We start from the raw sequence: 56,146 nt of genomic DNA on the forward strand, positions 1-56,146 counted from the left end.
GGTCGGGCGCCGACGGTCGGGGAGTTGGCCGAGCACCTGGAGTTGTCCGAGGAGCAGGTCGTGGAGGGGATGGTCGCGGCCAACGGGTACACGAGTGGGTCGATCGACGAGTCGACGTCCTCGGGGAGCCGGCCCTCCGCGCAGCCGCGTTCGCTGGCGGACACGGTCGGTGACGTGGATCCGGCGATGGAGTTGTTCGAGGACTTCCACACCCTGGCTCCGCTGCTGAAGGACCTGGCGCCCCGTGATCGGCAGATCCTGGCGATGCGGTTCGGGCAGGAGAAGACGCAGGCCGAGATCGGCGCCGAACTCGGCATCTCCCAGATGCAGGTCTCCCGCCTCCTGACCCGCACCCTCACCCGCCTGCGCACCGGAATGCTCGCCGGCTGACGTCACGCACACCCGGCGGCCCGCTGCGTGCGGCCCCCGGTCTTCCCCGCCCCTTGCCGCAGCCCCGGTGTGCCCCCGCACCGGGGCCGCCCGCGCGCCCGGCCCGCGCCCCACACCACGATCTTCGTCGCATCCTCCGAAGACCGCCGGGAACACGGATAGGGAGCCCGCCCCTGGGCAGTCGCACCCTGTCTCGACGATCGACACCACCGTCGCGGCCCATTCGAACCCGGAGGTACGCGGTGACCAGTACGGACGGCGACCACCCCCAGGCCGACGCGGGTGCGCCCGCCCGCCGGATACGGCTGGACCCGCAGGGGCCCATGCTGATCGAGGGCCCGGTGGAGATCGTCCTGGACGACGGGACGATCGCCCGTTCCGACCGCTTCATGGTCGCGGTGTGCACCTGCCGCCGCAGCCGCACCCAGCCCTGGTGCGACACGAGCCACCGCCGACGCGAGCGACCCGCCGCGCCACCCGAGGACAGGAACCAGTGATGACCCCTCCCGCCCCGAGTGCGACGGCGACCGCCGCGAGCCCCCGCCTCGTCGAAGGACGGGGCGAACTGTCCGGGTCCGTGACGACGGCCCTGCGGACGGGGCGCGCGCCGGTCTACGCCCCCGGATCCGTACTGAAGGCCGACCCGTGGGGCGAGGACCTCCAGCTGGCCCTGTACCTCCTGTACGAACTCCACTACCGCGGCTTCGAAGGCGTCGACGACGCACGCGAATGGGATCCGGACCTGCTGAGGCTGCGCGCGGCCATGGAGGCCCGGTTCCTGCACGCCCTGCGCAGCGAGCTGTCCGAAGCCCCCCGATCCGTCGAGGAGGCCTTCGCACCGCTCCTGCTGGAGCCCGTCGACCTCTCCGACAGCCTCAGCCACCACCTCGAAACCGAGGGCGAACTCTGGCAACTGCGCGAGTACGCGGCCCTGCGTTCCCTCTACCACCTGAAGGAGGCGGACCCGCACGTCTGGGTGATCCCCAGGCTGCGCGGACGGGCCAAGGCCGCCATGGTCGCCATCGAGTACGACGAGTTCGGCGCCGGCCGGGCCGACCGGATCCACGCCCGGCTGTTCGCCGACCTGATGAGCGACCTCGCGCTGGATCCCGCGTACGGCCGCTACCTGGAACACGCCCCCGCGCCCCTGCTCGCGACCGTGAACCTGATGTCCCTCTTCGGACTGCACCGGGCGTCGCGCGGCGCGCTCGTCGGCCACTTCGCGTGCGTCGAGGTCACCTCGTCGCCCGGTTCCAGGCGACTGGCCAAGGCCATGCGTCGCTGTGGGGCCGGCCCCGCGGCCGAGCACTTCTACGCCGAGCACGTCGAGGCCGACGCCGTCCACGAGCAGGTCGTACGCCGTGACGTGATCGGCGGTCTGCTCGCCGACGAGCCCGACCTGGAGGCGGACGTCGCGTTCGGGTGCGCGGCGACGGTCCTGCTGGAGGACCGCCTCGCCCACCATCTGCGCGAGGCGTGGGACGGCGGACGCAGCGCCCTGCGCACCCCCCTGGGCCCGCGATGAGGGGCGTGCGGCGCGGACCGGGGTACCGGGCCCACCCGGGAGCCGGACGGATCCCAGGGAGCACGACCGATCTCCCCGCCCGCGCGGGGGCGGGGAGTCGCCGCCCCGCGGGCCGCGTGTCCGAGGGCTGTGCGAGGATCACCAGGTTCGGTGCGGCCGCGACAGGCGAGGGAGACATGACACAGGTACCAGGGGACGGCGGCCCGCCGGCCCGTGAGCAGGTACCGACGGACGTCTTCGCGGGCGCCGGGCCCGCCTTGCCGACGACGGTGGCCGAGGCCCGTGACATCGTGGCCGTCCTCCTGGAGAAGTCCGGTCTCCCGTCGGACGCCCGGATCGTGACGGACGCGTTGATGGTCACCTCCGAACTCGTCACCAACGCGATGCGCCACGGCGGGGGACTGACCGGCTTCCACGTCGATGTCCGCGACGGCGACCTCCACGTCTCGGTGGCGGACCGCAGTCCCGTACCCCCGCTCACGCACCCCGGCCCCCCGGCGGGCATACGGATCGGCGGCTACGGCTGGCCCCTCGTCCGTACCCTCGCGGACCGTGTCACCGTGACGCCCCACGCGGCGGGCAAACACATCACCGCGACGCTCAGGCTCGCCTGAGCCCTCCGTCGTGCCAGTCCAGGCGCAGCACGGCGAGGTCGTCGGTGTGACGTCCCGCGTTCAGGGCGCGGGTCTCCTTGACGAGGAGGTCCACGTGGGTGCCCGGGTCGGCCGGGGGCAGCTTCCCGATCAGGGCCAGCAGTCCCTCCACGCCGAGGCGCTCGCCGTCCGCCGTGCCGTTGTGCCCCTCGGTGAGGCCGTCGGTGTAGAGGGTCAGGGCCCCGGCCGGCGGGAGCGGGATCACGGTGGCCGGCCAAGAGCCCGTGTGCGGGGCGATCCCGAGGGCGATGCCGTGCTCCGCGGTCGCCTCCCGGGTCCGATCCGCGACGGTGAGCAGGGGAGCGTCGTGACCGGCCAGGTACACGGTGGCGGTGCCGGCCCCCTGGTCGAGCGTGAGCAGGGCGCAGGTGGCGAACATGGTGGGCCGGCCGCGTTCGGCGATCAGGATGCGCTCCAGCAGGTGCAGCAGGTCCGGGCCGCGGTGCCCGCCGAGGACCAGGGTCCGCCAGGCGATGCGCAGGCAGACGCCGAGCGCGGCCGCGTCGGGTCCGTGTCCGCTGACGTCGCCGACCACGGTGTGGAGCAGCCCGTCGTCGCCTTCGACGACATCGAGGAAATCTCCGCCGAGCAGTGCCTGTTCCCGCCCGGGCAGGTAGCGGGTGGTGACGGTCACGGTGCTGGTGTCGAGGATCGGCCGGGGCAACAACCCGCGTTCCAGACGGGCGTTCTCCTCCGCCCGCAGTCGGGTGGCCTGCGCCTCGGCGCTCGCGCGTTCGGTCTCGCTGCGGTAGACCGCGTAGCGCACCGTACGGCCCAGGAGGTCCGCTCCGACCTTGCCCTTCACGAGGTAGTCCTGCGCCCCGGCGGCCATGGCGTCGGCGCCCGCCTGCCGCTCGGACAGACCGGTCAGCACGATCACCGCGGTGTGCGGGGCCAGTTCTCGGACGGTGATCACCCCGTGCGTGCCCGAGAGGTCCGGCAGGTGCAGGTCGAGGAGGACGCAGTCGACGCGTCGATCGGCGAGCGCGACTCGGGCGTCCGCCAGGCTCCGGGCCACCGTCAGCTCGAAGCGCAGTCCGGTGTCGTGGAGCAGTTCCTCCACCAGGAGGGCATCGGCCTCGTCGTCCTCGATCAGCAGGACGCGGTACATCGGCTCGTCCGGCCGCGCCGGCGCCTCGACCACGCTCACGACTCGCGCTCCTCCCCGCCGCGGCCCGCCACCGGCTCCGCCGCTTCCTGTTCGATGTTCTCGGCCGGTGCGGTGGCGAGGGTGAGGACGACGCGGGTCCCGTCGGTGTGGGCGGTGTCGATCCCGATGGTGCCGCCGTGGAACTCGACGATCTTCTTGCACATCGCCAGGCCGATGCCACTGCCGTTGTAGACGTCCTTGGTGTGCAGGCGCTGGAAGATCACGAACACCTTCTCGGCGTACTCGGGGGCGATGCCGATGCCGTTGTCGGTGACGGCGAACCGCCACAGCTCACCCTCCCGTTCGGCCGACACGTGGATCCGCGGGGTCTCGCCGGGACGGCGGAACTTCACGGCGTTGCCGATCAGGTTCTGCCACAGCATCCCCATCTGCGTGGGGTCCGCGACCAGGGTCGGCAGCGCGTCGTGGGTGATGACCGCCCCGGATTCCTCGACGCTCACGCTGAGGGCGGACAGGGCCCGGTCCACCACCGAGTCGAGGTCGACGCTCTGGTGGGTGTGGTGGACGCGGCCCACGCGGGAGAAGTCCAGGAGGTCGTTGATCAGGGTCTGCATGCGGTTCGCGCCGTCGACCGCGAAGTCGATGTACTGGTCCGCCTTCGCGTCGAGCTGTCCTCCGTAGCGGCGCTGCAGCAGCTGGGTGAAGCTGGAGACCTTCCGCAGGGGCTCCTGGAGGTCGTGCGAGGCCACGTAGGCGAACTGCTCCAGCTCGGCGTTGGACCGCCGCAGATCGGCCGCCTGCGCGTCGAGGCGCAGACGCGCCTCCTCGGTGAAGGAGAGTTCCCGTACGAGCCGTTGGCGCATGGAGTCGACCTCGGCACCGAGCCGGCGCAGGTCCGCCGGGCCGGTCGGGGTGATCGGATGCTCGAAGTCGCCGCCGGTGATCGCGCGGGCGTCCGCCCCGAGCTTCTCCAGCGGTGTGGTGATGCCGCGGCGCAGTCCCTCGAAGACCAGCCCGGCGAGGGCCACGATGACCAGCGCGATGGCGCAGAAGACCCAGTTGCGCAGGCGCATGACGGAGAACAGCTCATCCCGCGCGTTCGTGCGGTCGGCCAGGAGCTTCTCCTGCTGGTCGGCCATCGCCGTCCGCAACGCGTCGAACGCGGTCTTCGCCTCCGCGGCGCGTTCGATGGCCAGGGGCGGGGGCGTCCCGGGCGGCGAGGCGGCGATCGGGCGTGCGATCCGCTCCTGCCACACTTCCACCGCGTCCTCGACGGCCTTCAGGTCCCTCATGCCGGTGGCGTCGCCGCGGAGCAGCTCCGCGAGGCGGGTGGTGGACGCCTCCTGTTCGACGAGCCCCCGCCGGTAGGGGACCAGGAACTCCGCGGTGCCGGTGAGCCCGTAGCCGCGGATTCCCGTCTCCTGGTTGAGCAGCGTCGACTCCAGGCGGATCGAGGTGGTCAGGGCGGGGGACTTCACGTCCACCAGCTCCCTGCTGAGCGAGGCCGTCCGTTCCAGCACCCAGGCTCCGGTTGCCCCGAGCAGGGCCAGGACCACCAGGGACGCGGCCACTCCCACGCGCAGCCACCGCCGGGTCGTCCACGTGGACAGGTCCCGTGGACGCGGCAGCCCGTCTTCGCCGGTCATCTCGTATGCCCCTCCGCTGTCGCAACCGCTGCCCGATGTGGCGCGGCCTGCATACTCTAGAGCGGTCGCGGACAACCATTGTTGTCGAGGCCTCGTTGAAGGCTAGAGTGCCGGGTATGCCGGGCCAGAACCTCGTACCGCCGATCGCGTTCCAGCGGACGGCCGCCGTCGCGGACACGGCGGTCGCCGAGCTCGCGCAGCGCCTCGCCCGTCAGATCCTGGACGACTCGACCACCTCGCGCGCGGACGATCCGACCCGGGCCCTGGCCCTGCTGAACGTACTGGACCACGTCCGGCAGGCCGCCGAGAGACTCCAGCGCGACGCCGCCGCGGACGCCGCCCGCGCCGGCGCGGGCTACCCGCAGCTCGGCGACGCCTGCGGGATCACCCGGCAGGGCGCTCGACGACGGTGGCCCGGACTCTTCAACCACTCCCAAGACAACCCCACGGAGCATCCGATGATGACCGCCCCCTCCCGCCCCTACGACGTCCTGCTCGTCGAGGACGACATGGCCGACGCCATGCTCATCGAGGAGGCACTCTCCGAACGGGGGACCCGCAACCTGGTCCAGGTCACCGACGGGGTCGCCGCGCTGGAGCACCTGCGCACCCCCGGCGCCGTCCGTCCCGACCTGATCGTCCTCGACCTGAACATGCCCCGCATGAACGGCCGCGACCTCCTCCAGGTCCTGAAGACCGACGAGAGCCTCCAGACCATCCCCGTAGTCGTCCTCACCACCTCCTCCGCGCCGGAAGACGTCGCCGGCGCCTACAGCAGCCACGCCAACGCCTACGTGACCAAGCCCGTCAACCTCGACGAGTTCGAGAGGGCCGTTCAGAGCATCGACGCCTTCTACCTCGACATCGCCACCCGGCTGCCCCGCGCCTGAACGCGGCGGGCCGGTCCCCGGTGAAAGACCCGGTGCGGACACCGCGGTTCACCTGATCGGCGGAGTGTGTGCCCGGGTCGGCCGGGCAGGCGCCGGCCGGGGTGCCCGCGGTCCTTCCCGAGGGGGCTGCGGGGCACCCCGCTCAGGCCCGTCGGGGATCCGCCCGAAGCGGTAACCGGAACATCTCTTCCTGTCGACTTCGATCAACTAGGGTGCAAATCCAATCGAATTCAGGGGGATGAACCGATGCTTGCTGCCGTCTACCACGGACAACGCGATGTCCGGGTCCAGGAGTGGCCCGACCCGCCGGCACCCGCCGCGCACGAGCTTCAGCTGGAGATCCTGCGGGCGAGCATCTGCGGGACCGACGTGGACGAGTTCGTCTCGGGCCCCCACCTGATCCCCATCCACGCCCCGCATCCCGCGAGCGGCCACACCGGCCCGCTCGTCCTCGGCCACGAGATGGTCGGACGGGTCGTCGGCGTGGGGGCGGACGTCGCCGGCTTCGGCGTCGGGGACGTGGTGGTACCCGGATCCGGGGTGTCCTGCGGGACGTGCCGTTGGTGTCGTGCCGGTCGGACCAACCTGTGCGCGACCTACTACACGGTGGGCCTGCACGTGGACGGCGGGCTCGCCGAACGGGTGAACGTGCCCGCGCGCATCAGCCGGTCCATAGGCGACGCCTCGCCCGATGTCGCGATCATGGCTCAGCCGCTCGCCGTCGCCCTGCGCGCCGTCCGCGGCTCCGAGGCCGAGGCGGGAGCGACCGTCGCGGTCATCGGTCTCGGCGGGATCGGCTCGTTGGCCGTGGCCGCGTTCACGGCACGGGGCATCGAGACCATCGCCGTCGACATCTCGCCGGCCCGCTTGGAGACCGCCCGGCGCAGCGGGGCGAGCGTGCTCATCGACGCCTCCCGCCAGGACGCCGCCGCCGAGATCAGGCGCGCCACCGGCGGCGTCGGCGCCGACATCGTCCTGGAGACCTCGGGGGTGCCCCAGGGCCTGGAGACCGCGATGAACGCGGTGAGCCGCGGCGGCCACATCCGCCTGGTCGGCCTGCACCGCGACCCGTCGCCGCTGAACCTGACCCGCTTGGTGCTCGACGAGATCCGCGTCTCCACCTCGAAGGTGCACATCTGCGACCAGGACCTCCCCGAGGCGATGGCCCTGCTCGACGCGCATCCGCACATCGCGTCCACGTCGATCGACGCCGTCATTCCGCTCGCCGACGTGGTGTCGGGCGGACTGGAGCGGATGGCGTCGGGCCGGGCGACCGGGAAGGTCGTCGTCACGCTCTGAGCGCCGCCGCCCCGGTGGCCGCCCCCGCGCGGAAACGGGACGACGGGCGGTACCGGCGCGCCCTCCCACCGACGCCGGTACCGCCCGTTCGAACCGTCGCGGAGAGCCCTACTCGACCTTGGCCCAGTCGAGCGTGCGCTCCACCGCCTTCTTCCAGCCCTCGTACCCCTGCGCACGCTGTTCCTCGGACCACTGGGGTTCCCAGCGCTTGGACTCCTGCCAGTGGGTGCGCAGCTCGTCCTGGTCGCGCCAGAAGCCGGTGGCCAGGCCGGCCGCGTAGGCGGCGCCCAGCGCCGTGGTCTCGGCGACCACCGGCCGGCTGACCGGCACGCCGAGGACATCGGCCTGGATCTGCATGCACAGGTCGTTGGCGGTCACGCCGCCGTCGACCTTCAGCACGTCGAGGTGTACGCCGGAGTCCTGCTCCATGGCCTCGACCACGTCGCGGCTCTGGTAGCAGATGGCCTCCAGGGCGGCTCGGGCCAGGTGCCCGCTGTCGTGGTAGCGGGCGAGGCCGACGATGGCACCGCGCGCGTCGGAGCGCCAGTACGGCGCGAACAGGCCGGAGAAGGCCGGTACGAAGTAGATTCCGCCGCTGTCGTCGACGGTGCGGGCCAGGCGTTCGCTCTCGGCGGCGTCACCGATGATCTTCAGCTGGTCGCGCAGCCACTGGATCGCGGAGCCGGTGACGGCGATGGAGCCCTCCAGCGCGTACACGACGGGCTCGTCGCCGAACTGGTAGGCCACGGTGGTGAGCAGGCCGTGCGACGAGCGGACCAGCTCCGTGCCGGTGTTCAGGACGAGGAAGTTCCCGGTGCCGTAGGTGTTCTTGGCCTCGCCCGGCGCGTAGCAGACCTGCCCGACGGTGGCCGCCTGCTGGTCGCCGAGGACGCCGGTGATGGGGATCGCGGCGCGCAGCGGCCGGGAGGTGCGGGTCTGCCCGTAGGCCTGCGGGTGGGAGGACGGATTGATGCTCGGCAGCATCGCCCTGGGGATGTCGAAGAAGCCCAGCAGCTCGTCGTCCCAGTCGAGGGTCTCCAGGTTCATCAGCATGGTGCGGCTGGCGTTGGTCACGTCGGTGGCGTGGATGCCGCCGTCAGGGCCGCCGGTGAGGTTCCACAGCACCCAGCAGTCGGTGTTGCCGAAGAGGGCGTGGCCCTGCTCGGCCGCCTCGCGGACCCCGTCGACGTTCTCCAGGATCCACTGGATCTTGCCGCCGGAGAAGTAGGTGGCCGGTGGCAGGCCGGCCTTGCGGCGGATCACGTCCCCCTTTCCCGAGCGTTCCAGCGCCGCGGCTATGGAGTCGGTACGGGTGTCCTGCCAGACGATGGCGTTGTAGTAGGGGCGGCCGGTGCGGGGGTCCCAGACGACGGTCGTCTCCCGCTGGTTGGTGACGCCGATGGCCGCGAGGTCGGAAGCCGAGAGGTTTCCGTGCCGCAGGGCGTTCTGCATCACCGAGTTGGTGCGTTCCCAGATCTCGACCGGGTCGTGTTCGACCCATCCCGAGCGCGGGAGGATCTGGGAGTGTTCCAGCTGGTGCTTCGCCACCTCGTTGCCCGCGTGGTCGAAGATCATGAAACGGGTGCTGGTGGTTCCCTGATCCACCGCGCCGACGAAGTCAGCCATGGGGGTGCCGCCTCTCTTGGGGCCTTGGTGCCCTGAGGTCTCTGCCGCGGGCCGGGTCGCCCGCCCGCCCGGGCGTCGGTGCTTCGGGCCGACGCCCGGGGCGCGCGATCAGCTCTCGTCGGGGGCCGGGATCCGTCCGGGGGGTTCCGGCTCGGCGGTCGGCAGGAACCGGCCGATGAAGACCTTGTAGAGACCCGCTCCCAGCACACCGCCGATGAACGGACCGATGATCGGGACCCAGAAGTAGAAGTTCCCGTACTGATCTCGCCACGCTCCGCCGTAGCCGGTGAGGAAGCTGGCCAGTCGGGGACCGAAGTCGCGGGCCGGGTTGATCGCGTAACCGGCGTTGGTGCCCCAGGCCATGCCGATGGCCACCACGATCAGGCCGACGATGAACGGCGCCAGGTTCGCGCCCGGGGGAGTGTTGAGGAGGTCGGTGACCGCGAGGATCAGCAGGAGCAGGATCGCGGTGCCGATGATCTGGTCGCGCAGGGCGCCCCACTCGGTGACCGGCAGGTTCGGGTTCCCGTTGGCCGGCAGTGTGGAGAAGACGCCCTGCGTCTTGATGGTGTGGCCCGGGTCGGCCTTCGCGAGCGCCTCGGTGTAGTTCCACCGGACGATCAGTGCCGCCACGAAGGCGCCGGCCGTCTGGGCCAGCGCGTACGGGGCCACCTTGCTCCAGGGGAATCCCTTGAACGTCGCCAGCGCGACGGTCACCGCGGGATTGAGGTGAGCACCGCTCAGCCTCGCCGCGACGTAGACGCCCAGGGTGACGCCGAGGCCCCAGGCCCAGGCGATGCTGTCGTGGTTGCCGAGACCGCCCGGCGGGTCCGTGAGGGCGCCGCCGGCGACCACCTGGGCCACCACGCCGCAACCGAAGAGGATGAGGATCAGGGTGCCGGCGAATTCGGCGGACAGTTCGCCGACCAGTCCCGATCTCTTGAGCCGCTCAGCCATGGGTGCCCCTTCCCGTCGGCCGGGGACCGGCCGTCGACTGCCCCGAGCCTCAATGAATCACTGTAATCCCGGACATATCTCCGGGCCAGTGGCGGAGATCCCCGCGGATTCGCCGGGCCGTCCCGGCCGCGCGGGAGCCCCCGGGATCCACGGGCCGCTGCGGATCCGGGTGCCTTGGCGGCACACTTGTCCTACGGCGTGCGATCGCGGTCGCACCCGTACGCGGCCCGCGCTCCCCGGGCTCATGGAGCGCACCGGCAGGAGACTCGCCCGCCAGGTCCGACCCCGGAGGTACCCGATGAACATGCTCATCAACAGTGCGGAGACCGTGGTCGCCGACGCCCTGCGGGGGATGGCCGCCGCCCATCCCGATCTCGACGTGGACGTGGAGCGCCGGGTGGTCGTGCGGCGGGGCGCCCGCGAGGGCGGGCGGGTCGGCCTGGTCTCCGGGGGCGGCTCCGGACACGAACCCCTGCACGCCGGATTCGTGGGGTACGGGATGCTGTCGGCGGCGTGCCCCGGCGAGGTGTTCACCTCGCCGGTACCCGACCAGATGCTGCGGGCGGCCAAGGCCGTGGACTCGGGGCAGGGCGTGCTGTTCGTCGTCAAGAACTACACCGGGGACGTCTTGAACTTCGACATGGCGGCCGAGCTCGCCGAGGAGGACGGCATCCGCGTCGAGCGGGTCCTGGTCAACGACGACGTCGCCGTCACCGACAGCCTGTACACCGCCGGGCGGCGCGGTACGGGAGCCACCCTGTTCGTCGAGAAGATCGCCGGCGCCGCCGCCGAGGCGGGCACACCGCTGGAACAGGTCGCGGCGCTCGCCCGACGGGTGAACGAGGCCTCGCGGAGCTTCGGGGTGGCGCTCACCGCCTGCTCGACCCCCGCGAAGGGCAGCCCGACCTTCGACCTCCCCGACGGGGAGCTGGAGTTGGGCGTCGGCATCCACGGCGAGCCGGGCCGGGAGCGTCGCGCGATGATGCCCTCGCGGGACATCGCCGAGTTCGCGGTGGGAGCCGTACTGGAGGACCTGGCGGAGGTGGCCCCGGCCGACGGGCCGGTGCTGGCCCTGGTGAACGGGATGGGCGCGACACCGCTGTTGGAGCTGTACGGCTTCCACGCCGAGGTGGCGCGGGTGCTGGCCGCCCGCGGCGTGCCGGTGGCGCGGACACTCGTGGGGAACTACGTCACCTCGCTCGACATGGCGGGGTGCTCGGTGACGCTGTGCCGGGCCGACGACGAACTGCTGCGGCTGTGGGACGCGCCCGTGGAGACGGCGGCCCTGCGCTGGGGCCGCTGACCCGGACCGTCGCGAGGGTGGGGCCCGCGGCGCCGGTCACTGCGGGCCCCACCCTCGCGGCGCCGGTCGCCGCGGTCCCGCCCCGACGCCGGCGCGTCGCCCGCAGAGCGCGCGCCGCCGTGGAACGGCGCACACGATCGGACGCGAGCGACCGGCGATTCCATCCCCGCCGGCGCGCGCCGCCGGCCGAGACGTGGAACCGTCGTCACATGACCGAAAGTTCGATCCCTTACATCTCAGCGGCCCGGGTCACCGTCCGGGGCGTCCAGCCCGGCGCTCCGCCCTTCCGCATCGTGGAGGTGGACGGGGAATTCATCGGCAGGGCGACATCGATGACCGACGTGCTCCTGATCGCCGCGGAGGCGGGCGTCCCGATCCACGACCTGGACGACCTGGAGGCGGTCCACTGGGTCGGTGGCGGCAAGTTCACCTGGAACCCGCACTGAGCCGTTTCGCCCCTCCACCGCGCCGCTGCCGTCCGCGGGCCGGCACGACCGCCCGCCGAGGACGGTCGTACCGTCTCGTTCCCGCTCCCTCTCGTGCCCGCCCGGGCCCGCCCGTCAGGACGTCTCGTCCTCCAGACCTTCGAGGCTGTCCATAAACGAGCTGACGGAGAACACCGCCCGGCCGGGGCCGGCCGGGCCGTAGCCGGGAGGGGACTTCAGGCCGAACTCCTCCAGGGTCCCCCGGTAGGCCTCCAGCAGCCGGATGTGGTACTCCAGCGGCGCCCCGAGGGGGTTGGCCTTGCCCAGCGGTGTCGTCGGCTCCGGGCACCAGGTGGTGAACCGCGGCACGACACCGTTGGACATGAAGAACCGCAGGCCCTCGGTGGTCGATTCGATCGCCTCGTCCACCTTCGTGAAGCCGAAGGGCTCGGCCATCTCGATGCCCGCCACGAAGTTGGGGATCACGTTGCGCGGGCCGAACACCTCGGTGGAGTCCAGGATCCGGCGGTGCCACTCGTCGCGACCCACGTAGCGTTCCTTGCCCGGGCAGTGGAGCTGGAACAGCCGGCGGTCCCACACCTCGAAATTGGGGTGGTAGATCCGGATGCCGTGGTCGTGGAAACGCTGCACGTCCGCACGGGGCAACGCCTGGGCGACGACCTTGCCGATCCAGCGGCCGGGGAAGCGCTCCTCGATGGCCTTGGCGTAGTGCCCGTAGAAGTCCGCCTCGTCCCGGCCGGCGACCTGCGAGGTGATGGAGCCGCCGGTGAGCGTGTAGGCCCGGGAGGTTCCCGCGGTGTCGTACCGGTCGATGATCTCCAGGGCCTCCAGCACCTCCTCGACGGGCTTCACCCCGGTGTAGGGCCGACCCGCCGCCTTGTGCTGGCGCCAGTTGTGGTTGATGTCGCAGAACTGGCACTCCTCCTTGGCACCGAAGTACTGGCAGACCCGGAAGACCGTCAGGTAGACGAGGTAGCCCCACTGGATGGTCGGCGCGACCTCCATCACGGACTTGCCGTTCGACAGCTTGTGCCGGTAGTACTCCGGCATCGGGGGCAGGCCGACGTCCGCGATCCGCGCACCGTCGAGGTAGAGGCCGAGCGAGCCGTCCTCACCGCCGCGCACGATGTACGGGGAGTCCGGATTGACCCGTACCGACACGACGGTGCGGCGCAGGTCGTACGGGCCGCCGGTGAGGACGATCTCCTCGGGGGGCCGGTTCAGCGCGGCGGCGCCGAGCTCGGGCAGGGTGCGGTGGTCGAAGGAGAAGATGAAGTACGACTTCGGCTTGATGTCACCCGAGGAGCCGTCGGTGGTGCCGCTCAGCGCGGACTCGTCGAAGGCCATGCCGCCCCGCAGGAGGTCCTCCTTGAACACCGCCTCCCGGGGCACCTGGGGGAAGCGGCCCATGAGGTCCTCGACGAGCGCGGTCCGGCTGACGCTCTCCGCGTGTTGCTTCACTGCTGACTCCTTGGGCCGTGGTGACGTGCGGCGGACGGTTCGACTGCGCGACAGCGGGGTCGGACCCCGCCGCTCCGATCCCGGACTGAACACGTTCAATCGCTCCTGCCACACTACCCCCGCGTGCCCGCGCCACTCTCGCGGACCCCGTTCCCGGGAAGTCGTGGCGGTCGCGAAGTTCGAACGCTGCCAGGCATCCGCCCGCGGGCGCAACCGACTTGGCGTCCGGCGGGGTGTCGCTCCTCGCGGCTGCGGGCGGGTGTGGGCGGGGGCGCGCGGGGCAGGCGATGCCGTGGCGGGGCACACCGGCCGCCGCGCACGACGAACGGAAATGGACGGACGCGGGGGTGACCCTCGGCGTCCCACGCCCACCGGAGGAGTTGTTCTCGCGTGACTGAGCATGTGTGGAGTTACCCCCCGACCTCGGGCCACGTGGCCGGCGCCGACCTGGCCGGCTACAAGGTCGAGGCGACCGACGGCGGCATCGGCAAGGTGGACAAGCACTCCGACGAGGTCGGTGACGCCTATCTGCTCGTGGACACCGGAGTCTGGATCTTCGGCAAGGAGGTCCTGCTGCCCGCGAGCACCGTCACCCGGATCGACGCGGACGAGAAGAAGATCTTCGTCGACCGCACCAGGGAACAGATCAGGAACGCCCCCGAGTTCCACCGTGACAAGCACCTCGGGGACACCGGCTACCGGGAGGAACTGGGCGTCTACTACGGCCCCGACATTCCCTTCGGCGGCCGCCCCGTCTGACCCGCACGCGTGGACATCCGACCCGCGCGCGTGAACAGGGGCCCGAACTCCACGAGTTCGGGCCCCTTTCGGATGCTCGGCCAACGAGGCGCGCCCCGGTGGGGTGGGTGTTCCCGCCGATGTGGGGTAGCCGGGCTGTGACCGCGGTACGAGCCCCGAGCGCGGGGGCCGACGCGGCGACGAGAAGTCGATCGACATGAAGGAGCAGATCGTGGAGAAGGCAGCCCGGATGACCGACCAGATCCGCGAGACGGCGGAGCAGGCCGCGCAGTTGGTGAAGGACAAGACCCCCGACCCCGTCCTGGACAAGGCCGCGCAGGCGTCCCGGCAGGTCGTCCAGGCCACGACCCACGTGGGTCGGCTCGCCGCGGACAAGACCCCCGACTCGGTCCTCGACACGGCGGGGCAGGTCGCGACCAGGGCCCGGGCGAACCGCACCCCGCTCATCGCGCTCGGTGCCCTGCTCGCCGTGTACGCGCTGGTGCGTCGGAGCCGGGGCCGCAAGTGAACGGGATCAAGATCGCCTACAAGCCCGTCGGGTTCGCCCTGGGCGCCGTCAGCGGCATGCTCGCGGGGATGGCGTTCAAGCAGGCCTGGAAGTTGATCGAAGGGGAGGGGGACGCCCCCGACGCCACCGACGAGGACCGGTCCTGGCCCGAGATCCTCATCGCCGCCGGCCTCCAAGGGGCGATCTTCGCCCTGACCAAGGCCGCCGTGGACCGGTCCGGGGCGATCGCGGCGCGGCGTCTGACGGGCACCTGGCCGGGCTGAGCCCGCCGCGGCGCCGGCCCCGTACGCGGGCCGGCGCCGCCCGCGCATTCGACGGCCGGCATGTGACACACGTCGCATGTGGCCGTCGATCCGGTTTGCGGCCGCCATGATCGCGCACACGCGGTTCCTGGAAGACCCACCGAGGAAAGGACCGGCCATGGCGGCCCCCGAATCCCAGCAGGTGGCCGATCCGGAAGCGGTGAAGCGCCATCCCATACTGTTCCGTGCCGTCAGGCAGCGCCGGAACCCCAGACTCCGCCGGACGGACATCACCGTCACGGACGAGCAGGCGGTCAAGCGCGCCGTGAAGGCGGCGTCGCTCGGCAACGCCATGGAATGGTTCGACTTCGGCATCTACTCCTACCTCGCCGTCACCCTGGGACACGTCTTCTTCCCCTCCGGGAACGACACCACCCAGTTGCTCTCCTCGTTCGCCACCTTCGCGGTGGCCTTCCTCGTCAGGCCGCTCGGCGGAATGTTCTTCGGCCCCATGGGCGACCGGCTCGGCCGCAAGAGGATCCTGGCGCTCACCATGATCATGATGGCGGTCGGCACGTTCGCCATCGGCCTCATCCCCTCGCACGACACGATCGGCGTATGGGCCCCGGTCCTGCTGATCCTCTTCCGCGTGCTCCAGGGCTTCTCGACCGGCGGTGAGTACGGCGGCGCCTCCACCTTCATCGCCGAGTACGCCCCCGACAAGCGCCGCGGCTACTTCGGCAGCTTCCTGGAGATCGGCACCCTGGCCGGCTACGTCGGCGCGGCCGGCCTCGTCACCGCCCTGTACACGGTGCTCGACGACCCGCAGATGGAGGCCTGGGGCTGGCGCGTCCCGTTCCTGGTCGCCGGACCCCTCGGCCTGGTCGGTCTGTACCTGCGCCTGCGCCTCGACGAGACCCCGGCCTTCCAGAAGTTGGAGGGCGGCACGGCGCGCGCCACCGAGGCCGCCGACCGCGTGGAGACGACCACCAAGGGCGACCTCGCGAAGATCTTCCGCCAGTACTGGCCGACGCTGATCCTGTGCATCTGCCTGGTCGGCGCGTACAACATCGCCGACTACATGCTCCTGTCGTACATGCCGACCTACCTGTCGGACGAACTCGGCTACAGCGAGACCCACGGCCTGCTGATCCTGCTCGCCGTGATGGTCCTCCTGATGCTCCTCATCAGCCAGGTCGGCAAGCTCTCCGACCGGTTCGGCCGCAAGCCGCTGCTGATGGCGGGCATGGTGGGCTTCTTCGTGCTGTCGCTCCCCTCCTTCCTCCTGATCCGCCAAGGCGCCATCCCGGCGATCACCCTCGGCATGCTGATGCTGGGGCTCTCCCTCGTCTGCCTCCTCGGCACGATGTCCGCCGCCCTCCCGGCCCTCTTCCCGACGCAGGTCCGCTACGGCTCGCTGTCCGTGGGATACAACCTGTCGGCGTCGATCTTCGGAGGGACGACCCCGCTGGTCATCACGGCGCTGATCAGCTGGAGCGGCACGAACCTCATGCCGGCCTACTACGCGATGGCCGCGGGCCTGGTCGGCATCATCGCCGTCGCCTGCATGAAGGAGACCGCGCGGAAGCCGCTCGACGGATCCCCGCCCTCCGTCGAGACACAGGAGGAAGCCGCGCAACTGTGCGCGGCCCAGTCACCCGACCCGAAGTTCTAGCGAGGTCCGCGCGCCGCAAGCTCCGGCGTCGGGGCCACCCGCCCGGAACGGGCAACGGCCCGCACCGCTTCGACCGAAGCGGTGCGGGCCGTTGCCCGTTCCGGGCGAGGCGCGCGTCAGCGGCGCGGGCCCTTCCCGCCCTCACCCCGGCGGGTGTCCTTGCCCTGCTCGTAGCGGACCTGCTCCTTGCGGACGGTGTCGGAGACCTCCTGCTGCTCCGTGACCTTGTCCGTCTCCAGGCGCACGCGCTCGACCGGCACGGTCTCCTTGCGGGTCACCGCCCGTTCGGCGTGCAGGGTCACCTCCGACTCGGCCTCGCCGATGGCGCCGCCGCGCACCCGCTCCCCCTCACGGACGGGCTCGCGCACGACGCGGACCTCCTCGTGGCTGACGGGGACCGTGGTGGTGACGTTCTCGGTGACGACGACCTTCTTCAGCCGGGCGCGACCGACCTCCTCGTTCGTGGTCCCCACGCGCAGCCGCTCCTCCGAGCGGATCAGCTCGTCCTTGCCGCGGCCCTCGCCCCGGTCGTCGACGTACGTGCCCGTGGCGATGCCCGGGGCGTCCACGGAGGTGCGGTGGGCCTTGCCGTTGCCCTTGGCCTTCCCGTTGCCGTTCCCGTTGCCGTCGGAGGCCGAGGCGGACAGGCCGTAGTGCCGGTAGAGGCGGTGCTCCTCGTCGGCGTCGAGGTGCTGATCGGCGTCCACCCGCGGCGCGTCCTTGACGATGTCCTTGGCGTGCGGGACGTGCAGGGCCTCGCCGTCACTGCGGGCGCCCGCGAGGGGAACGAACGACTCCTTCATGCCGAACCAGCCGGTCTTGACGGTGACCCATTCCGGCCGGCCCGTCGCGTCGTCGCGGTAGACCTGACCGATGCTGCCGATCTTCTCCCCGTCGGCGTCGTACGCCGTGAGGTTCAACAGCTGCTCGGTGCTCAGGAAACCGTTTCCAGCGCTCATCGGTGAATCCTCCAGTGCGATTCGGCACGCGGCGCGCGGCGACCTCGTTGTCCCGCGTTCACCTCGTGCCCCCCTCCAGACCGCACCCTGATCCGCGCCGCCGCAACCGGTCGGTGCGGTGCGGGAGCGCTGCCGGGCGCCATCGGACGGCCGGAACCGCCGTGTAACCGGGGTGTCACCCCCCGCGACCCGGCTACTCCGAACGAGTGGCCCGGTCAGGGCGGCGGCCGGCGCGGTCGCAGTCAAGCGCGGCCCGCCCCGCGTCCCGGTCCGAGTGGAGGTCCAGGGCGCTCAGGAGCGCGATGAAGTCGTCGGGATCGGTGGCGCGGGCCGCCACCGTCCGGCGGGCCCGCTCGCGCCGCCCGTCGCCGTCGGCGTCGGGGAAGTCGTCTGTGCGGAGGTCGTGGTCCATGACAGCCGATACGACCACACTCCCGGGCCCGCGGTACAACCGGGGCCGATCGGCCCGCGTGATCCCCCGAATTCTGGGGAGGCGCCCAGGGAACCGCGGCGCCGTCGACAACCGGGCGGCGCCAGGAGGAAAGGACGTGCTCATGACCGAATCCGACGCCCGCGGCGACGACGTCTACCAGCCCCAGCCCGAGGACGAGCGTTCCGAGGAGCCGGACATGGACCACAGCGTCGGGGAGCTCGACACCGACGCCCGGCTCGACCAGGGCTACTCGCCGCCCGAGCGGCCCTACGCGAGCGACCGCCACGCCACCACCGGCGAGGAGCAGCAGCAGGGCGAGAGCCTCGACGAGCGCCTCGCCCGCGAGGTTCCCGACGTGGAGCCCCCGGCGGGCGACGGCATCGGAGACCTCGACGGCGGGGAAGGCGAGCCCGTGGACCCGCAGGCGGGCGGTGCCCGCGCGGGCCGGTTGGCTCCCGCCACGGACTCCCCGCGCGAGAACAACGTCCTCGCGCACGACGTGGGCGTCGACGCCGGAGCGGCCTCGGCCGAGGAGGCGGCCGTGCACGTCATCGAGGACCCTGACGAGGAGCCGAGGTAATCCGCTGCGCGCCGATCCCCCCGGCAGAGCACCTCACGAGACACCAGGAGCACACCATGACCGAGAAGGAACCCACCAGGCCCACTCCTCCCTCGCAGGCACCCGGGGAGAGCGGCGACCCGGAGGCCCGCAAGGAGGCGGACGAAGCGGTCGTTCCCGGCACCGGGAAGGACGCAGCCGGCGAAGCCGACCCGTCCGACGGCGATGCCCGCCGTCGGACGAGCGGGACCACGAAGCGCGCCCGGAAGGGCGAGTAGGCGGCCCACCCACCCGTGGACGGTCCACCCGCACAGGTGGTCCACCCCCGGCGAGACGGTCCACCGGGACGGGCGGTCCACCCGGGCCCCCGGTCCCGGTGGACCGCCTCAAGCCGAGGGGTCGAGCACCCGGCGCCCTCGGCGGAGTTCGGCGACCAGCCGGCCCGCGTCGGTGAGGAGGGTGCCCTGCAGGGCGAAGACCGCCGGACGGATGTCGGGGGAGTTCAACGCCTCCTTCTGGGCGCGGTCCAACTCGGCGGCCGTCCGGTCGAGGATCTCGCCGAGGACACCGGGCTCGGTCCGGGCGGTCCGGCCGATGTGCTCCAGGGCGGTGGACGCCGTGCGCAGCAGCGAGGCGTAGGTCGAGCGGAACTCGGCGGGAACGGAGCTCAACTCGCCGTTGTCGACGGCGTAGTGGATGCTGCGGCTGATCGACCGGACGTGGTCGAGGCCGCGTTGGGCCACGTCGACCGCTTCCTGGGCCCGGGGGAGCGCCTGCGCCGCTCCGGCGATGCTGCGGCGCGGGTTGAGCCGGCCGTTCTCCTTCTCGGCGTCGATGGAGTGCCGGATCCGGTCGGCGTCCGCGGACAGCCTGCGCCAGTCGCGGCGCAACTGTTCCACCCGGGCCGCGTCCGGGCTCTCGGATTCGATGGTGTCGGCCAGGACGCCGACGCGCCGGTGGACGCCCTCGTACAGGTCGGCCACGGCCTCCTGCCGGTGGCGGGTGTGCCGGGCGGGTGCGAGTACCAGGTGGGCGCTGAGCCCGCAGAGCGCGCCGATGACGACGGAGGCGACGAGGTGGCCGATGTAGTCGATCCTGCCCTGTCCGGAGGAGAAGGCGAAGAAGCCCACGATCGCCACCTGGGTGCCGTGTTCGCCCAGGCGCCGGACGCGGCCGAGCACGAGGGCCGCCAGGGTGAGCAGCCCGAAGGTCCAGCCGTGGATGCCGGCGACGGCCGCCAGCGACGCGGCGAGGGCCGCGCCGACCGTCATCGCGATCAGGTACTGCGCGCAGTGCCGCACGGAGCGGTAGACCGTCGCTTGGAGCGCCACCAGCGCGGTGAACGGGGCGAACGTGGCCACCGCGGTCGGCAGGAAGTGACGGGCCAGCATCCACGCCCCCATGGCCGCCACCACGGTCTTCGCGCCCAGCACCAGGTCGTCGCGCTCACCGCCCTGGTACCGCACCCCGCGCCGGACCCGTCCGGCGATCTCCGTACACCTCGTCTTCACCGCTCCGGGCAGCTTGTCCCACTCGGGCATCTGTCACCTCCGATCCGGCGTATGCCCGGTCGGATGGCGGCAAACGTGACGCTGCCGCGGGGGCGCGAGGGGTTGACTGTCGGCCGGCTGCCCCCTCGGGGGCGACACCCGCGACGAGCGGCGGGCCCGCCGCTCGCATCAGCGCCCGACGGCTGGGCATCCGATGGGCGGGCGGCCGATCCGGACCGCTTCACCCGCCCACCCCGGCACTCGCACCGAGGGCCGTACCCGACCGAAGGGGCACTTCCGTGGCACGTACCGTCGCCCATGTGATCGTCGACGCACTCAAGGATCTCGGCGTCCGGCACGTCTTCGGGGTCGTCGGGGACGCGCTCAATCCCCTGACCGACGCGATCCGCACGACGGACGACCTGGACTGGGTCGGCTGTCGCCACGAGGAGGCCGCCGCCTTCGCCGCCGGGGCGCAATCCCAGCTCTCCGGCACCCTCGGGGTGTGCATGGGCACGGTGGGCCCCGGCTCCGTGCACCTGCTCAACGGTCTCTACGACGCCGCCAAGAGCCACGCTCCCGTCCTCGCGATATGCGGTCAGGTACCCCTCGCCGAGATCGGCAGCGACTACTTCCAGGAAGTCGACAACGACCTGCTCTTCCGCGACGTGGCCGTCTACCGCGCCACCGTCACCTCCCCGGACCAGATGCCCCGGATGCTGGAGTCCGCCGTACGCGCCGCCGTCAGTCAGGGCGGGGTCGCCGTACTGACCGTCCCCGGCGACCTCGGCGACCAGGAGCTGAGCGAGGACCGCCCCACGCGCTTCGCCCTCGACCGCGCCGTCACCCGCCCCGACGACCCGGCCCTCGCCGAGGCCGCGGAACTCCTCAACGCCGCCTCCCGCGTCACCCTGCTGGTCGGCCGCGGCGCCCGCGAGGCTCGTGCCGAGGTACTGGGGGCCGCCGAGCTGCTCCGCGCCCCCATGGTGCTGACGCTGAAGGCGAAGGAGGGGTTCGAGGACGACAACGCCTTCCAGGTCGGCCAGACCGGCCTGATCGGCAATCCCGCGGCCTCACACGCTCTCGACAGCGCTGACGCGCTCCTCATGCTGGGTACCGACTTCCCCTATCGCGACTGGTACCCGAAGGACTGCAAGGTGGTCCAGATCGACACCCGCGAGGAGCACCTGGGACGTCGGGTCCCCGTGGACGTGGGTCTCGCCGGGGACGTGGGCGCCACGCTGCGCGCCCTGCTCCCGCTGCTGAACGCCTTCCCCGACGGGGGGCACCTCGACGACGCCCGGGACCGTTGCACGCGTTGGGAGGAAGGCCAGCAGCGCCTGGCCGACCCCGCCCACGAGCACCGCTGGACCGGCAAACTGCGGGCGGCGCTGGACAACCGCGACCACGAGATCCGGCCCGAGGCCCTGGCCGCCGCGGTGGACCGGTACGCCGCCGAGGACGCCGTCTTCACCTCCGACACGGGCATGGCCACGGTCTGGCTCTCCCGCTTCGTCACCATGCGCGGCAGCCGGCGCCTGATCGGCTCGTACAACCTCGGCTCGATGGCCAACGCCATGCCGCAGGCGCTCGGGGCGCAGCTCTGGGCGCCCGACCGTCAGATCGTCGCCTTCTGCGGCGACGGGGGACTGAGCATGCTGCTCGGCGACCTCATGACGATCAAGACGTACCGGTTGCCGGTGAAGCTCGTCGTCTTCGACAACCGACGGCTCGGCATGGTCAAACTCGAACAGGAGCAGGCGGGCCTCCCCGAGTTCGGTACGGAGCTCGACAACCCCGACTTCGCGGCGGTGGCCACCGCGCTCGGCCTCACCGGCATCCGCGTGAGCGACCCGGCCGACCTGCACGACAGCGTGCGCCGGGCGTTCGAGACCCCCGGGCCCGTCCTGCTGGACGTGCTGACCAACCCCGAGGAAGTGGCCGTGCCCGGCAAGCCGACCGTGGGCCAGGGGTGGGGATACGCCATCGCCAAGGTCAAGGAGATCCTTCCGAGCCGCGAAAGCTGATCCAGCCGACCCCGCAACCCCACCAAGCCCGCCCACCCCCACCGACCCCACTGCCGCCGACCCCGCAGGGCTCGGGGGCCGTCCGGGTGACTCTCGCCGCAGGCGTCCTCCACGGGCCGCCGGCGGGAGCCCCGGCCGGGAAACATGGCCGCGTCCCCCTCGACGTGAGGGGCAACCCGAGAAGAGGATCCATGTCCGAACTGTGGAACTACGGCCCCGACTCGCGGTACCCGGTCGGCGCCGTGCTGATCGGCTTCAAGGTGGAGGCCGCCGACGGTCACATCGGCAAGGTCGACTCGCACACCGAGGACGTCGGGTCCTCGTACATCGTCGTGGACACCGGTCCGTGGATCTTCGGGAAGGAGGTCCTCCTGCCCGCGGGGACGATCGAGCGCGTGGACATGGAGGAGGAGAAGATCCGGGTGAGCCGCACCAAGGAACAGATCAAGAACGCACCCGAGTACGACAAGGACAAGCACCGCGGCGACGCCGCCTACCGGAGCCGGGTCGCCGACTACTACACGCGCGACGACGGCTGACCCCACCACCCGCCGACCGGCGACACGCGGCCGGGGCAGGCCGGTTCACGATTCCGCGGACCGGGGTAGCCTCGCACCGGATGCGCTGCCCGGGAACGGGCAGCGGACGGCTTGTGCGGAGCGACCGGGGTCCCGGCGCGTGAAGGGGTCGCAGGTGGAGCAAGGCGTGCTGGTGCAGCCGGACGACGGCGGGGTCCGTGTGATCACGTGCGTGGGGGAGTTCGACCAGGACACTCTCGGACCGTTGGCCGCGGCCAGTGCGGCGGCCGTCGCCGATCCGTCCCTGCGGCGGATCGTGTTGGACGTCCGCGAGGTCACGTTCGCCGACTCCTCGCTGCTCAATCACATGGTGATCCTGCTGCGCAGCGGCCGCCTGGTCCTCGCCGGCCCCGTACCGCCCCGGCTGGACCGCCTCCTGGAACTCACCGAGGCCCGCGCACTGTTCACCATCACCGACGGTGTGGACGCGGCGCGCGCCATGTGACCCGCTGCCCCGGGCGGGCGGTGCCGGCTCAGGTCTGGAACGTCGCGGCGGCGAGGTCGGCATGCACGCTGACCACCCGGTCCGCGCCGGTGACCGACAGCAGGCGGGTGAGCTGGCGGGAGGGTCCGGCGATCCGCAGGTCGGTGAGCTGCCGCACGCGCAGCAGCACGCTCAGGCAGGTGGAGTCGGCGAAGGAGACGCCCCGCGCGTCCAGGATCACGATGTGGTGGGAAGCCGCGGCCTGACTGAGGGCCGCTTCCAGGGGAGGGAGCGTTTCGAGGTCCAGCTCCCCGCGCGCCTCGACCACCCAGGCCGCGCCCGAGGCGTGTTGGTAGCCCAGGGGACCGCGGGACGCGTCGGTGCCGGTCTGCGCGTCGGTTCCGGTCTCGTGCGCTCCGGTCGGTCCGCTCATGATGTCGTCTCCCAAGGCATCTCCCGTGGCGGCGGGCCCGCCCGACGGCCGCGCGCGCGATCAGGTCTCGAACGTCGCGGGCGGGGGGTCACCGTTATGCCGCCGCGGGACGCGAGTCGACGGCCTGCCGGCGTTCCTTCTCCGTCAACCCGCCCCAGACTCCGTACGGTTCGGCGACGCGCAAGGCGTGTTCCAGGCAGTGGGCCCGCACGGGGCACGCCGCGCACACGGCCTTGGCCGCTTCCTCGCGCATCGCCCGGTCCGGTCCTCGTTCGCCGTCCGGGTGGAAGAAGCCCTCCGAGCCCAGACCGCGGCACGCGGCCTCCATCTGCCAGATCCAGTGGTGCTCCGCCCGTCCGGGCAGATGTGACACCTTCGCCATCCCCATCGCTCTCCCACAGCCGCGTCTTCGAACACATTCCTCAAAGGCCGTCTGACCACAAAGTCTTGTTCGAAACGTGGAGGGGGGCCGGCTGCCGAGATCCGCTGTAAGTCCGCCGATCGTGGGTAGGCGGGATTCATGATTGCCATCGAGAACGCCACCGACATTCCCGCCGACATCGCCGGCGGCACCCTCGCGGCCGAAGGGCAGGGCTCGCTGTACCTCGTCATCGCCGGCGTGGTCCTGGTCGTCCTGTTGATCGGCGCCTTCTGGTACGGCAGCCGACGCAACGCCCGGCGCGCGGCCCCGGCTCAGCCGGCCGAGCAGAACCCCGCGGCGCGAGGGCGCGAGGACTCCTGGCAGACGCCGGAGGAGGGCGCGGCAGGCACCGGCCCCCGCCCCTGACCCCCGCCCCCTGGGGCCGTGCCCGCCCGTGGATCGGGGTCGCCGCGGGTCGCGCGACCCCGCGCCCAAGGGAGGCGCCCACCGGGGGCGTGCGGGGTCACATGGGGTCCATGGTTCCGGCGCCCGGGCCGTTCTCCCGCTCGCTCTTCTCCCGGATGTGCATGGCCTTGTCCGTCAGCCGCCGGCGTTCCGCGGGATCCGTCGCCCGCTGCGCCGCCTGTTCCAGCTCCTGAGCCTTGTCGCGCAGCTGCCGCACCCGCGCGCTCGGCCGGCTCTCGTTGCCCATGATCCGTCCTCGGGTCGGGGGAGTACCGTCTCTTCCCCAGCCAAGCAGTGCCGGAGCGCGTCCGCCACCCTGGCGGGCGGGGCCCGGCGCTCGCCGAGACGCCGAGCCCGCCCCACCGCGGGACCGAGAGGCGGATGTGGCACACGCCGAAGGCCGGTCCATCATGGGAGGGGCGCGGGAGCGGCCGCACGGTCGTGCGGGCGGCTCGCGTTCCCGGCAGCGCGCCGACCGGAGGTGACGCCATGGACACGGACATGGACGAATCGCGCAGGGCGTGGCTCATGATCTTCGGCATCCTGGCCGTGATCTTCGCCGACCTCTTGGCGATCATCCTGATGAACACCGTCGGGTAGGGGCACGGGCCCGCCGCGGACGGGGCAGGGCGGTCAGACGGGCTGCGGGGTGAGGCGCTTGAGCCCCTTGCGGTCGTAGTACCCGGTCATGGCGAAACCGAAGAGCAGGGCCAGGACGGCGCCGATCGCGATCATGGTCCAGGAGCGGGTGAGCCCGGCGTCGCCCCGGGCGTCGAAGTAGAGGATCGCGCGCACCCCGTCGCTGAGCTGCCGCATGGGCTCGAAGTGCGACAGGAAGCGGTAGAAGCCCGGTACCGCCTGGAGCGGCACCGTGGCGCCCGAGGAGGGCAGACCCAGCACGATGAACACGAACATCGACACCAACTGGCCGATCCCGCCGAACGCGGCGTTGATCGCCTGTACGCCCAGGCCGACGGCGAGGGCCGCGCAGTAGGAGTAGATCCACAGCAGGGGCACGTGGGAGGCGTCCATGCCGAGGACGGCCACGCAGGCGAGGAGGACCAGCGAGGAGCTGAGGAGCGTGATCCCCGCGGTCATCAGCATCTTCAGCAGGAGCGTCTGGGTCCGGTTGATCGGCACGGTGGGGCGGCGGGTGTGCCAGGGGCCGATCTCGTTGTCCGCGTAGCCCAGGGCGGTGTCGACGCCGTTGCTGATGACGTTGCCGCCCATGAACCCGGCCAGGACGAGCAACAGGGTGTAGTAGAACGCCGTGAGGCCGAGGCCGCTGTTGGTGCCGATCGGGTGGCCGACCTGCGTGACGACGTTCACCGGGTCGGCCAGCAGCAGCTTCACGGTGGGGTTCGACCGCGTGTCGGCCGCCGCCGTGAGCTGCCGGCCGAGGCTCTGGGACGCCTGATGCGCGGCCTTGGTCGTGATCTGACTGGCGAGGGAGGAACCGAGGCTGCCCTTGCCGGGGTTGGTGAGCACGGTGATCGTCGGCTGTTGGGTGGCCCGCGACGTGGTGAGGGCGGTCACGGTGTTCGTGAATCCGGCGGGCACGACGAGTGCGCCGTAGACCTTCCCGGAGTCGAGCTGGTCCTGGGCCTGGGCGCGGGTGAGCGTGCGCCACTCGGCCTTGCCGCCGCCGGTGTCGGCCGCGATGGCGGTCGTGACCCGCGCGCCCAGGTTCTCCTTCTGCCCGGCGGGCGGCTTGCCGGTGTCGTCGTTGACCAGGGCGATGGGCAGGTCGTGCAGGTCTTGGTTGGGGTTGACGATGCCGCCCATGTACAGCAGGGACAGCAGCAGGGCCAGCAGCCCCGTGAGGACCGTGGGCACCAGCCACAACCGGGGGCGGCGCACCAGCGTCGCGGCGGTGGCCTGAGGGGCGGCGGGCTCGGCCATGGTTCTCCGTGGGTTCCGGGCGGGCACGAGGACCGCGCAGCGGGGCGGGAACGGCCGACCGGGTGAGGGCGTGCCGACCCTGCGAGAGGTCAGGATGCGGCCCGCACACGTCCCCGCCGGTGCACGCCTCGCCGTTCCTCCCCCCGTTGCAGTACCGGCCCGTCCGACCCCGCCGCCGGGGCTCGCCCACCTGATCCACCGTCAAGAAGCCCGTACCGCAGCCGTTCCCGACGGAACGGACGCGGAACGGACGCACGGAGTACCGCCCCTGACCGACGCGATCCGAAGGAGCCGGCCTAGGGTCGGCAGATGTGTCCCGGCACAGGCCCCGACACCCGGTTCGACAGAAGAGGAACGCACATGGACGAGCGCTTCGACGTCGTGGTACTCGGCGCGGGACCCGGCGGCTACGTGGCCGCCATCCGCGCCGCCCAACTGGGACGGCGGGTCGCGGTCGTGGAGGAGAAGTACTGGGGCGGTGTCTGCCTGAACGTCGGATGCATCCCCACCAAGGCGCTGCTGCGCAACGCCGAGCTCGCCCACCTCTTCACCCACGAGGCCAAGACCTTCGGCATCAAGGTGGAGGGCAAGGTCTCCTTCGACTACGGGGAGGCGTTCAACCGCAGCCGCCGGGTCGCGGACGGCCGGGTCAAGGGCGTCCACTACCTGATGAAGAAGAACGGCATCACCGAGATCGACGGCCGGGGCACCTTCCTCGACGCGAACACCCTCCGGGTCGCCCAACCGGACGGCGGCACCCGCGAGGTGTCCTTCGACCAGTGCGTCATCGCGACCGGCGCCACCCCCAGGCTGCTGCCCGGAACCCGACGCGGCGAGCGCGTGGTGACGTACGAGGAGCAGATCCTGGCCCAGGACGTACCCGAGTCCGTCGTGATCGCCGGCGCCGGCGCCATCGGGATCGAGTTCGCCTACGTCCTGCACAACTACGGGGTGAAGGTCACCATTGTCGAGTTCCTCGACCGGATCGCGCCGCTGGAGGACGCGGAGGTCTCCGCCGAACTCGCCAAGCAGTACCGCAAGCTCGGCATCGACGTGCTGACCTCGACCAGGGTCGAGTCCATCGACGAGTCCGGCCCGCGGGTGCGCGTACACGTCACCGGCAAGGACGGAGCGCCGAAGGTGCTGGAGGCCGACAAGGTGCTCCAGGCGATCGGCTTCGCGCCGAACGTCACCGGCTACGGCCTCGAAGCCACCGGCGTACGCGTCACCGAGCGCGGGGCGATCGAGGTCGACGGCCGCTGCCGCACCTCCGTCCCGAACATCTACGCCATCGGGGACGTCACCGCCAAGCTCATGCTGGCCCACACCGCCGAGGCCATGGGCGTCATCGCCGCCGAGACCATCGCAGGGGCCGAGACGATGGAACTCGACTACCCGATGATCCCGCGCGCCACCTACTGCCAGCCGCAGATCGCCAGCTTCGGCTGGACCGAGGCCCAGGCGAAGGAGAAGGGCTTCGACGTCAAGGTCGCCAAGTTCCCCTTCACCGCCAACGGGAAGGCGCACGGCCTCGGCGACCCGGTCGGCTTCGTCAAGCTGATCAGCGACGCCACGCACGGTGAGATCATCGGCGCGCACCTGATCGGACCCGACGTCACCGAACTGCTGCCGGAACTGACCCTGGCCCAGCAGTGGGACCTGACCGTGCACGAGGTCGCCCGCAACGTGCACGCCCACCCGACGCTGGGCGAGGCGGTCAAGGAAGCCGTCCACGGCCTGGCCGGGCACATGATCAACTTCTGAGTCGGGGGAGACCGCCCGGGTCGCGGGCGTCCCGCGACCCGGGCCGGCTCCGTGCGCGGCCGGACGTCCGGTCCGGCCGCGCGCGGCCGTCGGCTCCCCGTGCCGCCGTCACGGCTGTTCGTCGAGCGGGGACGGCGGCCGGGGCCCGGTGGGGGCCGGGCCGGTGCCCGGCCCGATCCGGATCTCGAAGTCGCCGTCGTACTCCTCGTGACCGGCGACCACGGCCTGGGCGACGGCCTCCTTGCCCATTTCGCCCCTGACGATGAGCGGGTCCCGGCGCAGATCGCGCATGAGGGCCACGCACATGCCGATCATCACCACGGTGAACGGCGCCGCCACGAGGATCGTCAGGTTCTGCAGCCCGGCGAGCGCGTCGCCCTCGCCGTTGCCGATGAGCAACATGATCGCGGCGACGGCTCCGGTGACCACGCCCCAGAAGACGACCACCAGGCGGGCCGGTTCGAAAGTGCCCTTCTGCGACAGCGTGCCCATCACGATGGACGCGGCGTCCGCGCCGGAGACGAAGAAGATGCCGACGAGGACCATCACCAGCAGGCTCATCAGGGTGGGAACGGGGAACTGCTGGAGCAGCCCGAAGAGCTGCCCCTCCGGCGTGGTCTCCTTGCCGAGCCTGCCGCTCTCCTGGAGCTTCATCGCCGTGCCGCCGAACACGGCGAACCACAGCAGGCTGACCGTGCTCGGCACCAGGATGACGCCGCCGATGAACTGACGGATCGTGCGGCCACGGCTGATGCGGGCGATGAACATGCCGACGAACGGCGTCCAGGAGATCCACCACGCCCAGTAGAAGACGGTCCAACTGCCCAGCCAACTGGCGACGTCACCGCCGCCGGTCGCCTCCGTGCGGCCGATCAGCTGGGGCAGGTCGCCGAGGTAGGCGCCGAGGGACGTGGGGAGGAGGTCGAGCACGATGATGGTGGGTCCGGCGATGAACACGAAGGCCGCGAGTACGAGGGCGAGCACCATGTTGATGTTCGACAGCCACTGGATGCCGCGCTCCACGCCGGAGACCGCGGACGCCACGAACGCCACCGTCAGCACGGCGATGATGGTGACCAGGAGCGCGGTGCTGACGGTGCCCATCCACCCGAGCTCGCGGAAACCGCTGCCGATCTGCAGGGCGCCCAGGCCCAGGGAGGCCGCCGAGCCGAAGAGGGTGGCGAAGATCGCGACGATGTCGATGACGCGACCCGCCGCACCGTGGGCGTGCCGGGAGCCGATGAGAGGCTCGAACACCGCGCTGATGGTCTGGCGCCGGCCGCGCCGGAAGGTGCTGTAGGCGATGGCGAGTCCGACGACCGCGTAGATCGCCCACGGGTGGAGCGTCCAGTGGAAGAGCGTGGTGGCCATCGCCGTCTGCATGCGCTCGGCGGAATCGGCGGGGTGGGTGCCGGGAGGGGGCGTCCCGTAGTGCGCCAGCGGTTCGCTCACGCCGTAGAACATGAGGCCGATGCCCATGCCGGCGCTGAACATCATCGCGACCCACGAGACGGTGCGGAACTCCGGGGACTCGCTCTCGCGGCCGAGGCGGATCCGGCCGTAGCGGCTGATGGCCAGCCAGAGGGCGAAGACGACGAAGCCGGTGGCCGCGAGCATGAAGGCCCAGCCGCCGTTGTGGATGAGCCCCTTCAACAGGCTGCTCGACACGCTCTCCAGCGAATCGGTGGCCAGGGCGCCCCACAGCACGAAGGCGAGGGTCAGGACGGCCGTGACGCCGAAGACCACCTTGTCCGTTCGGGGACGAGGGCCGGTCGGTGGATCGTTCGACAACGAATTCCCCCTTCGCCAAGGGCCGAGAAAGCCATATGGGTGGAAATGATGGCTTATCACGCTTTCATCGGCGAACCGGTGTCCTGATGGCCACCGAACGCCGATGTCGCGGACCTCGTGCCGTGGAGGGGGAGCGTCGCCCGCCTGTTGGCCCAGTCGGGGACGGTTTCGGCGCGCTCGCGGCGATGTCCGAAACGGTGTGCGGAGCTCGGGCAGTCTCTGACGCATGCCCCGTGCGTCCCGCGGTCGAATCGCCGTCCACCTCGTCGCGGCGATCGCGGGCTGCCTGGTCGGGCTGGTCGGCGGCGGCTTCCGCTGGTGCCTCGCGCGGGCGACCGAACTGCGCGGATCGCTGGTGGGGGCGTCGGAGCACCTGGGCGTCCTCGGGTGGCTCGTCCCGGCCGCCCTCACGGCCACCGGCGCCGCCGTGGCCTGCGCCATCGCCCTGCGGGTCCCCCTGGCCGCCGGCAGCGGCATCCAGGACGTCGAGGCCGTGTGGCGGGGTGAACGGTCCCCCCGGCCGCCGTGGCTGGTGCCGGCCAAGTTCGTGGGCGGCCTGATCGCCATCGGATCGGGCCTGGTGTTGGGGCGGGAAGGACCGACGGTGCACATGGGCGCCGCCATCGGTGCGGAGGCGGGGCGCCGGACGCGGCTGGACGAGGACGACGTCCGGCTCCTGCACACCTCGCTCGCGGGCGCCGGTCTCGCGGTGGCCTTCACGGCGCCCCTGGGCGGAGTGCTGTTCGTGTGCGAGGAAGTGACCAGGACGCTCAGGGTCCGCCTGGTGCTCGTCACGCTCATCGGCACCGCCACCGCCGTCGGATGCTCCCGCCTTCTGGTGGGCAACCGGCTCGACTTCCGGGTCCCCGACCTCGCCGGCCCGCCGCTCGCGCTCCTGCCCGCCTTCCTGCTGTTCGGCGCGGCCACGGGCGTCCTGGGAGCGGGCTACAACCGTCTGATCATCGGATTCCTGGATCGCTGCGACCACGTCACCCGCGTCGGGCCGGTCGCCCGCGCGGCCGTCATCGGCGCCGTCGTGGGCCTCCTGCTCGGCATCGACCCCGCGCTGGCCGGCGGCGGGGACCGGCTGAGCGGGCGTCTGCTGGGCGGAGCCGTCCCGCTGGTCCCGGTGCTCGTCGGGTACCTCGTGGTGCGCTTCCTGGCGGGCCCGCTCAGCTACGCGGCCGGCACCCCGGGCGGACTCTTCGCGCCCCTGTTGGCCGTGGGGGCCCTGTGGGGCGCCCTGGTACACGCCCTCGCGCAGCCCCTCCTGCCCGGCGGCGGCGCGGTGTCGTTCGCGATCGTCGGGATGGCCGCGCTGTTCTCCTCGGTCGTCCGCGCGCCCGTCACCGGCATCGTTCTCGTGGTCGAGATGACGGGCGCGACCTCGCTGCTGATCCCCCTGACGGCCGCCTGCTTCGCCGCGACCCTGACCGCCGACCGCATGGGCAGTACACCGATCTACGACAGTCTGCGCCTGCGTACGGCCCGGCGCGGCTGAGCGCGCCGTGCGCTCGGTACGCCGTCGGGGTCAGCCGAGGATCCTGCGCTTCTGCTCGGCGAACTCCTCCTCGGTCAGCAGGCCCTGCGCCTTGAGGGTGCCGAGTTCCTTCAGCTGGTCGATCTTGCCGCTCATCTCGTCGGCCGGGTCGGTGGCCGGAGCCGCCGCCGGAGCCGCCTGAGGGGCGGGCGCCGCCTGCGCCTGGGCGTCCTGATCCGCCCACCGGCCGGATTGCCGCCGGGACACACGGTTGGACACCGCGGTCGCCGTTCCGGCGACGACGGCGGTACGGGCGATCCCGCGAAGAAGTCGGGCCATGATGCTCATCTCCAAGCTGGGCGGAGTCGGCCGCGGCCGACCTCAGCGTCCGTCGGCGGGGTCCTCCATGGCGTCCAGCGTCGCCAGCAGCGACTGGACGGGAATCCGTCCGGCCGCCACGAGCTGGGCACCGGCCCGCCGCATGGCGCGGGCGAAGGGCGCCGCCCAGGTGTTCTCGTACACGATGATCCCCGCCGAGTTCCCCGGTTCCAGGGCGATGCCGGCGTCGTCGATGTCGCCCTGGTCCAGCAGACCGGAGGACGCCCCTTCGAAGACCGACAGGTCCACCTCGTCACCCAGGTCACGGAGCTCCATTGCCGTCACCGATCCGTCGGCGTCCTTGCGGACGAAGACGAGGTCGAGGATGCGGATGACGCCGCGATCCACGAGATCGACGAGCAGGGGGAACCCCTCGCCCGTCATGCGGTTCCCCGGGAACTCGATCACCAGATAGTCCACCGGGCCCATGTCCTCGATGGCACCGCTTCCGCTGCGTTCGTCGACCTCGCTGCTCATGGTTGCTCCCGTCTGGCCGGATGGGGGAGGACGTATGCGGCGGCCGCGGGCGCGGGCCGCGGGTCCGGTCACGCGCGGGGCGGGGGCGGACGTCGTCCACTGCCATTCCAACACCGCCCCGGTGCCCGCGCATGTCCGGCCTCCGCGCGGTCCCCGCTCCGGGGGCCGCCGGGCCGTCGTCGTGAGGACGGGGCCGGGCCGTCAACCCGTCAACAGGTGGATGTTCTTCGCGGTCAACCACAGACCGAGCACCAGGGAGCCGAACACGATCGCCTGCTGCGTGTGGCCCACCAACCACGCGCGCAGCCTGTGCAGTCGCATCTGGGCGGCCTCGGGTGAGAACACGATGTACAGCTCCGAGGCCAGCAGGCCCGCACTGGCCAGCAGACAGAAGCCGAACAGTGCCAGGAAGGTGGCCGCGTGCGAGGTGTCCGCGTCGATCACGGTCACCGCCGCCGCGGCGACCATGCCCCAGGGCTGGAGCAGGACGGCCAGTGCCGCCGACCCCGCCATCGTGGGCGAGTCCATGCCCGGAGCCGTCGCGGCGGAGGGCTCGTCCGACCCGTCGGGGTCACGGGGCGCGCCCAAGCCGCCCGCCTGCGCCCGTGTGCGCCGCATGGCGCGACGCCGGTGCAGTCCGTAGGCGACGAGGCCGAGACCGATGGCCAGTTTGGCGATCAGGGCCGCCACACCGGGCGGGGAGCGGGGCGCGGGCGGCTCGCCGTCGGTCACCACCAGAACGACGGCGATCACCGTGACCAGACAGGCGAACCAGGCCAGGATGAAGACGAGCCCCTTCCACACGCCCCTCTCCGCCGTCACCACCAGCACGAAGGCCATGACGGGCAGGGGGTACAGGGCGATGGCGAGTGCGATGAGCATGAGATCGAGGACCATGACGCCCCCAAGGCGGGACCACCTACGACGCTACACACGCGATGCTTCGACGACACCTCCTTCACCCGCGGGCCTCGAAGCCCGCGATCGCCGCCTGGGCCCGTGCGAGGACGATGTCGGCGGCCGTGTCCGCGTGGACGGTGAGCCCGGCCTCGTCGCCCCCCAGGGGTTCCAGGGCCGCGTACTGCGACTCCAGGAGCGCGACCGGCATGAAGTGCCCCGCCCGACGGGCGACGCGCGCACGTGCCACCTCCCGGTCCAGCTCCAGGTACAGGAACCAGACGCCCGGTCCGGCGGACCGGAAGCGATCCCGGTACGCGCGTTTGAGGGCCGAGCTCGAGATCACGACGCTCCGTCCGGCCCGCGTGGCGTCACCGACGTACGCTGCCAGGCTCGTCAGCCACGGCTCGCGGTCCGCGTCGTCGAGCGGTTGCCCGGCGGCCATCTTGGCGATGTTCGCCGCCGGGTGGAAGTCGTCACCCTCCGCGAAGGGCACGTGGAGCCGCCCCGCGAGGAGCCGCCCCAGCGTGCTCTTGCCCGAGCCGGAGACGCCCATCACCACGACGACGGTCGGCGCCGCCGCGACCGGGTCCACCGCGCCTCAACCCAGGCGTTCGGCGATGACGTCACCGACGCGCATCGCGTTCGCGATGGCGGTCAGGGACGGGTTCACCGCGCCGATGCTCGGGAAGAAGCTGGTGTCGACGACGTAGAGGTTGTCGAGGTCGTGGGCCTTGCAGTTCACGTCGAGCGCCGAGGTCCGCGCGTCGGTGCCGAAACGGACGGTGCCGGCCTGGTGGGCGGTGGCGCCGATCGGCATCCCCTTGTGCAGGTAGAGGCTGTGGGGGAGCAGATGGTGCGGGTGCATGCCGAGCGCGTCGAGCATCCCCCGCAGCTTGTGCCGCAGCCGCTTCAGCCCCTCGACGTTGTTCTTCTCGTCGAGGGCCAGGTGGACGTCGCCGTTCCCGTCGAGGGTGACGCGGTTCTCCGGCAGCGGGAGGTCCTCGCCGCACAGCCAGAAGTCCACCGCGTGGTGGGCCATCACCTCGAACGGCATGTCGGGCGAGAGCAGTCCGGTCCAGTGGGGCGCCTCGCCCTTGATCTGGTCCGCGTCGGACTTGCCCAACATCTGGATGCCGCCGAGCGGGAAGTCCCAGTCGTCGGCGCCCAGGTACCAGTCGTTCAGGGCGAGGGTCTTCTGGAAACGGGTGTCGTTCGGTTCCTTCGAGACCGCCATCAGCGCCAGGTTGTTGTGCCGCATGTAGTGCCGGCCGACCGTGTCCGAACTGTTCGCCAGGCCGCCGGGGTGCCGCTCGTTCGCGGAACGCAGCAACAGCACCGCGGAGTTCACCGCGCCGCACGCCACCACCACGATGTCGGCGCGGAAGCGCGCCTGCGAGCCGTCCTCCATCGTCGCGACGACCCCGGTGACCGTGCCGCCGCCGTCGTCGGTCTCCAGCCTGCGGACGTCGGCGCCGGTGATCATCTCCACGTTGTCGTGCCGCAGGGCGGGGTCGACACAGATCACCTGCGCGTCCGCCTTGCCGCCGAGGAGGCAGGGGAAGCCGTCCACCCGGTCGCAGCGGATGCACACGCTCTCGTGGGTGGCGCGGCCCTGCGCGTCCTGGACGAGGTTCACCCCGATCGGCAGGTGGAAGGGGTGCAGCCCGTGGTCCGTGAGGTCCTCGCTGAGCTGCTGGATCCGCGGCTCGTGCGCCACCGGCGGGTAGGCGTACTGGGCGCTCACCGGACCCTCGCCGGGATCCTCGCCGTGCCGACCGTGCACGAGGTACAGGTGCTCCGCCTGGGTGTAGTACGGCTCAAGGTCCTCGTAGCCGATCGGCCAGGCCGGCGAGAGCCCGCCGTGGTGGCGCAGCACGCCGAAGTCCTGCGGTCGCAGCCGGAACAGCGCGGCGCCGTAGAACTTGGTGTTTCCGCCGACGTAGTAGTTGACCTCCGGCGGGAACCGGTCACCGTGTCTGTCGTACCAGAACTCGGGTGCCCGGTACTTGCCCTTGACGAAGACCGCGGTGGACTCCCAGTTGTCGCGTTCCCGGGGAAGGTAGCCGCCGCGCTCCAGGATCAGGATGCGCTTCCCGCTCGGGGCGAGGCGGTGGGCGATGGTGCCGCCGCCGGCTCCGGTGCCGATGACGATGACGTCGTACCGCTGGTTGTCGGCCATGGCGGCCACCTTGATGTCGATGGTGTGGGGTTGCCCGCCTTCGGACCGGCGGTCACAGGACGGCGATGGGGTTGACCGGCGAGCCGGTGGCCCGGGACAGGCGCAGTGGCGCGACCACGCAGAAGAACGACCAGCGGCCGGCCTCCTCGCAGAGCGGCACCACGTCCTCGAACCGGAGGTAGTCCAGGAGGTACAACCCGAGGGCGTGCACGCCCAGGACGTGCACCGGGAAGTCCACGCCGTCCGTGATGCTCGGCGCCGTGTCGTTGTTGCCGTCGCCGCCCAGGAGGGCGACGTGGCGATCGGCGAGGAACTCCATCGCCGAGGGGTGCAGGCCCGCGCGCGAGTGCGCGGCGTCCCAGGGGCCCAGCTCGGTGCGTCTGAGGCGGTGGCCGACCCGGACGAACAGCAGGTCGCCCTCGCCGACCTCGACCCGCTGGCTCCGCTCCGCGGCCGACAGGTCGTCGGCGGTGACGTGGTCACCGGGCTCCAGCCACGGCACCCCGCGCAGCCGCGGGATGTCGAGCAGGACCCCTCGGCCGACGATGCCGTCCCTGACCGAGTCCACCGACAGGGCCACCGCGCCCTCGGGGGTGAGCGTTGCCGCGTCGACGCCACCGTGCAGGGTCCCGTCGTAGACGACGTGGCAGAGGGCGTCGAGGTGGCTGTCGGCGTTGCCGTGCACGTTCATCTCGAAGTGGTCGAGGGCGAAGTGGAGCCCGTGCGCGTGGACCTCGCTCCGGGCCGGGCCGGTGAGCCGGTGGGCGGCCGGTTCCGGATTGTCGGGGGAGGGCCGCGTCTCGATCGGCGCCGCGAGCGTCACCGTCCGGCCGCTGCGGATCTCGTCCGCCGCCGCCCTGACGTGCTCGGGCGTGATCGTGGCCACCGCGCCCCGGACGTCGCTCGTCGCCCGGTCCCGCAGGCGGCGGTAGAGGGCCTCGAACTCCGCGGGGCTCTGGCGCGGTGGAACTCCCGGCCGTGACCGGGCTCCCGCGGGCACCGCTTCCTCCCCGGCCACGTCAGTCGCGTTGCCGGTCGAGGGCTTCGTCGAGCGTGCAGGCCGCCGTGATGAGCGACAGGTGGGTGAAGGCCTGCGGGAAGTTGCCGAGTTGCTCGCCGCTGGGGCCCACCTCCTCGGCGAAGAGCCCGACGTGGTTGGCGTAGGTGTGCATCTTCTCGAACGTGTACCGGGCCGGACGCAGCCGTCCCGCCCGGGCGAGCGCGTCCACGTACAGGAAGGTGCAGAGACTGAAGGTGCCTTCGGAGCCGCGCAGTCCGTCCGGAGAGGCCGCCGGGTCGTACCGGTAGACGAGGCTGTCGGACACCAGGGTGCGGTCCATCGCGTCCAGGGTGGACAGCCACGACGGATCCCGGGGGCTCACGAACCCCACCCGGGGCATGAGGAGCAGAGAGGCGTCCAGGATGTCCTGCCCGCCGTAGTGCTGCACGTAGGCCCCGATGGATTCGCTCCAGCCGCGTTCCATCACCTGCTCGATGATGGCGTCGCGGGCCGTCCTCCAGACGTCGGTGTCGCCGGGCCGGCTGAACTCGGCGGCCAGCTTCAGACCGCGGTCGAAGGCGGCCCAACACATGACCCGGCTGTACGTGAAGTCCTTGCGGCCGCCGCGCGTCTCCCAGATGCCCTCGTCGGGGCGGTCCCAGGAGTCGGCCAGCCAGTCCAGGGTCCGGGCGAGCACCTTCCAGCCGCGGTAGCCGGCCTGGGCGGCGACCTCGTGTCCCGCCGACAGGGCGTAGAGCGCCTCGCCGTAGATGTCCAGCTGCAACTGGTCCGCGGCCGCGTTGCCGAGCCGCACCGGAGCCGAGCCGCGGTAGCCCTCCAGATGCCCGAGGATCTCCTCGGTGAGCAGGGGTTCCCCGTCGACCCGGTACATGATCTGCAGGGGTTCGCCGGTCTTGCCCTCCGTCTCGCGCAGGCGGTCACCGAGCCAGTGCACGAAGGCGTTGGCCTCCTCGACGAAGCCGAGGTCGAGCAACGCCCGGACGGACAGCGAACCGTCGCGCACCCAGGTGTAGCGGTAGTCCCAGTTCCGTTCGCCACCGACCTGTTCGGGCAGGCCCATGGTGGCCGCGGCGACCGGGGCGCCACTGGGAGCGTAGGTGAGCAGCTTCAGGGTGATCGCGGAACGGTTGACCATGTCGGGCCAGCGGCCCCGGTAGTTGGAGCCGCGCACCCACTTCTGCCAGAAGTCCGCCGAGTCCCAGAGCTCCTGGGTGATCCCGTCGACGCCGAGCGCGGGCGGCGCCTCGGCGCCCGCGCCGCAGACCGTGAGGACGGCCGCCGCGGTCTCCCCGACGTTCAGCGTGACCGAACCGCGGAGATCGTCGCCGTCCCGCTCCAGGGGGAAGGTGCTCTGCAGGAACGCGGTCACGCCCGGCGCGCGGAAAGTGGAGACGCCCGGCCGCACGACGAGTTCGTGCGAGGCCCGGGCGTAGTCGAAACGCGGACGGCACTCCAGGTCGAAGCTGACGGTGCCCCGCACCGTGCGCACGGTCCGGATCAGGGTGTGCCGGTCCGCGGGGGCGCTGCCGGTGTTCGGAGCCATCCAGTCGATGACCTCGCCGACCCCGTCGGGCGACATGAAGCGGGTGACCAGAAGAGCGGTGTCCGGGTAGTAGAGCTGCTTGCAGGTGGCCTGGGAATCGGTGGACGCGAGTCGGAAGTACCCGCCCCGGTCGTGGTCGAGCAAGGAGGCGAAGATGCTGGGCGAGTCGAAGCGCGGCGCCGCGAACCAGTCCACGACCCCCCGTGACGTGACCAGCGCGGCGGTCTGCAGGTCGCCTATGAGGCCGTGCTCGGCGATGGGCGGGTATCGGTCCATGTGCGTCCCCAGATGAAGGAGATCCCCTGATCTCACTATCTTCCAGAAGCGGCTGATGTGCCTGTTGCGTCTGTTGCGCCTGGTGCGCCTGGTGCGCCTGCGGGACGAGCCCGGGACGAGGCGGCCGGCGACTACGGAGCGTCGCGACGCATCGGCGGTCGGTGCGGGAACGGCCGGCGCGGCCGGACGCGGGACACGCCGGTCCGCCCGCACCGGGCGTCAGCCGACGACACCGACGCAGTGGAACAGGTGCCATTCGCCCCGCAGTCGTGGCGCGACGGCGCTGTCGCGCGCACGACGCTGCAGGTCACGCAGGGCGGCGGCGGGCGCCTGCCCGTCCAGCACCCGCTGCGCCAGGTCGGGCAGGAGCGCCGCGCAGGCACTGCCGTGCACCTTCTTCAGGGGTGCGACCACCTGACGGGCGCCGGCGAGCATGAAGCCGAGGGCCAGGCCGGAGGGCTCGCTGCCCTGCTGGTGCCAGACGCGGCCGCTGCCGCAGCAGCCGAGGACCACGGTGGCGGGCACCGCCAGTTCCAGCACCGACCAGTCGTTGAGCGCCCCCGCCTCGGTGAGGATGTCCTGTCCGGGGCGGTGGCCCGCCTCGCCGTGCGCGGCGCAGTAGAGCAGATCCGCCGACTCGTCGGCCAGTGCGCTCGCCAACTCGGCGTGGGTGGCGACGCACCGCACCCGCGTGAACTCCCGCAGGCGCCGCAGTTCGTCCTCTCCCATCGGCGCGTCCGGCGAGAACAGCCCGACGATCGAACGATCACCCTCGCGCGCGTGCTCCGGACCGCGTCGCTCCTGCCGGGTCGGAAGGACGCGCGTCGAAGGCGTCAGGGTGATCACGGCCTTGTCGAGGAGTTGCCCCGCGCCCGCGCGCAGCGGCAGAGCCGCGTAGGGGACGTTCCACAGCTCGTTCGCGGGAAGGACGAACAGTCGGATCGGTTCGGTCGTCGAGGCCGCGTCCAGTGCGGAGCGCAATCGCGCCGGCAGGAGACGGTCGGCCAACCCGGACCAACCGGCGGCCGCCCGGGCGAGGACGGGGCCCTCCCGCCCGGTGCCCCCGCCGGAGTCCTCCTCGAAGTCCTCGTCGTCTCGGAACGTGGCGAGGAGCGCGGCCGCGTCGGCCGACAGCGGGCCGTGCGCCGCTTCCAGGGTTCCGTCCGGGTGCCGGCAGACCGAGACGACCTCGACGACCCCGTCCCTCCTGGTGAACGGCTCGACGTAGAGGGAGTACGCGTCGCCGCGGAGCGGGCGCCGGCCACCCTGTTCGTCCCCGGTCCCGGGATCGCCCACGCTCGTACCGGCCGCGGAGCGCTGTTCCGTGGTGGGCAGGGACTGTGTGAAGGCGAAGAACAGGTCCTGGTGCAGGCTCCGGTGGGCCGTGTGCCACGCCGCCCGTTCCTCGGCCGGGACCGTGGCCGCGGGCCGCTCCTCCTCGTGCCGCCGCAGGGCGGCGTGCAGCCGCCGGAACGCCGGGGAGAGATCGGCCGCGCCGGTACGCAGGGCGCCGGTGACGGCCCAGTCGCGTGCGGACTCCAACCACCGCTCGGCGAAGGCGGGATCCCCGGACACGGCGAGAACGAGCAGCGGCAGCGCCGCGGACCGCGCCCCGTGGAGGAAGCCGGCCCGGGTGACCGCGTCCGGGGACGTGGCCCGGACTTCCTCGACCGCGAGCAGCGCGCCGCGCCCGCAGGCCAGCGCGCGCTGCTCGTCGCCGGCCTCCAACCAGGCCTGCGCCAGGGCGAACTGTCCGTCGATCTCGCCCAGGCGGTCATGGGCCCGGGCGTAACGGCGGATCGCCTCCGCGCCGGCCTCCATCGGCGGGTACCCGCCCACCCCGATGCCACCGCGCAGTGCGGTGAGCAGCACCAGCGCCTGGTTGCGCAGCTGCCCGAGCCGCTCGAACCCCTCCAGCGCGGCGGCAAGCACCCGTCCGGCGCGACGGCGGTGGGCTTCGGGATCCGGCGCGGCCGGCGCTTCCAGGGACAGCAGCCGGCCCAGCGAGGTGAGCAGACGGAGCCGGTTCATGGGATCGGCGCTCTGCCGTCCCAACGGGCCGACGGAGCGCGTCAACAGGATCCGGGCGGCGGCCGGCTCGGCGTCGTCCATGGCCAGATCGGCCAACTCGCGCGCACTGTTGTGGAGTCCGCGCGGCTCGTCCGCCGCCTCGTACCAGCGAAAGGCCTCCTCGTAGTGGGTGCGGGAGTGTTCCGCGTCCGACAACACCCCGAGGAGGTCGCCCAGTTCGAACTCGATGTTGGCGAGCGTGAGGGGGTTCGCCCCGCGCGTCCGGTTCAGCGCGGAACGGGCGCGGCGATAGCCGTCCATGGCCTCGCGCAGATTCCCCGCGAGCGTGTCGGCCAGTGCCAGTTCGCGGCGGCTCTCGGCCTCGGCCACCAGGTCGCCACCACCCGAAGTCGCCTTCCGCACGGCGGCTTCCAGCAGTTCCCGGCTGCGCTCGGCGTCCCCTTGGACGCGTTCGGTACGCCCCCACCACAGCAGGGCGGTGGCGGTCACGGACGCGGGGGCGTCGGCGTCCTGGTACAGGCGCACGGCCCGGCCGTAGTGGTCCCGCGCCGCCGGTACGTCACGTAGTTGCTCCCTGACCTCCCCGAGGTTGCGCGCCGCGTGCCCGGCCGCGACGAGCGAGGGACGCAGGCAGCGCTCGGCCTCCTCGATCCTCGCCGCGTAGGTGACGGTGTCGCCCGACTTCTGCGCCACCAGGGCGAGGTCCAGCCAGAGCGTGGCCTCGGTGACGGCGTCCTGAGCGGACCTGGCCAGTACCAGCGCTTCGGTGAGGGCCGCCGTCGCACGCCGGTCGGAGGTGATCCGCAGGACGTTCGCCCGGGACTGGGCCGCGCGCGCGGCGCCGACCCGGTCGCCGGACCGCTCGCAGGCGGCGCGGGCGAGGTCGGCGTGTTCGATCGTCGAGGGGTAGTCGTCCTTCTGCCAGGCGTACTGGGCGAGCATGTGGTGCGCCCGCCCGAGCAGGTCGTCGTCCTTGTCCGCGTGGGCCCGGGCGGCGATCTCGCGGACCTCCTCGACAGCGTCGGGCGACCGGTCCAGCAGGACCGCGGCACGCAGGTGGTGCAGACGGGACGGGCCGCGCGGTTCCGTGACGCCGAGGGCCGCGAGCGCCCGCCCCGTGGGCGTCGCGGGTGCGGGGTCCGCTCGGGCGTCCTCGCGCGGCCTCATGACATCGCCTCGGGTGAAACGGCGGGACGCGGTGGGTGTGAGGGTGCGGTTGCGGGCGCCGCCGGCCCGGATGTCCGGGGAGCGGCGCCGGTCGTCGTACCGGGCGAGGGCGCCGCACCGGGTGGCGTCGGCCGTGGCTCGGGGCGCAGATAGGTTCCGTACGCGAGGACGATCTGTGACCCCGGCAGCACGACGAACTCGGCGGGGTGGCGCAGGCGGCGCTGTGCGGGAACCGTGAGCGCGAGGGGTCCCTGGAGGACGAGATCGCCCTCGCCCAGCGGGCCCCGGTCGTCGTCCATGCCCTTCAGGAACCCCTCCCAGACCCGACCGTCGGTCAAGTGCACGGCCAGGAAGGGATGGTGGCCCGCGGGTGTCGACTCGGCGACCCGGTGGAAGGCGGAGGCCGGGGTACTGCGGGTGGCCGAGCGGCGGCGCCAGGTCTCGGCGAGGCCCGCGGCAGCGGACAGGCCGACGCTGACGGCGAGGGCGAGGGTCGCCGACCAGATCGCCTGCCACGCGTGCGGGCGCAGGTAGTCGGCGCCGCGCAGGAGACCGTTCAGCGGCAACAACGCCGTCCAGTGGCGGGCCAGGACGAGCACCGCGAGGACGGCGACGAGGCTGCCGGCGGCGCCGACGCAGACCAGATCGACGATCTCCATCGCCGAACTCCGGCGACGCCGGGGGACTTTGACCTCGACCATGCGGACGAACGCGTATCCGGGGGCCGCGGCCGCCAGCAGCACGGCGAGGGCGGCGAACGTCGTTGGCATCGGCGGGTGCTCTTCTCGGCCTCCTCGGGTCAGTCGCTGTCGTCGGCGGGCTCGGGGTCGGCGGAAGGGGCCGGCTGACGGAGCAGTTCGGCGTCCGCCTCGGCGAAGGGGTCCGGCAGCGCGATGCGCGCGGGATCGCCGAGCGACGGCATGTCGGTGGCCCGGTGGCCGTCGGGGTTCAGTTCTTCGTCGGCGCCGGTCTCGGCGTCGTCGGACTTCCACGGACTGGACAAGGTCACTCCGGTGGGCGGGGGTTCGGACAGGGGCACCCGGACGGTGTGCGCCGCGTTCAGACGCTCGCGTGCGAGAAGGCCCGGGCGAACTCGCCGTCGAGGACCGTGCCGTTGCCGCCGCCGTTCACCCCGTAACCGCGTTCGGCGAGCGTGCCGATCGGGTCGAGTGTCTCGATGCGGAAGTGCCTGGCCCAGCCGTCGTACTCCGACCTGTCCTCTTCCGGCAGCGGCGCCAGCACCGCGAGGCTCCCGCCGGGGCAGCGGACCACGCCCCAGACGACGCGGTACATGCCGACGCGGCTGACGATCAGTCCGTTGCCCTTGATGTCATGGTCCTCGGAGAGGCGCGGAGCCACCTCGACTATGGCGCCGACCGTTGCCTCCAGGCCCTCGGGGCTTCGCAGCGTGATGACGAGCCCGGAGGCGTCCACCAGTTGGCGGAGGGTGTCCACCAGTGTCCCGTGTGCCTGCGGGGCGAGCGTGAGGGAGAACATGCGACTCCTGTTTCGCCGGGGCTGTCGTGGGGTCTCGCCCTCAGACTGGCCTCGGGATGCCGCGGTGTGCAAGGGCCGGCGCGCAATCGGGCTCGTCGAACCGGCGCACGCGCTCCTGCGCACCACCGAGCGCACGCCCCTACGTCCGCCCCCCTACGTCCCCGTCCGCGCGCGGGCGGAGTCACCCGGTGAGCGCGCCGCCGACACGCTCTGGTGGCCGGTCTTGCCGCTCGTCAGCGGCCACTCGCGGTTCAGGGTGCCCAGCGGGATGCGGTGTTCGAAGGTGGGCGTGCCGAACAGGGAGAGCTTGAGTTGGAGTTGCCCGCTGAGGTCGAATCCGCCGAACAGGGCCCACGCGCCGCTCCCGGCGGCCTTGCCGCCGGTGGAGGCGGACGCCTTGGCCTCGGCCTCCGCGCGCAGGTAGGGGGCGAAGTCCGCGGAGACGCCCACGGCCCCGTACAGGCCGACGGTGGCCTCGGCGCCGAGCGCGCCCTTGACGCGCCCATCGGCGGTGACCTCGGCCTTCACCGGCGTGCTCCGGACGTGCGAGGCGCTGACCGGGCTCCAGCCCTTGCCCGCCGCGTAGCCGCCACCGACACGGAAGTCGCCCTTGACGTCCTGCCGCACGTCGAGGGTGACGCGTCCGTCGGCCTCGACCTGGATGTAGTACGTCAGGTCCAGCGTGACGACCACCGGTACCGGGCCCACCTGGATGACCGGGGCGCCGTGCAGTGTGGCGAACGGGATCCGCCGGGGGGCTCCCGTGCTCGCGGCGGCACGACCCTTGAGGCTCCACCGGGAGGACCAGTCACCACTCATGCCCAGGAAGGCGGATCGGGGGCCGGAGCCGCCCGAGCCGTCGTACGAGAACTCCACCGCGGGGGCGAGCTGGACGAACCCGGAGACCGAGGCGCCGGCCGAGACGGGGGCGCCCGGCGCGGTGTCGACGGGGGCGTCCACATCGAGCCGGAGGGTACCCGAGGGCAGCTTCGCGCCCTCGGGGCCGAACCGGACGCCCGGGCTCTTGGCCCAGGAGAACGTGACGCCCTTCATCAGGGGTTTGACCGTGATCGACGCCGGGTCGACGGGGACCTTGCCGTCGGCCTTGTCGTCGTCCAGGACGGAGGACAAGGTCGTGGGCGCCGTCTTGACCTCGGTGCCCAGCGGGGTCTTCGCGCCGACCTCGGTGACCTTCGCGAGGAGCCCGTCGGGGGCACCCGGCGTGGGCGCGCCGGCGATGACGTCGCCCACGGCGACGGGCTTGTCGGGGGCCGGGGAGCTGCCCGGCGACGGCCTGACCGTTCGGGGGGAACCGGACAGGACGGCCCGTCCGGTGTTCCGGTCGTAGGAGGCGACCTTCAACGAGGACGCCTTCGGGGCGCCCTTCGCGTCGCCGGCGCCCGCCCGGGCGACGGCCGTCGGCGTGGGGGAGTCCACCGGAGCCGCGGCGACGTCGAGTCGTCGCGTGCCGTCGGCTTCGGAAGCGAGGGGGGTGGGGGTGGTGGTCCCGGCGGCGCCGGTGTGCGGGGTCGAGGCACAACCGGTGGCGGCGAGAGCCAGCGTGGTGAGGGCGGGGAGGAGGAGGCGTCTGGCGAGCGTGCGCACGTACGTAAGGCCTTCTGGTGGGGGGAGGCTGCGCTACTGGGAAGTAACGTGAGGGTCGATCATGCCAGGCGGGTTCACCGCGACAGCGGTAACCGGCCACCGCCCACACGCACCCCGACCCCGCCGGGTTCAGGCGAGCGACACCACGACCGGCCCACCCGCCCGATCGACCCGGGCCGTCCACCCCGCCGGCAGCCGCAGCGACCGGGACGGCGACACCGGGCGGGGGATCCGACGGCGCCACAGCAGACGGTCGTCCTGACGAACAGTCACCGACGGCCAGGCCAGAGGCTCCCCGGACCGGAGCAGCAACGGACGCCCGGCGGCGCCCGTGAGACGGTTCGGTGTCACCCACACCAGCGGGGCCCGCACGACCAGGAGCGGGCCCGGCTCCGGCCAGGGCGTCCCCGCCAGATGCGCCAGGACCGGCGGCGCGGCGGCGGCGCCCTCCGAGGCCGCCGTGGCGGCACGTTCGACGCCGCGCAGCGCGTTGCCGACCGCGAAGACGCCCGGTGTCCCCGTGCGGAAGGACGCGTCCACGCCGGGGCCGCGGGTGCCCGGGTCCAGGGCGACGCCGCCGCGGCGGGCCAGTTCGTGGTCGGGGATCCAGTCGCCGGTGAACACCACCGTGTCGCAGGCGAGGACCGCCGACCTGCCGTCCCGGTGGCGGACGGCCACGCCCGACAGGCGTTCCCTGCCGCGCAGTTCGTCGACGGTCGTGGTCGTGAGCAGCGGCACTCCCGGGAGGGCGCGGGCGCGCGGACGGTCGGTGACCATCGCCACCACGTCCGCGCCCGCGCGCCGAAGGGTGCGCACCGCGTGCCGGGCCACCGGCTCGGCGCCGACCACCACGGCCCGCCCGCCGACGGTCCCGCCGTACAGGTGGACCCACTGCTGCAACTCCCCGGTGGTGAAGACACCCGCCGGACGGCACCCCGGTACCAGGCGGGCGCTGCGGGGACGCTCACGGGCGCCCGTGGCGAGGACCACCGCCCGGGCCGTGATCCGCTCCAGGCCCGCCGGGCTCGTGGTCTCCAACGTCAGCGGGCCCGCCCAGCCGGTGGCGCTGACGCCGGTCCGGACATCGGCCCCGGCTCTCACGGCCTGCGCCGTCAACTCCCGTGCGTACGAGGGGCCAAGCAGCCAGGGACGGAACGGCCGCGCACCGTCCCAGCCGAGGCCGAGGCCCCGGTGGCAGTGGCGGGGCGCCCCGCCGGCCTCCCCCTCGCGCTCCAGGACCTCGATGCGCCCGGCGCCCGCGCCGGCGAGACGGGCGGCCAGGGTCAGCCCGGCGGGACCGGCCCCGACGACCAGGACGTCGACCGCGCGGTTCACCGCCGGACCTCCTCGAACAGGGCGCGGACGGCGGCGCCGCAGTGGAAGCCCTGACAGCGGCCGCCCCGGGCGCGGGTACGCCGGCGCAGTCCGTCGGGCGAGGCGGGCGGGATCGTCGACGCGAACGCGTCGCGGATCTCCCCGCGGGTCACGCGCTCGCAGTGGCAGACGATCCTGCCGTACTCCGGGTCCGCCTCGATCATCCGCGCGTCGCGGTACGGACGGGGGAACGCCTCGCCCAGGTTCGGCATCCGTACCGGCGCCGGCTCGCGGGCGCCGGTCACGGGCAGGCCGCCGTCGGCGAGCAGTTCCACCACGTGGGCGGCGATCGCCATCGAGGCGGTCAGACCCGTCGAGCGGATCCCGCCCACGGTGACGTACCGCTGCGCGGGGTGGGCCCTGATCGCGTAGTCGTCGTGCTCGGTGGCGGTCCGCAACCCCGCGTACACGGCGGTGACCTCCTCCTCCAACAGCGCCGGCAGGATCCGCCGGCCCTTCTCGCGCAGCAGTGCCAGTCCCTCGGCGGTGGATCCGGTGGCCGTCTTGTCGTCCAGGTCCTCGGCGGTCGGCCCGAGCAGCACGTTCCCGTACACGGTCGGCGACACCAGCACCCCCTTGCCGAGCGCACCCGGTACCGGCAGCAGGATGTGCCGGACGAGGTCGCGGGCGAGTTCGTCGAACACGATCAACTGGCCCCGGCGCGGCGTCACGGTGAAGTCCGCGTGGCCGAGGAGCCGGTCGATCCCGTCGGCGTACAGGCCGGCCGCGTTGACGAGGTGGCGGGTGCGCAACGGTCCCCGAGTCGTCGCGAGGATGTGCGGGTCCCCCGGAGCGATCGACCGGACACGGCAGTCGAGGTGCAGGTCGACGCCGGCGCGGACCGCCTGCGTGGCGTACGCGAGCGTGGTCGTCCAGGGGCAGATCACGGACTCGCCCGGTACGTCGAGCGCCCCCCTCACGCCGGGCCCGAGACGGGGTTCGCGGGCGCGGACCTCCTCGGCCGGGATGATTCGGGCCGCACGGTAGCCGTTGCGCACGGCCTTGTCGGCGAGGCCCGGCAGCGCGGCCCACTGCTCCGCGTCCCAGGCGACCAGGAGCGCCCCGAGGGGTTCGACCGGGATGCCGCTCTCGGCGGCGTACGCGGTGAGCAGCCGCTGTCCGTCCCGGACCAGCCGGGCTTCGAGGGAACCGGGCACCGCGTCGAAACCGGTGTGCAGGATGGCGGTGTTGGCCTTGGACGTGCCGGCGCCGACATCGTCGGACGCCTCGACCAGCGCGACGCGCAGGGGGAGGCGGGCCAGTTCGCGGGCGATCGCCGCACCCACCACGCCCGCCCCGACGACCGTCACGTCGTAGGCCGCGACCGGCAGGGCGCCCCGGGTGGTGACGCTCATGCCGGGCCGTCTCCGAGCAGCGCCGACACCGCGGTGCGAAACCGTGCGCGGCGCTCGGCGGCCTGGTCGGCGTCGCCCCTCGGCTCGTAGACGGCGGCCGGCTTCCACCGCGGGACGACCTCGCGGACGGTGAGCGACGGATCCAGACCGAGCCGGGCGACCGCGCCGACACCGAGCGCCGTGGCGTCGGGCAGCGCCGAGACCTCCACGGGGATCCGGAGCAGATCGGCCTGGGCCTGCATGAGCAGCGCGGAACGGGTCAGCCCGCCGTCGACGCGCAGGGACGTGAGGGGTGTGCCCAGATCGGTGGCGACCGCGTCCGCGAGTTCCGCGACCTGGGCGGCGACGCCGTCGCACAGGGCGCGCACCAGGTGCCCGGCCGTGGTGTCGAGGCCGAGGCCGGTGACCGATCCCCTCAGGTCGCCCCGCCACCAGGGGGCGGCGAGCCCGGCGAGCGCGGGCACGAAGGTGACGCCCCCGGAGTCCGGGACGCCGCCGCCCACGGTGTCGATGTCCTCGGCGCCCGAGATCACGCCGAGGTCGGTCAGCCAGCGCACGGCGGACGCGGCCGTGTACACCTGTCCGTCCAGGCAGTAGTCGGTGCGTCCGGCGATCCGCCAGGCCACACAGCCGACCAGGCCGCAGGTGCTGCGGCGGGGGAGTGGGCCGGTCTGCGCGAGCAGGAACGCCCCCGTTCCGTAGGTGCACTTGGCGGTGCCGGGTTCGGTGATGCTCTGGGCGAGGAGCGCCGCCTGTTGGTCGACGAGCAGCCCCGTCAAGGGCAGTTCGGGCCCGAAGGCGTCGGTGGTGCCGACGAGGGTGTCCGCGTCGACGATCTCCGGCAGCCGCTCGTCCGAGAGGTCGAAGGCGCCGAGTGCCTCGTCCGACCATCGAACGGTCTCCAGGTCCAGCAGTTGGGTACGGCCCGCGGTCGCCGCGTCGGTGACGAACGCGCCGGTGAGACGGTGTACCAGCCATGCGTCGCTCGTCGTCACGACACCGGCCCGGGTCAGGTGACGGCGTATCCAGGCCATCTTGGGGGCGGCGAAGTACGGGTCGAGCGGCAGTCCCGTCCGCTCCCGCAACCACGTGGCGTGCGCGGCGAGTTCGGAGCAGAGGGGTTCGGCGCGCCGGTCCTGCCAGACGATGGCCTCGGTGAGCGGCTCACCACTCGCCGGATCCCAGGCGAGGACCGTCTCCCCCTGGTTGGCCAACCCCACCGCCACCACGGGCTCACCGGCCGCCGCCAGTGCGGCGCGCCCGGCTTCGACCACCGACTCCAGCAGCTCGAAGGGGGCGACCTCCACCCGCCCTCCCGGCAGGTGGCGGGGGCGTACGGGTGCGGAACCCGAGCCGATGACCCCGCGGATCGGGCAGATGACGAGGGCCTTGGTTCCCGAGGTGCCCTGGTCGACCGCGAGCACCGGTCCCGTCATCACCGCTCCGTTCCCGGGGTCCACCCGATTGATCTCCGGACGCTTGATCGTCGGTCGGAAGCCTCCACCAGCGGACGTCACCCGTCAAGATCCGCCGGCGACCCGCGCGGGGTGGCTGACGCAAAGTCATATGTTCCCGGTGACTTGATACTTGCGGTCGATCAAGTTTTCCGATGCGCATCCGTTCACTCGTTCTATAGTGATCGCCGATGAACACGACCACCACACATCGCCCCCGACCCCGCGTCCCGTCGACCGGGACGAGGTGATGGCGGGCGGAGACTTCCGGCCCGTCTACCACCCCGCCGGCCACGACAACGAACTGCGTCTCGCCGTTCAGGATCTGCGCACCGGTCGCTGGGTGTCGATGGAGCGGTTACTCGAGCGGACGGACGGGTGGGGGCTGTGGACCCAACGCACCCAGGTCCTCGCCGCCGTCGCCGCCGGAACCGACGTCGTCCAGGCGTGGCGCACCGAGCAACCACGAAGCCTCGCGGCGACCGTGATGCACACCCGGGTCACCGTCGAGCGCGCCGTCCGCGCCCACCGCGCCGGACACCAGCGCACCCACGAACTGTGGGAAGAGGCCTGGCAGGCCTGCAACGCCACCGCCACCCTCAGCCCCGCCGACCCCGTGCCGTGGATCTGCCTGCTCGCCCTCGCCCTCCTCGACGAGCACCACCAGATGGACGAGCACCGCCTCCCGCCTCCCGGCCCGATGCTGCCGACGGGACCCTGGGGCATCCTCGCGGAAGCGGACCGGCGGGACCCGTACAACCGCGAGGCGTACCACCGGATGCTCCAGTTCGTGTACGCGCGCACGGCGCGACCCCTCTCCGACGCGGCCAACTTCGTGCACTGGGCGGCCGGTTCCGCTCCGCCCGGGTCCGCCGTCCACGTGCTGCCGCTCTACGTGCGCGTCGAGCGCTACCGCCGTGAAGACGGCCAGGACAGGGCCCTGGACCTGCACTGGGTCGCCGAGGACGCCGTCCGCGACGCCGGCCACGCCCTGGACGTCTGGTTCCGCCACGCCGACCCGACCCACGCCTCCCCGCTCGATGTGAATCACCTGGCCCACGCCCTGTGGGGAGCCCTCCGGTTCGACGACGCGGCCCGGGTCTTCGACGCGATCGGCCGGTACTGGACCACCCTGCCGTGGGCGTACCGCACCCGCGCCCCGTCCGACCCGGCAGCCGCCGAGGAGGTGTTCCTGCAGGCCAGGTCCCGCAGCCTGGCCGGCCGGGACTGAACCACCCCTGCGGCACCGCTCCCGCGACGCCCCCGGGCCCGCTCCCCGCGCCCGACCGTCCCCGCGCCCCACCGTCCCCGCGTTCCACCACCCCCGGAGGTACCGCCATGTCCCGAACCGCATGGGAATCCCGCCAGGACCGCAAGGCAGCCCCACCCCGACACGACGAGGAGGAACGACTCAGGGAACTGGGCTACCAGCCCGTCCTCGCCCGCCGCATGGGCGGCTTCGGCAACTTCGCCATCAGCTTCTCGGTCATATCCGTCCTCTCCGGCTGCATGACCCTGTACGGATTCGGCCTGGGCACCGGCGGCCCGGCCGTGATGCTGTGGGGCTGGGTCGGCGTCGGTCTCTTCGTGCTCTGCGTGGGCCTCGCCCTGGCCGAGGTGACCAGCGCCTATCCCACGTCGGGGGCGCTGTACTACATGGCCGACCGGCTCGGCGGACGCCGCTGGGGTTGGTACACCGGCTGGCTGAACCTGCTGGGTCTGCTCGGCGCGATCGCCGGAATCGACTACGGCGCCGCCCTGTTCACCGGAGCCTTCCTCAACCTCCAGTTCGGCTTCGTGCCGACCGCCGGCTCCACGTTCCTGATCTTCCTGTGCATCCTGCTGCTGCACGCCACGCTCAACCTCTTCGGCGTCCGCCTCGTCAGCGTGCTCAACTCCATCAGCGTCTGGTGGCACCTGGCCGGTGTCGCGGTGATCGTCGGCGCCCTGGCCCTCGTCCCCGACCACCACCAGTCGGCCTCGTTCGTCTTCACCGAGTTCGTCAACGACACCGGCTGGGCCAACCCGTTCTACGTGGCGGCGGTCGGCCTGCTGCTCGCCCAGTACACCTTCTCCGGCTACGACGCCTCCGCGCACCTCTCCGAGGAGACCTCGAACGCCTCCGTCTCCGCCGCCAAGGGCATCGTCCGGGCCATCTGGGTCTCCTGGATCGCCGGATTCGCCCTGCTCGCGGGGCTCACCTTCGCCATCCAGGACTACGCGGCCGTCCAGAACAGCGCCACCGGCGTCCCGCCCGCCCAGATCTTCCTCGACGCCCTCGGCACCGGTGGCGCCACCGCCCTGCTGCTCGTCGTCATCGTCGCGCAGCTCTTCTGCGGCAACGCCGAGGTCGCCGCGGCGAGCCGGATGGTCTTCGCGTTCAGCCGGGACAACGCCCTTCCCGGCTCAGCGCTGTGGCGCAAGGTCAGCAGCCGAACCCAGACGCCCGTCCCGGCGGTCTGGCTGTCGGTCGTCGTCGCGGGCGTGCTCGCCCTGCCGTCCCTCTACTCCGCCACCGCCTACGGCGCCGTGACCGCCATCAACGTCATCGGCATCACCCCGGCCTACGCCATCCCGATCTATCTGCGACTCCGCGCCGGCGACCGGTTCGAGCCCGGCCCGTGGAGCCTGGGCCGCTGGAGCAGGCCGATCGGCTGGATCGCCGTCGTCTGGGTGGCCGTCGTCACCGTCCTGTTCTGCCTGCCGCAAAAGTCCCCGGTCACCATCGACTCGATGAACTACGCGGTGATCGCCCTGGCGGTGGTGTTGGTGCTCGCCAGCGTGTGGTGGTACGTCGCCCGACGCTCCTACGGCACCCCGTCGGCCTACGGGAACGCCCGGGAACAGGCGGAGATCGCCGAGGACATCGTCTGAGCGCGGGACACGGAACCCGCGTCGCCCGGCCACCGGATGGTGGCCGGGCGACGCGGGCGGGATGAAGCCACGCTTCGCGTTCCGTGCGGACCGTTCAGGCGACCACGATGTTCTCGGCCTGCGGCCCCTTCTGCCCCTGGGTCACGTCGAACGTCACGGCCTGCCCCTCGGAGAGCTCCCGGTAGCCCGAGCCCGCGATGTTGGAGTAGTGGGCGAACACGTCCGGCCCGCCACCCTCCTGGGCGATGAAGCCGAAGCCCTTCTCCGAGTTGAACCACTTCACGGTGCCACTGGCCATGCTGAACATCCTTCGTCCACACGGGGAACCGGCCCGGTCGGGACGGCCCCGAAGCGCGGCGCCGCCGGGCTTCGGCAGCAGGACTACCCCGATCCGCGCCCGCGTACGCCAGGCGGGAAGCCTCCGTTCGGCGGCACGTCAGGTGGAGTCGCGACCCCTGCGGGCGGGCGCGCCGTTCGCCGGCGGGTACCCGGGACGCGCCGGTACCGGCGGCCGCAGCGACGGCGAGGGCAGCGGCGGCAGGGCCGGCTCGTACAGCCAGGTCGCGAACAGGTCGTCGACAGGTTCGGCCGCGTAGCGGCCCACGTGGCCGATGAAACCCGCGGTCGTCACCACGCCGTGGCGGTGCGCCGCCGCCCAGTCGCGCAGCATGCGGAAGAACGCGCCGTCGCCCAGGGCGCAGCGGACCGCGTGCACGGCCAGACCCCCGCGCTGGTACAGGCGGTCGTCGAACATCAGCTTGCGGCCGGGGTCCGCCAGGGTGAGGTCCTGGGCCTGCGAGGACAGCAGCCGGTGCGCGCCGAGGGCCAGCGCGTGCGCGGTGCGGCCGCCGGAGTGCTCCGACCAGAGCCATTCCGCGTACTTCGCGAAGCCCTCGTTCAGCCAGATGTGCCGCCAGTCGGCGATGCTCACGCTGTTGCCGAACCACTGGTGCGCCAGCTCGTGGGCGACGAGCCGCTCCGACCCGCGTGCACCGTCCACGTGGTTGGCCCCGAAGAGGGACAACCCCTGGGCCTCCACCGGCACGTCCAGCTCCTCGTCGGCGACCACGACCGCGTACTCGCCGAAGGGATAGGGCCCGAACAGCTCCTCGAACAACCGCATCATCGCGGGCTGCCGGGCGAAGTCGCGGGAGAAGCGGGGCAGCAGGTGGGCCGGTACGTGGGCGGTCTGCGGCACCCCGCCGAGCCCGGGGTCGCCGAGCAGCACCGTCTGGAACGCCCCGATGGCCAGGCCCACCAGATAGCTGGAGGTCGGCGCGGACTGCTCGTACACCCAGGTGGTCGTGCTGGCCTTGGTCGTGCGGGTGAGCAGCCGACCGCCGGCCACCACCGTGTAGGCGGACGGCGTGTTGACCGAGATCTGGTACGAGGCCTTGTCCGCCGGCCGATCGTTGCACGGGTACCAGGAGGGCGCGCCGACCGGTTGGCTGGCCACCAGCGCGCCGTCCGTCAGCTCCTCCCAGCCGATGCCGCCCCAGGGGCTGCGGACCGGCTTGGGATTGCCCGCCCAGTGCACCTCCACCGTGAAGGCGGCGCCGGCGGCGAGCGGCTTTGCGGGACGGACACGCAGCTTCCCGCCGCGGTGGGCGAAATGCGGCGCCCGGCCGTTCACCAGGACCCGGCCTATCCGGAACTCGGCCAGGTTCAGGTGGAACTCGGAGAGCGGCGCCCGGCCGGCGATCGCGCTGAGCCGGGCCGTCCCGGCGAGCCGGTTGGGGCCGGGACGGTACTCCAGAGCGAGTTCGTAGCGGTGCACACGGTAACGGGGGTCGCCGTTGGCCGGAAAGTACGGGTCGGACGCCGCTGTTCTCTGGCCGCTCATGCCGCTTCCGCTCCCTGCGCTGTGCTCGGGCCCTCTCAGGTCCGCCACGCCTCGATCGGGTTGCCCAGCCAACGGGTGTCGGCGGGGACGGATTCCCCGGCCATCACGAGGGAGGCGGGACCCAGTGTGCTGTGGGCACCGACCGTACTCCCGGGCAGGACGATGCCGCCCGGCCCCAGGGTGGAGCCCTCACGGAGGACCACAGTATCCGTCCTCAAGATCCGGTCGTGGAAGAGGTGCGTCTGCAACACGCAGCCGCGGTTCACACTGACCGCGTCGCCCAACGTCACCAGGTCCATCTCGGGCAACCAGTAGCTCTCGCACCACACGCCCCGGCCGATCCGGGCACCGAGCGCGCGCAGCCACAGCGCCAGCACCGGCGTTCCGGGTACGGATCCGGCCAGCCACGGCACGGCCAGCACCTCGACGAAGGTGTCGGCCAGCTCGTTGCGCCACACGAACCCGCTCCACAGCGGGTGCTCCCCCGTCCGGTGGCGCCCCACCAGCAGCCACTTCGCGGCCACGGTGACCCCGCACGCGGTCACACCGGAGGCGAGCAGGACCAGACCGGACAGCAGTGCCGTGCCCGCGAGTCCCGGACCGCCCGCCGTGCCCAGCGCGCACAGCGCCGCCACCGTCAGCACGGCCAGCGCCGCCGAGCAGAACACCGGAACGATGCGGCACAGCTCCACCAGGCCCCGCGCCCACAGCAGCCGCGCGGGCGGGTCGTAGGTCCGGCTCTGATCGGCGTCCGCGGTGGACCGGGGCAGCCGGACCGGCGGCAGGCCCAGGTACGAACTGCCCTTCTTGGCTTTCTTCGGGGTCGCCGACAGCACGCCGACCAGCCCGCCGTCCGGCACCGAGCGGCCCGGCGCGGTCATGCCGGAGTTGCCGAGGAACGCCCGGCGGCCGATCTCGGAATGCCCGATCCGCATCCAGCCGCCACCCAGTTCGTACGGGGCGGTCAGGGTGTCGTCGGCGAGGAACGCGCCCTCGCCGACGGTGGTCAGACTCGGCAGCGCGAGCACCGTGGACACCTCCGCGCCCCGGCCGATCCTCATGCCCAGCAGCCGCAGCCACACCGGAGTGATCAGCCCGGCGTACAGCGGGAACAGGGTCTCCCGGGACAGGTCCATCAGCTGGGTGACCGTCCACGCCTGCCAGCCGATCCTGCCGTGCGTCGGATGCGTACCCGTGCGCAGGCCCAGGCTGAGCAGCCGTACGGACACCAGCAGCAACAGCGCGTACGCCGCCCCGAACGCGAGCGCCCCGGGCACCACGGCGAGCAGGGCCCCGCGCAGCGCCGCGAGGAGCCCGGCGTCGGCCGGCACGAACCGGCCGACCACGAGCAGGGCGGGCACGGCGGCGAGCACCGGCAGGGCCGTCAGGCCGAATCCTGCCGCCCCGTATGCCGCGCGCCACCGCAGCCCGCGCGGCGGGCGTTCCCGGGGCCAGTTGCGCTTGGCCTTGCCGAGCTTGACGGCGGGAGCCCCCGCCCAGCGCTGGCCGGTAGGAACCTGTCCGGCCACGGCGGAACCCGGGGCGACCTCGGCCCGCTTGCCGACCCGCGCACCCGGGAAGAGCAGGCTGCGGGTGCCGACCACCGCGCCCGCGCCGATCCTCACCGGGCCGATCTCCAGCCGGTCCCCGTCCAACCAGTGCCCGCTGAGGTCCACCTCGGACTCCACGGCGCAGCCGCGGCCGAGCTTGAGCATGCCCGTCACCGGCGGCAGCGAGTGCAGGTCCACCTCGGGCCCGACCTTGGCGCCGAGGGCGCGCGCGTAACGCTCCAGCCAAGAACCGGTGAGCGAGGTGGCACCGGCGCACTCGGCGAGCCGCTCGGCCGTCCACAACCGCAGGTGCACGCTCCCGCCGCGCGGATGGCGCCCCGCCTTCACCCCGCGCAACAACAGGCGCGCGCCGCCGGCCGCGATCGCCAACCTGCCCGGCGGGCTGAACAGCAGCGCGGCGCCGACGACGACCCACCACCACGAGGCGGTGGGCGCCCACGGATAGGGGCCGAACAGGTGCAGCACGTTACCCATGGCCAACAGCGCCACCGTCCAGCGCAGACCGACGAGCGTGAACAGCGGGAGCAGCAGCAGCGACTGCACCACCTGCGAACGCGGCGGAACGGGTGCGACGACCCGGGCCGCGTCCTCGTCCCGCACCGACTTCTCCAACCGGCGGGCCAGCTTGCGCAGGGTGGGCTGCTGGTAGATGTCGAGGACGGCCGCGCGCGGGTAGCGGGTGCGCAGACGCGTGGTGAGCCGGGCGGCGGCGAGGCTGTTGCCGCCGATCGCGAAGAAGTCGTCGCCGGCCCCGGTGACGGTCACCCCCAGGGTCTCGCCCCACTGTTCGGCGAGCCAGGCCTCGGTGCCGTACAACTGCTCGACCGGCCCGGTGGCCCGCGTCTCGGGGAGCGGCCACGGCAGCGCGTCCCGGTCCACCTTGCCGGAGGTGCGCGTCGGCAGCTCGGGAACGGGCGCGAGCAGCGGCACGAGGGCCGCGGGCAACTCGGAGCGCAGCCGCTCGACGGCCGCCGCCTGGTCCCAGCCCTCCTGGATGACCAGATAGCCGACGAGGAGTTGGTTCCCGCCGCGGGCCGTGCGCACGGCGCAGGCCGCGCCGGCGACGCCGGGCAGGGCCTGGAGCGCGGTGTCCACCTCGCCCAGCTCGATCCGCCGGCCACCGAGCTTGATCTGCTCGTCGCCACGGCCGAGGAAGACCAGCCCCTCCGGTTCGGCGCGGACGAGGTCGCCGCTGCGGTAGGCGCGCGGCCAGCCGAGGGACTCCAGCGGGGCGTACTTCTCGGCGTCCTTCGCCGGGTCCAGGTAGCGGGCCAGCCCGACCCCGCCGATGACGAGCTGTCCACTGCCGCCCATCGGCACCGGTGCGCCGGACTCGTCGACCACGGCCAGTTCCCAACCGTTCAGCGGGAGGCCGATCCGGATCGGTTCCTCGCCGGTCAGGAGCGAGGCGCAGGCCACGACGGTGGCCTCGGTGGGGCCGTAC

Annotated in this window: 53 protein-coding genes (1 of these 53 cut by a window edge); 22 read left to right on the top strand and 31 right to left on the bottom strand. The window is 72.4% G+C overall.

Translation table 11 applies throughout. From position 1 onward, the window contains the following. From ACIRO3_RS24655 to ACIRO3_RS24670, 4 genes are all read left to right on the top strand, one after another. Positions 1-390 (top strand): sigma-70 family RNA polymerase sigma factor (locus tag ACIRO3_RS24655; protein WP_404140324.1); only part of this gene is annotated, 390 nt, incomplete at its 5' end. A 242-nt stretch (positions 391-632) separates the two neighbouring features. Next, entirely contained in the window at positions 633-887 is a 255-nt protein-coding gene (locus tag ACIRO3_RS24660; RefSeq protein WP_404140326.1) for a CDGSH iron-sulfur domain-containing protein, read from the top strand. Next, positions 887-1,915 (top strand): iron-containing redox enzyme family protein, encoded by a 1,029-nt coding sequence (locus ACIRO3_RS24665; protein WP_361786261.1) that lies wholly within the window; start codon positions 887-889, stop codon positions 1,913-1,915. The genes ACIRO3_RS24660 and ACIRO3_RS24665 overlap by 1 nt, the downstream gene beginning before the upstream one ends. A gap of 176 nt (positions 1,916-2,091) precedes the next feature. Beyond that, positions 2,092-2,529 (top strand): ATP-binding protein, encoded by a 438-nt coding sequence (locus ACIRO3_RS24670; RefSeq protein WP_404140330.1) that lies wholly within the window; start codon positions 2,092-2,094, stop codon positions 2,527-2,529. Here the strand turns inward: ACIRO3_RS24670 and ACIRO3_RS24675 are convergent. After that, positions 2,516-3,679 (bottom strand): PP2C family protein-serine/threonine phosphatase, encoded by a 1,164-nt coding sequence (locus ACIRO3_RS24675; RefSeq protein ID WP_404140790.1) that lies wholly within the window; start codon positions 3,677-3,679, stop codon positions 2,516-2,518. The two genes, ACIRO3_RS24670 and ACIRO3_RS24675, sit on opposite strands and share 14 nt — an antisense overlap. A 35-nt stretch (positions 3,680-3,714) precedes the next feature. Then, positions 3,715-5,325 (bottom strand): ATP-binding protein, encoded by a 1,611-nt coding sequence (locus tag ACIRO3_RS24680; protein WP_404140332.1) that lies wholly within the window; start codon positions 5,323-5,325, stop codon positions 3,715-3,717. Positions 5,326-5,441: 116 nt separating this feature from the next. On the opposite strand from ACIRO3_RS24680, the gene ACIRO3_RS24685 reads away from it, so the two are divergent. Beyond that, entirely contained in the window at positions 5,442-6,215 is a 774-nt protein-coding gene (locus ACIRO3_RS24685; protein WP_404140335.1) for a response regulator, read from the top strand. A 246-nt stretch (positions 6,216-6,461) separates the two neighbouring features. Further along, entirely contained in the window at positions 6,462-7,514 is a 1,053-nt protein-coding gene (locus ACIRO3_RS24690) for a zinc-binding dehydrogenase (RefSeq protein ID WP_361786249.1), read from the top strand. A 108-nt stretch (positions 7,515-7,622) separates the two neighbouring features. Here the strand turns inward: ACIRO3_RS24690 and glpK are convergent, their stop codons facing one another. Together glpK and ACIRO3_RS24700 are read right to left on the bottom strand one after the other, a co-directional pair. Then, on the bottom strand, positions 7,623-9,140 hold the full coding sequence (gene glpK / locus ACIRO3_RS24695) for a glycerol kinase GlpK (protein WP_361786246.1): 1,518 nt from the start codon (positions 9,138-9,140) through the stop codon (positions 7,623-7,625). A 108-nt stretch (positions 9,141-9,248) separates the two neighbouring features. Next, the gene (locus tag ACIRO3_RS24700; RefSeq protein WP_361786243.1) at positions 9,249-10,097 is read right to left on the bottom strand and encodes an MIP/aquaporin family protein; all 849 of its coding nucleotides are present in this window, start codon (positions 10,095-10,097) and stop codon (positions 9,249-9,251) included. 298 nt (positions 10,098-10,395) lie between these two features. Here ACIRO3_RS24700 and dhaK point away from each other — a divergent pair, with 298 nt between their 5' ends. Both dhaK and ACIRO3_RS24710 read left to right on the top strand, forming a co-directional pair. Further along, positions 10,396-11,400, top strand: a complete 1,005-nt coding sequence (gene dhaK, locus ACIRO3_RS24705; RefSeq protein ID WP_404140340.1) for a dihydroxyacetone kinase subunit DhaK — start codon at positions 10,396-10,398, stop codon at positions 11,398-11,400. A gap of 209 nt (positions 11,401-11,609) precedes the next feature. Continuing rightward, positions 11,610-11,846 (top strand): hypothetical protein, encoded by a 237-nt coding sequence (locus ACIRO3_RS24710; protein ID WP_267799182.1) that lies wholly within the window; start codon positions 11,610-11,612, stop codon positions 11,844-11,846. 114 nt (positions 11,847-11,960) lie between these two features. Here the strand turns inward: ACIRO3_RS24710 and ACIRO3_RS24715 are convergent, their stop codons facing one another. After that, on the bottom strand, positions 11,961-13,256 hold the full coding sequence (locus ACIRO3_RS24715) for a radical SAM protein (RefSeq protein ID WP_361786270.1): 1,296 nt from the start codon (positions 13,254-13,256) through the stop codon (positions 11,961-11,963). A 441-nt stretch (positions 13,257-13,697) separates the two neighbouring features. On the opposite strand from ACIRO3_RS24715, the gene ACIRO3_RS24720 reads away from it, so the two are divergent. The 4 genes from ACIRO3_RS24720 to proP all read left to right on the top strand — a co-directional run bounded on the left by ACIRO3_RS24720 (position 13,698) and on the right by proP (position 16,491). Beyond that, positions 13,698-14,066 carry a PRC-barrel domain-containing protein gene (locus tag ACIRO3_RS24720; RefSeq protein ID WP_366001357.1) on the top strand — a complete coding sequence of 123 codons (369 nt, stop codon included), beginning with the start codon at positions 13,698-13,700 and terminating at the stop codon, positions 14,064-14,066. Positions 14,067-14,262: 196 nt separating this feature from the next. Beyond that, complete coding sequence (locus ACIRO3_RS24725) at positions 14,263-14,574, top strand: hypothetical protein (protein ID WP_366001356.1); 312 nt, start codon at positions 14,263-14,265, stop codon at positions 14,572-14,574. Beyond that, positions 14,571-14,837 carry a DUF4235 domain-containing protein gene (locus ACIRO3_RS24730; protein ID WP_361786231.1) on the top strand — a complete coding sequence of 89 codons (267 nt, stop codon included), beginning with the start codon at positions 14,571-14,573 and terminating at the stop codon, positions 14,835-14,837. The genes ACIRO3_RS24725 and ACIRO3_RS24730 overlap by 4 nt, the downstream gene beginning before the upstream one ends. A 157-nt stretch (positions 14,838-14,994) precedes the next feature. Then, entirely contained in the window at positions 14,995-16,491 is a 1,497-nt protein-coding gene (proP, locus tag ACIRO3_RS24735; protein ID WP_404140345.1) for a glycine betaine/L-proline transporter ProP, read from the top strand. Positions 16,492-16,607: 116 nt separating this feature from the next. Here the strand turns inward: proP and ACIRO3_RS24740 are convergent, their stop codons facing one another. Both ACIRO3_RS24740 and ACIRO3_RS24745 read right to left on the bottom strand, forming a co-directional pair. Continuing rightward, complete coding sequence (locus ACIRO3_RS24740) at positions 16,608-17,450, bottom strand: DUF2382 domain-containing protein (RefSeq protein WP_404140348.1); 843 nt, start codon at positions 17,448-17,450, stop codon at positions 16,608-16,610. Positions 17,451-17,643: 193 nt separating this feature from the next. After that, positions 17,644-17,862, bottom strand: coding sequence for a hypothetical protein (locus tag ACIRO3_RS24745; RefSeq protein WP_404140351.1), 219 nt, complete (start codon positions 17,860-17,862; stop codon positions 17,644-17,646). A 142-nt stretch (positions 17,863-18,004) separates the two neighbouring features. On the opposite strand from ACIRO3_RS24745, the gene ACIRO3_RS24750 reads away from it, so the two are divergent. Next, positions 18,005-18,463, top strand: coding sequence for a DUF5709 domain-containing protein (locus tag ACIRO3_RS24750; RefSeq protein WP_366001352.1), 459 nt, complete (start codon positions 18,005-18,007; stop codon positions 18,461-18,463). Positions 18,464-18,519: 56 nt separating this feature from the next. Then, a complete protein-coding gene (locus tag ACIRO3_RS24755) occupies positions 18,520-18,720 on the top strand; it encodes a hypothetical protein (RefSeq protein ID WP_361786216.1) in 201 nt (66 codons plus the stop codon). Between the two features lie 108 nt (positions 18,721-18,828). Here the strand turns inward: ACIRO3_RS24755 and ACIRO3_RS24760 are convergent, their stop codons facing one another. Then, positions 18,829-19,983 carry an aromatic acid exporter family protein gene (locus tag ACIRO3_RS24760; RefSeq protein ID WP_404140354.1) on the bottom strand — a complete coding sequence of 385 codons (1,155 nt, stop codon included), beginning with the start codon at positions 19,981-19,983 and terminating at the stop codon, positions 18,829-18,831. 248 nt (positions 19,984-20,231) lie between these two features. On the opposite strand from ACIRO3_RS24760, the gene ACIRO3_RS24765 reads away from it, so the two are divergent. From ACIRO3_RS24765 to ACIRO3_RS24775, 3 genes are all read left to right on the top strand, one after another. Beyond that, positions 20,232-21,959: a thiamine pyrophosphate-dependent enzyme gene (locus tag ACIRO3_RS24765; protein ID WP_404140357.1), complete on the top strand. Its 1,728-nt coding sequence runs from the start codon at positions 20,232-20,234 to the stop codon at positions 21,957-21,959. A gap of 191 nt (positions 21,960-22,150) precedes the next feature. After that, entirely contained in the window at positions 22,151-22,498 is a 348-nt protein-coding gene (locus ACIRO3_RS24770) for a PRC-barrel domain-containing protein (RefSeq protein WP_366001349.1), read from the top strand. A gap of 154 nt (positions 22,499-22,652) precedes the next feature. After that, positions 22,653-22,982, top strand: coding sequence for an STAS domain-containing protein (locus tag ACIRO3_RS24775; RefSeq protein ID WP_361786204.1), 330 nt, complete (start codon positions 22,653-22,655; stop codon positions 22,980-22,982). Between the two features lie 28 nt (positions 22,983-23,010). Here ACIRO3_RS24775 and ACIRO3_RS24780 read toward each other — a convergent pair whose 3' ends face one another. Continuing rightward, positions 23,011-23,394 carry an STAS domain-containing protein gene (locus ACIRO3_RS24780; protein WP_404140361.1) on the bottom strand — a complete coding sequence of 128 codons (384 nt, stop codon included), beginning with the start codon at positions 23,392-23,394 and terminating at the stop codon, positions 23,011-23,013. 94 nt (positions 23,395-23,488) lie between these two features. After that, positions 23,489-23,776 carry a WhiB family transcriptional regulator gene (locus ACIRO3_RS24785; RefSeq protein WP_361786198.1) on the bottom strand — a complete coding sequence of 96 codons (288 nt, stop codon included), beginning with the start codon at positions 23,774-23,776 and terminating at the stop codon, positions 23,489-23,491. Positions 23,777-23,914: 138 nt separating this feature from the next. Between ACIRO3_RS24785 and ACIRO3_RS24790 the strand changes: the two genes are divergently transcribed. Next, positions 23,915-24,181, top strand: a complete 267-nt coding sequence (locus ACIRO3_RS24790) for a DUF6479 family protein (RefSeq protein WP_366001346.1) — start codon at positions 23,915-23,917, stop codon at positions 24,179-24,181. 97 nt (positions 24,182-24,278) lie between these two features. On the opposite strand, the gene ACIRO3_RS24795 is transcribed toward ACIRO3_RS24790, so the two are convergent. Then, on the bottom strand, positions 24,279-24,467 hold the full coding sequence (locus ACIRO3_RS24795; RefSeq protein ID WP_361786193.1) for a DUF6381 family protein: 189 nt from the start codon (positions 24,465-24,467) through the stop codon (positions 24,279-24,281). A 386-nt stretch (positions 24,468-24,853) separates the two neighbouring features. Beyond that, positions 24,854-26,122, bottom strand: coding sequence for a YhgE/Pip domain-containing protein (locus ACIRO3_RS24800; protein ID WP_404140365.1), 1,269 nt, complete (start codon positions 26,120-26,122; stop codon positions 24,854-24,856). Between the two features lie 360 nt (positions 26,123-26,482). Here ACIRO3_RS24800 and lpdA point away from each other — a divergent pair, with 360 nt between their 5' ends. After that, complete coding sequence (gene lpdA / locus ACIRO3_RS24805; protein ID WP_404140368.1) at positions 26,483-27,886, top strand: dihydrolipoyl dehydrogenase; 1,404 nt, start codon at positions 26,483-26,485, stop codon at positions 27,884-27,886. A gap of 108 nt (positions 27,887-27,994) precedes the next feature. Here the strand turns inward: lpdA and ACIRO3_RS24810 are convergent, their stop codons facing one another. Beyond that, positions 27,995-29,677, bottom strand: coding sequence for a BCCT family transporter (locus ACIRO3_RS24810; RefSeq protein ID WP_361786657.1), 1,683 nt, complete (start codon positions 29,675-29,677; stop codon positions 27,995-27,997). 226 nt (positions 29,678-29,903) lie between these two features. On the opposite strand from ACIRO3_RS24810, the gene ACIRO3_RS24815 reads away from it, so the two are divergent. Further along, a complete protein-coding gene (locus ACIRO3_RS24815) occupies positions 29,904-31,178 on the top strand; it encodes a ClC family H(+)/Cl(-) exchange transporter (protein WP_404140372.1) in 1,275 nt (424 codons plus the stop codon). A gap of 30 nt (positions 31,179-31,208) precedes the next feature. Here the strand turns inward: ACIRO3_RS24815 and ACIRO3_RS24820 are convergent, their stop codons facing one another. From ACIRO3_RS24820 to ACIRO3_RS24890, 15 genes are all read right to left on the bottom strand, one after another. Further along, positions 31,209-31,496: an SHOCT domain-containing protein gene (locus ACIRO3_RS24820; protein ID WP_404140375.1), complete on the bottom strand. Its 288-nt coding sequence runs from the start codon at positions 31,494-31,496 to the stop codon at positions 31,209-31,211. A 42-nt stretch (positions 31,497-31,538) separates the two neighbouring features. Next, positions 31,539-32,012 carry a DUF6325 family protein gene (locus ACIRO3_RS24825; protein WP_404140378.1) on the bottom strand — a complete coding sequence of 158 codons (474 nt, stop codon included), beginning with the start codon at positions 32,010-32,012 and terminating at the stop codon, positions 31,539-31,541. Between the two features lie 201 nt (positions 32,013-32,213). Beyond that, on the bottom strand, positions 32,214-32,909 hold the full coding sequence (locus ACIRO3_RS24830) for a GAP family protein (RefSeq protein ID WP_404140381.1): 696 nt from the start codon (positions 32,907-32,909) through the stop codon (positions 32,214-32,216). A gap of 61 nt (positions 32,910-32,970) precedes the next feature. After that, a complete protein-coding gene (locus tag ACIRO3_RS24835) occupies positions 32,971-33,465 on the bottom strand; it encodes a gluconokinase (protein ID WP_404140792.1) in 495 nt (164 codons plus the stop codon). A gap of 45 nt (positions 33,466-33,510) precedes the next feature. Beyond that, a complete protein-coding gene (locus tag ACIRO3_RS24840) occupies positions 33,511-35,091 on the bottom strand; it encodes a GMC oxidoreductase (protein WP_404140384.1) in 1,581 nt (526 codons plus the stop codon). Between the two features lie 52 nt (positions 35,092-35,143). Continuing rightward, positions 35,144-36,091, bottom strand: a complete 948-nt coding sequence (locus ACIRO3_RS24845; RefSeq protein WP_404140387.1) for a cyclase family protein — start codon at positions 36,089-36,091, stop codon at positions 35,144-35,146. A gap of 19 nt (positions 36,092-36,110) precedes the next feature. Then, positions 36,111-37,931, bottom strand: a complete 1,821-nt coding sequence (locus ACIRO3_RS24850) for a glycoside hydrolase family 15 protein (protein WP_404140390.1) — start codon at positions 37,929-37,931, stop codon at positions 36,111-36,113. A gap of 219 nt (positions 37,932-38,150) precedes the next feature. Beyond that, a complete protein-coding gene (locus tag ACIRO3_RS24855) occupies positions 38,151-41,129 on the bottom strand; it encodes a CHAT domain-containing protein (protein ID WP_404140393.1) in 2,979 nt (992 codons plus the stop codon). After that, positions 41,126-41,899, bottom strand: a complete 774-nt coding sequence (locus ACIRO3_RS24860; protein WP_404140396.1) for a DUF6338 family protein — start codon at positions 41,897-41,899, stop codon at positions 41,126-41,128. The genes ACIRO3_RS24855 and ACIRO3_RS24860 overlap by 4 nt, the downstream gene beginning before the upstream one ends. 29 nt (positions 41,900-41,928) lie before the next feature. Then, positions 41,929-42,132 (bottom strand): hypothetical protein, encoded by a 204-nt coding sequence (locus tag ACIRO3_RS24865; RefSeq protein ID WP_366001334.1) that lies wholly within the window; start codon positions 42,130-42,132, stop codon positions 41,929-41,931. Positions 42,133-42,188: 56 nt separating this feature from the next. Next, the gene (locus ACIRO3_RS24870) at positions 42,189-42,626 is read right to left on the bottom strand and encodes a hypothetical protein (protein ID WP_361786624.1); all 438 of its coding nucleotides are present in this window, start codon (positions 42,624-42,626) and stop codon (positions 42,189-42,191) included. A gap of 153 nt (positions 42,627-42,779) precedes the next feature. Continuing rightward, a complete protein-coding gene (locus ACIRO3_RS24875; protein WP_404140399.1) occupies positions 42,780-44,231 on the bottom strand; it encodes a hypothetical protein in 1,452 nt (483 codons plus the stop codon). Between the two features lie 129 nt (positions 44,232-44,360). After that, a complete protein-coding gene (locus ACIRO3_RS24880; protein ID WP_404140402.1) occupies positions 44,361-45,566 on the bottom strand; it encodes an NAD(P)/FAD-dependent oxidoreductase in 1,206 nt (401 codons plus the stop codon). Next, a complete protein-coding gene (locus ACIRO3_RS24885; protein ID WP_404140405.1) occupies positions 45,563-46,960 on the bottom strand; it encodes an FAD-dependent oxidoreductase in 1,398 nt (465 codons plus the stop codon). The genes ACIRO3_RS24880 and ACIRO3_RS24885 overlap by 4 nt, the downstream gene beginning before the upstream one ends. Then, positions 46,957-48,396, bottom strand: coding sequence for an FGGY family carbohydrate kinase (locus ACIRO3_RS24890; RefSeq protein WP_404140408.1), 1,440 nt, complete (start codon positions 48,394-48,396; stop codon positions 46,957-46,959). The genes ACIRO3_RS24885 and ACIRO3_RS24890 overlap by 4 nt, the downstream gene beginning before the upstream one ends. Before the next feature lie 268 nt (positions 48,397-48,664). On the opposite strand from ACIRO3_RS24890, the gene ACIRO3_RS24895 reads away from it, so the two are divergent. Both ACIRO3_RS24895 and ACIRO3_RS24900 read left to right on the top strand, forming a co-directional pair. After that, positions 48,665-49,645, top strand: coding sequence for a hypothetical protein (locus ACIRO3_RS24895; RefSeq protein ID WP_404140794.1), 981 nt, complete (start codon positions 48,665-48,667; stop codon positions 49,643-49,645). A 107-nt stretch (positions 49,646-49,752) separates the two neighbouring features. After that, positions 49,753-51,288 carry an amino acid permease gene (locus tag ACIRO3_RS24900; RefSeq protein WP_366001400.1) on the top strand — a complete coding sequence of 512 codons (1,536 nt, stop codon included), beginning with the start codon at positions 49,753-49,755 and terminating at the stop codon, positions 51,286-51,288. Positions 51,289-51,382: 94 nt separating this feature from the next. Here ACIRO3_RS24900 and ACIRO3_RS24905 read toward each other — a convergent pair whose 3' ends face one another. The 3 genes from ACIRO3_RS24905 to ACIRO3_RS24915 form a co-directional block, all read right to left on the bottom strand. Further along, the gene (locus tag ACIRO3_RS24905) at positions 51,383-51,586 is read right to left on the bottom strand and encodes a cold-shock protein (RefSeq protein WP_361786706.1); all 204 of its coding nucleotides are present in this window, start codon (positions 51,584-51,586) and stop codon (positions 51,383-51,385) included. A 138-nt stretch (positions 51,587-51,724) separates the two neighbouring features. Next, a complete protein-coding gene (locus ACIRO3_RS24910) occupies positions 51,725-53,131 on the bottom strand; it encodes a M1 family metallopeptidase (RefSeq protein ID WP_404140412.1) in 1,407 nt (468 codons plus the stop codon). A 35-nt stretch (positions 53,132-53,166) separates the two neighbouring features. Beyond that, on the bottom strand, positions 53,167-56,146 hold the 3' portion of the coding sequence (locus ACIRO3_RS24915) for a Pls/PosA family non-ribosomal peptide synthetase (protein WP_404140415.1). Its footprint extends 965 nt past the window's final position; the window shows 2,980 of its 3,945 coding nt (coding positions 966-3,945); its start codon lies beyond the right edge, outside the window; it ends in the stop codon at positions 53,167-53,169.

Origin of the sequence: Streptomyces sp. NPDC102278 (assembly GCF_044766345.1) — a bacterium.
Taxonomy (GTDB): domain Bacteria; phylum Actinomycetota; class Actinomycetes; order Streptomycetales; family Streptomycetaceae; genus Streptomyces.

Coding starts and splice junctions, on each gene's coding strand:
- ACIRO3_RS24910 (WP_404140412.1), bottom strand. CDS start 53,131: ATGAGCGGCCAGAGAACAGCGGCGTCCGACCCGTACTTTCCGGCCAAC.
- ACIRO3_RS24890 (WP_404140408.1), bottom strand. CDS start 48,396: ATGACGGGACCGGTGCTCGCGGTCGACCAGGGCACCTCGGGAACCAAG.
- ACIRO3_RS24830 (WP_404140381.1), bottom strand. CDS start 32,909: ATGGTCCTCGATCTCATGCTCATCGCACTCGCCATCGCCCTGTACCCC.
- dhaK (WP_404140340.1), top strand. CDS start 10,396: ATGAACATGCTCATCAACAGTGCGGAGACCGTGGTCGCCGACGCCCTG.
- ACIRO3_RS24755 (WP_361786216.1), top strand. CDS start 18,520: ATGACCGAGAAGGAACCCACCAGGCCCACTCCTCCCTCGCAGGCACCC.
- ACIRO3_RS24715 (WP_361786270.1), bottom strand. CDS start 13,256: ATGGGCCGCTTCCCCCAGGTGCCCCGGGAGGCGGTGTTCAAGGAGGAC.
- ACIRO3_RS24725 (WP_366001356.1), top strand. CDS start 14,263: ATGAAGGAGCAGATCGTGGAGAAGGCAGCCCGGATGACCGACCAGATC.
- ACIRO3_RS24835 (WP_404140792.1), bottom strand. CDS start 33,465: ATGGGCGTCTCCGGCTCGGGCAAGAGCACGCTGGGGCGGCTCCTCGCG.
- glpK (WP_361786246.1), bottom strand. CDS start 9,140: ATGGCTGACTTCGTCGGCGCGGTGGATCAGGGAACCACCAGCACCCGT.
- ACIRO3_RS24795 (WP_361786193.1), bottom strand. CDS start 24,467: ATGGGCAACGAGAGCCGGCCGAGCGCGCGGGTGCGGCAGCTGCGCGAC.
- ACIRO3_RS24850 (WP_404140390.1), bottom strand. CDS start 37,931: ATGGACCGATACCCGCCCATCGCCGAGCACGGCCTCATAGGCGACCTG.
- ACIRO3_RS24815 (WP_404140372.1), top strand. CDS start 29,904: ATGCCCCGTGCGTCCCGCGGTCGAATCGCCGTCCACCTCGTCGCGGCG.
- ACIRO3_RS24860 (WP_404140396.1), bottom strand. CDS start 41,899: ATGCCAACGACGTTCGCCGCCCTCGCCGTGCTGCTGGCGGCCGCGGCC.
- ACIRO3_RS24740 (WP_404140348.1), bottom strand. CDS start 17,450: ATGAGCGCTGGAAACGGTTTCCTGAGCACCGAGCAGCTGTTGAACCTC.
- proP (WP_404140345.1), top strand. CDS start 14,995: ATGGCGGCCCCCGAATCCCAGCAGGTGGCCGATCCGGAAGCGGTGAAG.
- ACIRO3_RS24840 (WP_404140384.1), bottom strand. CDS start 35,091: ATGGCCGACAACCAGCGGTACGACGTCATCGTCATCGGCACCGGAGCC.
- ACIRO3_RS24820 (WP_404140375.1), bottom strand. CDS start 31,496: ATGGCCCGACTTCTTCGCGGGATCGCCCGTACCGCCGTCGTCGCCGGA.
- ACIRO3_RS24665 (WP_361786261.1), top strand. CDS start 887: ATGACCCCTCCCGCCCCGAGTGCGACGGCGACCGCCGCGAGCCCCCGC.
- ACIRO3_RS24790 (WP_366001346.1), top strand. CDS start 23,915: ATGATTGCCATCGAGAACGCCACCGACATTCCCGCCGACATCGCCGGC.
- ACIRO3_RS24760 (WP_404140354.1), bottom strand. CDS start 19,983: ATGCCCGAGTGGGACAAGCTGCCCGGAGCGGTGAAGACGAGGTGTACG.
- ACIRO3_RS24870 (WP_361786624.1), bottom strand. CDS start 42,626: ATGTTCTCCCTCACGCTCGCCCCGCAGGCACACGGGACACTGGTGGAC.
- ACIRO3_RS24800 (WP_404140365.1), bottom strand. CDS start 26,122: ATGGCCGAGCCCGCCGCCCCTCAGGCCACCGCCGCGACGCTGGTGCGC.
- ACIRO3_RS24690 (WP_361786249.1), top strand. CDS start 6,462: ATGCTTGCTGCCGTCTACCACGGACAACGCGATGTCCGGGTCCAGGAG.
- ACIRO3_RS24855 (WP_404140393.1), bottom strand. CDS start 41,129: ATGAGGCCGCGCGAGGACGCCCGAGCGGACCCCGCACCCGCGACGCCC.
- ACIRO3_RS24770 (WP_366001349.1), top strand. CDS start 22,151: ATGTCCGAACTGTGGAACTACGGCCCCGACTCGCGGTACCCGGTCGGC.
- ACIRO3_RS24685 (WP_404140335.1), top strand. CDS start 5,442: ATGCCGGGCCAGAACCTCGTACCGCCGATCGCGTTCCAGCGGACGGCC.
- lpdA (WP_404140368.1), top strand. CDS start 26,483: ATGGACGAGCGCTTCGACGTCGTGGTACTCGGCGCGGGACCCGGCGGC.
- ACIRO3_RS24895 (WP_404140794.1), top strand. CDS start 48,665: ATGGCGGGCGGAGACTTCCGGCCCGTCTACCACCCCGCCGGCCACGAC.
- ACIRO3_RS24785 (WP_361786198.1), bottom strand. CDS start 23,776: ATGGCGAAGGTGTCACATCTGCCCGGACGGGCGGAGCACCACTGGATC.
- ACIRO3_RS24900 (WP_366001400.1), top strand. CDS start 49,753: ATGTCCCGAACCGCATGGGAATCCCGCCAGGACCGCAAGGCAGCCCCA.
- ACIRO3_RS24750 (WP_366001352.1), top strand. CDS start 18,005: ATGACCGAATCCGACGCCCGCGGCGACGACGTCTACCAGCCCCAGCCC.
- ACIRO3_RS24670 (WP_404140330.1), top strand. CDS start 2,092: ATGACACAGGTACCAGGGGACGGCGGCCCGCCGGCCCGTGAGCAGGTA.
- ACIRO3_RS24700 (WP_361786243.1), bottom strand. CDS start 10,097: ATGGCTGAGCGGCTCAAGAGATCGGGACTGGTCGGCGAACTGTCCGCC.
- ACIRO3_RS24710 (WP_267799182.1), top strand. CDS start 11,610: ATGACCGAAAGTTCGATCCCTTACATCTCAGCGGCCCGGGTCACCGTC.
- ACIRO3_RS24825 (WP_404140378.1), bottom strand. CDS start 32,012: ATGAGCAGCGAGGTCGACGAACGCAGCGGAAGCGGTGCCATCGAGGAC.
- ACIRO3_RS24675 (WP_404140790.1), bottom strand. CDS start 3,679: ATGTACCGCGTCCTGCTGATCGAGGACGACGAGGCCGATGCCCTCCTG.
- ACIRO3_RS24745 (WP_404140351.1), bottom strand. CDS start 17,862: ATGGACCACGACCTCCGCACAGACGACTTCCCCGACGCCGACGGCGAC.
- ACIRO3_RS24885 (WP_404140405.1), bottom strand. CDS start 46,960: ATGAGCGTCACCACCCGGGGCGCCCTGCCGGTCGCGGCCTACGACGTG.
- ACIRO3_RS24905 (WP_361786706.1), bottom strand. CDS start 51,586: ATGGCCAGTGGCACCGTGAAGTGGTTCAACTCGGAGAAGGGCTTCGGC.
- ACIRO3_RS24680 (WP_404140332.1), bottom strand. CDS start 5,325: ATGACCGGCGAAGACGGGCTGCCGCGTCCACGGGACCTGTCCACGTGG.
- ACIRO3_RS24780 (WP_404140361.1), bottom strand. CDS start 23,394: ATGAGCGGACCGACCGGAGCGCACGAGACCGGAACCGACGCGCAGACC.